Here is a 57,448-nt window from a genome sequence, read left to right on the forward strand (position 1 = left end):
GCTGAGAATGAAGGTCTCGCTGTCACGCCAGAGTAGTGCTTGCTTCACGCCTCATCCTCCTCAGCACCAGCAACCGGCGTAGCCGCGCCTTCCACCTGCTCGCGCAGCCAAGCCACGAGTGCCTGCAGGTTTTCTGGGTTGGCCAAGTGGGTAATGATGGGGCGGATGATGACTCGATCATGAGCATCCAGAGCCGACACCAGACCATGCCCCTTGAGCTGGTCCAGCAGCGTGATGACGCGATTGCGCTCCTTCGCCTCACTGCCCAGCTCGCCCAGGTAAACCTGCAATTGCGGAATCAGCTCATCTACAGCTACCAGTGCCTGAGTGGCGCCCGTACCGCTTTCCTGTTCGTAGGCGATGAAATGCTGGCGCAGAATGGCGATCAGCAGGTACTGCTCCAGGTTCAGCCTTTGCCTGCGCACAAGGGGGTGCGACCAGTCATCCTGCTCGGCCACCTCACCCTGACGAACGGTGACGAACACCAGCCCGCGAACCTCGTCGACCCCCATGGCCAGGTCGAGGGGTTCCAGGATTGTGTCGACCGCCTCGATATTGGCAAGCGCCGAGCGATACAGATTGGGCTTGTGACTTTCTTCCAGCAGCCCGTACTTGAGCATTTCCTGTACGGCCTCACGTACCCGTTGCGGCGTCCGGCGCTCATCGACCTGAACAGCGGCGCTCATAAGAGGCTGTTCATCATCCATGCCGTCATCCAACGCTATGGGCTCCACCGTCAGCTCCGTTTCGTCGGTGCCAGAGGCGCCTGCTATTCGATCGAAGATCCCTGCCATGCTCACAACTCCCAATCGATGTCCTTGAGTGCCTCGTGGTCGAGTCCGACATAAGGCAGATTGAAGCGCCAGCGTTGCTCATCCTCGTCAACTAGCTCCACGAGCTGACGCTCCTCTTTCAGCACCTCAATACCTGCCTCGCGTGCCATCGCCAACCAGAGCGCAAAGGTTTCTAGGTCGTGAGCAGGTGGAAGCAAAGACGCAAGCTCCCCGAGGCTCACTGGGTGCGGATTCCACGCCATTCGGACACTCAGCCCACGCTGATCCGGACACCTGTTCCACGCTCATTCGGACAGGCAGTCGGAGCGCAGCGACGCAGGGGTGGCATTGTTAGTCCGGGTTGGCTGGCGTCGTCAATTTCTGCGTCCGTTTGCGCATTGATTCACCCTTCAGATTGATCCGATAAGCGTTGTGCACCAGGCGGTCGAGGATGGCATCGGCCAGGGTCGGATCGCCGATCAGTTCGTGCCAGTTGTCCACCGGCATCTGGCTGGTGACGATGGTCGAGCGCTGGCCGTAACGGTCGTCCAGTAGCTCCAGCATGTCGCGCCGTTGCTCGCCGGTGAACGGGGCCAGGCCCCAGTCGTCGAGGATCAGCAGGTCGGTCTTGGCGTAGCTGCTCATCAGCTTGGCGAAGCGGCCGTCGCCATGGGCCAGACCCAGTTCTTCCAGCAAACGTGGCAGGCGCAGGTAGCGCACGCTGTAGCCCTCCCGGCAGGCCTGGTGGGCCAGGGCGCAGGCCAGCCAGGTTTTACCGACACCGGTGGGGCCGCCGATGATCAGGTTGAGGCCGTCGCGCAGCCACTGACCACTGCTCAGTTGCAGGATCAGCGCCTTATCCAGTCCGCGCGGGCTGCGGTAGTCGATGTCTTCGAGGCAGGCGTTGTGCTTGAGCCGGGCCTGGCGCAGGCGGCTGCTCAGGCGCTTGTCATCGCGTTCGGTCAGCTCGCGGTCGACCAGCAGGCCGAGGCGTTCTTCGAAGCTCAGGCTGTCGATGTCCGGGGTTTTCAGTTGTTCATTCAGCGCCTTGAGCATGCCGTGCAGGCGCAGGGTTTGCAGCTTGTCCAGGGTCGGATGGGGCAGCATGGTGGGATTCCTTGGGGTCAGTGGTAGTAGGCGGATCCGCGCAGGTTGGCGTGGTCGTCCGGTAGTAGCGGCAGGTTGGTTTGAGCTAGCGGCAGGTTTTCCAGCCCCTGGCGCAGGATCGATTCGAGGCTCTTGTAGCTGCACGTGCCGAGGCTGATGGCGCGACGGCAGGCCAACTCCAGACGCGCCTCACCGTGGGTTTTACCCAGGCGCAGGATGCCCAGGCAGGCCCGGTAGCCCTGCTGCGGATGGATGCGCCGTTCGAGGATGTGCCGGATCACGCCGGCGGTGTTCGGCCCGGTCTGCTCGGCCCAGCGGATCAGCCGTTGCGGCGTCCACTCGGCATGCTCGCGATGGCTCTTGGGCATGTGCTCGGCCTGCGTGCTGTGCCTGCCCTTGTGCATTGAGCGCAGGTGGCTGGCCACTCGCTGGTTGGCGTGGAAAAACTCGACGGTGCGCGCCGTCAGGCGCACCTCCAGCTGCTTCTTCACCAGTTGATACGGCACCGAGTAGTAATGCCCATCGACCTCGACGTGGTAGTCGATGTGCACCCGCGCCTTCTTCCACTCGGCGTAGACGTAGGGTTGCTCCGGCAGGGGGCGCAGCGCCGGACGATCCAGGCTGTCGAAGGCCGACTGCCGGGAGCCCGGCAGCTTCTTGAACGGGCGTTGGTTGAGCCGCTCCAGCAGCCCGGCGATGGCCGTGTTGAGTTCATCCAGGGAGAAGAACTGCCGATTCCTCAGTGCGGCGAGGATCCAACGCTCGACCACCTGCACGCCGACTTCGGCCTTGGCCTTGTCGCGCGGTTTGCGTGCCCGCGCCGGCACCACCGCCACGCCATAGTGCTCGGCCAGATCGCGGTAGCTCGGGTTGATGTCCGGCTCGTAGCGGTGACTCTTGCTCACCGCGCTGCGCAGGTTGTCCGGCACCACGATCTCCGGCACGCCGCCGAGGAAGGCGAAGCAGCGGGCATGGGAGCCTAGCCAGTCCGGCAGCTGCTGCGACCAGGTGGCTTCGGCGAAGGTGTAGCTGGACGCGCCGAGCACCGCGACGAACACCTGCGCCTGGCGGATCTCGCCGCTGTGGCGATCGATAACCGGCACCGTCTGGCCGGCATAGTCGACGAACAGCTTCTCGCCGACGCGGTGCTCCTGACGCATCACCACGTCCAACTTGCCCTGCCAGGCTCGGTAGTGCTCACAGAACCAGCTGTACTGAAAGCCCTGAGGCTGGCTCAGGCGGTACTCCTGCCAGAGCAGCGCCAGGGTCACCCCGGGGCGGCGCAGTTCGGCATGCACCCATGCCCAATCGGGTAAAGGCCGCTTCTCACTGGCAACCGCCGGGGCCGGCGGGAACAGTTGCTGCTCCAACTCGGCATCGGACAACGAACAGGGCCAGGTGAGGCCGCTGGCGGCAAAACGGCAGAGGTAATCACCGGCACTGCTGTGGCCAATGCCCAGGCTGCGGGCGATCTTGCGCACGGACAGGCCGCAGTCGAACTTGAGGCGTAACACCTCTCGGATTTTACGCATGGATAAACGCTCCACAACGACCTCTCTGCTTCGAAAAAGAGATCGATGGTAGTGAATAAATCCTGCGTGGCTGCCTGCCAGAAAAGTGTCCGGATGACCGTGGAGTCGGTGTCCGGATGCTCGTGGAATGAGTGTCCGGATCAGCGTGGAATCACTGTCCGGATGCGCGTGGAATGGGTGTCCGAGTCAGCGTGGAATCCGCACACTGGGCGCCCCTGCTCCGCCAGCACAGCTAGGGTGTCCTGAATCAGCGCTTCACGATCCAGCCCGTCGAAGGCATCCCAGAAGTCATCATCAATCTGCTCCAACCCCGCTGGCTTCAAACTCAGATCCAGCTCGCCCGTATCATCGTCATCCAGGGTCTTGAAGCGGAGACGCTCGATTGCCGGGATACCGGTAATGGCTACGCCAACCGGTGGTAAACATGCAGGCTTACGGCGTTCTGACTGGCGTTGCCAGTCGACGCTGAGCGCTAGATTGAAGAAGTCGTTGAGTAACTGTCCGACGCGATGATGCTCGGCGGCCAGCCCCGTCTTCATGAAGCCACGAACATCGCGCTCGCTTCGGGCGCGCGCTTGGAGCACAGCCTGCGACTCCCGAACCAGGCGTAACGCCAGCCAACGTAGCTCACGTTGCTGGGGAGGATTCAGTGCCTTTGGAACCGCTGGATGACGAAGGATGGTGCGCAAGCGCTCACGCATGGTTTCCAGCTCAGCGGACTGCCTCAGTTGCTGCTGGAAGCTTTCGAAGACACGCCCCTCGGGAGTGTTGAGTAGAGCATCTTGCCCGTCCAACAACCGATCGACGATTTCTCCACGGTGAGACTGCTCGCTGATGATCGAGTGTCGAAGGGCGCGATCCGCCTCGCGCCAAGAGTCTTCAACTCGTCGAAAGTCCGCGCGTAGGCTGGTGGCCAGGTTATATACCTCGCGTATGCCCTCTATCGCCTGCGCTTCATCAAGCACGATGACGTTGCCAGCCTCTACCTGCGCTAGCTCGTGCTCCAAATCCTGGATTCGGCGGCGCAGGCTGGCAATACGGCCAGTTGGGCTGGGGTTCAGACCCGTTTCCAGGTTTTCGATCTCACGCTGAACCACCGAAAGGCGAGATGCCGTCGAAGTCATGATCCGACTATCCAGCGAATCGACGAACTGGATGGCTGACTCCAGCGCGTCGGTTGCATAGATACGGCCCTCTCGCTCTACGACGAGGCGCCGCTTGATCCATTCACGAAGTTCACGACCTGCTTGGAGATGCGTTGCATCTGGGTCGATTTCGTAAAGCTCCTGGCTGGCATAAGCAGCCAGCATTTCGGACAGCGCTTGCAGCGCATCCTCCATGGGGATCCCATCATGCGCCCGCTCGAATAGCGTGCGCAGGCAGCCCAATACGAGCGGAGCACGCCGCGAGGCGAGCAAAAGCCACGCTGGGTGCTGGCTGCGGGCGGATAGATAGCGTTCTGAGCGCTGCTGCGCGCTTTCTTCCATGACGGCCACATTGACTAGGGTTTTCTGAGCACGAGCTTACCAAGCGAACCCGCTGCCTCATGATACGTATTTGTCCTGGAGCGTGGCCCCATTTAATAGCCGGCAGGGGCTGCGTCATTCCGAATAGAGTGAGTGAAAGGCCAGCCCAGTCGAGGTTTCGCGATTTATTCCTTGGGCGCACGCTGGATATCGGCGATTTGGCGGAGGGATCTGTCTTAACCTAGGTGTATTTGGCTAGTTCGGCGAAGAGGTTCCAGTGAGCGGATGTGGTGGTTCAGTGGTTTTTGCGGGACTGCCACTGGTATCCTGCGGCAATCCAGCGCAGCCATGGTGGCTATAGAGCACAGTCTCGATGTCCTGTCTGTGGAATAGCTGGATGTGGCATGGAAATATTTGTTTTCCCTGCGGTATTCCGTCGTTTCCTACTCCAAAAGAGCGGCGTCAGTTTAAAACTCAAGTGAGCTTTCACTGGCTTGGTTGCTGTGCCGTAGGCTGGGGCGTTGTCAATCCGGGGAACAGGTAGGGCCTGTTGTTCTGGCCGGTACACGTCCTGGTGCTACGGCTACGTGAAGAGCTATCACGCAATCTGAGCGCATTCACCTGAAAGACACTGCTGGCTCAGCCAGTGCCAAGCCGCTCAGACCTTGACGAGGCGCGTATCCAGGCCGAAGCGCTCTTGGCTGATCATTCGATACCTGCCCTCGGCCAGCTCGCGACTGACAAGCAAGTTCCAAGAGTGACGAGTGACGGCGGATGGGATCAGTACGAAAGGATGCTCGGCCAGCAGGGCGTCTGCAAACTTCTGCTGGTTAGGTGAAGCGGATGCACTCGTCAGCCAGACAGGATTGGGAACATCTTCAGGCTGTACGACCTTGATAAGGCTTTGATCGAGCACTTCGAAGCATGTGAGCACATGCGCAACCGTATCCAACGCATCGAAGCCGACATGCACCGCCACCTCCAGGATGGCGGTTGAGGGATCTGCCGATGCGTATACAACGTTTCGCCCCGGAGCGTTCCAGCGGCCACCCAGCTTGTGGGCACCAATGCCACTGTCCCAGGTGTCCTTGTAGAGCTCACGGTCGATGCGCCATGCGTACCATGAGCCAGACCAGGGAAGTGGGTTCACTGATAGACCCCGTACTCGATGCGCTCCAGATAGTCCTCGACTGCCTGAAAACCCACTGGGTTGTCGATAACGTCCAGCGGCACGTCACCGTCCAGATACTTGCAAGGGCGCCCTAGCCATTCTTCGGCCAGCTTTTGAGTGCCGAATACATTGATCGCGTGCTCCAGCACCTTCGCGTACTGAAATGCCACGGCGCTTTGTTGGGAGTTGAGGTGTGCTGGTTGCTTGTTGCCCTGGCGCTGAATCGTTCTGATGGACTTGCCTACAATGCGACTCATGATCTTCTTCGTCGAATACAGATCAGAAATCGCAAGCATGTCTTGCACGTCTTTCAGGTCGAAGCCTTTGACCGTAAGCCTGTAGACCATGACCGGACTGAGCTGGTCAGAGTCACTTTGGAAAAGGTATTCCGTTGGCCTACGGGCGGCGGGTGCTGCCTTGCGAGTGCGAGTGTCGGCGGAAACCATAGAGCATTCCTCCAGATGCGACATATGGCACTATTGTAGCGTCATTTGGCACATCATGCAGCGGGTAAGTGCCTGGCATCTGGTATCGCTCTGTTCGTGGTCTGAATCGATTGTGCGCATTCCTGACGCACCCATTCCGGGTGCTCGCGCAGTTGAGCTGCTTGGGCGAGTTTTCGCCCGCCGGCAGCAGTGGCTCGATCGGCGCGTTCGTTACCACTCTCTGAGCCTATCCTCTTTGCTATGCTGCCGGCCTGCGCCGCAGGACTTAGTTGGCAGCGGCCTGCCGCCGCCTCCCCTTGCGGACACCTCATCCAACCGGCTTCTGGAGTCGCGATGAAACATCATGTGGTGATCGAGGACTGGGAAGGCGATGGCGCTATTCGCCTGCCCGACGACGTTCTGCAGGAAATGGGAGTCGATGTTGGAAGCACGCTCTACCTGCTTGAGGAATATGTAGGCACCACCCGTTGCCTGGTGCTCAGTAAGACTCCGCGCATTCCCGATCGCGTTGATGAACTGGTTGGCCATTGGGAGTCGTTTGGCAAAATCTCTGCCGAGATAGACGCCAAGGAAGAGTGAGCTAACTGCCGCACTAATCCCGAGGCATTTTGCACGGCCTTGACACCTTCGAGGGTAAAGTCTTTCCACCAGAAAAGCATCGCTAACTTAAGGCCTGCGCACTCCTGAGTTGTCTATATGGAACAGCAGCAGCCGATGGCAACAGAACAAGCGGCAGGTGCTACTGATCGTGCTAATACCCACTGCGACCTATGACCATGCTGGGCTAAGTCGCTGCACGTAGGCCGCCAGCCGCTTGTCGAAACTCAGGTTCTGTGAGAAGGCGGCAGGACGAGCTAGGTGTCAAAATCGCTGGGACCAATTTCGTTTTTTGTGCCCTAGATAACCACCCCTAGATACCGCTAAGAGCTATAAACTGCAGGCAGCGAGATAAGGCCAAAGCCTTGCGGGACAGTACTTAATGGCATTTTTGAGCGCTTGCCGCCAACCAAAATTCCTGTACCGTATTGGCCTCCGAAGGAGGGGTCGTGGGTTCGAATCCCGCCGAGTGCGCCATATCAAAAAAGCCCTGTGCCTTGGCCCGGGGCTTTTTCGTTTGTGCGACATGTCGCGTTTCTGGTACTCCCGTGCCACGGGTCATTGGTGTTAGCGTGGGCGTCTTCCCGTTTTCTGACGGGTAACCCATGACAATGACTGGCGAAGGAATGCGCGCAACCATGCACCTGAAAAAACTCACCGCCACCTCCCTGCTGCTGGCCAGCATCGGCCTGTTCACCCAGCCGGCCCAGGCCAACCTCTCCCAACAGCAGTCCGCTGCCATCGTCAAAACCTTCGACGGCAGCAACCCAAGCGACTTCAGGCAGTTCCTCGACAAGCTCAAAGGCAGCGAGCAAGCCAAGGCCGCCGACCTTGAGGCAACCCTCGATGCCTACCTGGCCAACAAGCCATTGGCCGCCGAGCAACAAGACGAAATCAACCGCCTGCTCGGCCTGTATACCCGCATCAAGTATGGCAAGGCCGCTACCGAAACCCTGCGCGAGCTGGTAGCCATCCCCACCTTCAACATCGAGGGTACGCCGCAGTACGAGAACCCCGAGTTCCTCAAGATTGCCGACAAGATCAAGGCCCTGGCCGACAGCTTCGGCCTGGCCTTCCGCAACATCGACAACCGGGTGTACGAGATTTCGCTCGGCAGCGGCAAGGAAGTGATCGGTATACATGCCCATGCCGACGTTGTGCCGGTCAACCCGGACAACTGGAAGGTGGCCGACGGCACCCGCCTGGACCCGTTCAAAGTCACCCTGGTAGGCGACCGCATGTACGGTCGCGGCACCGAAGACGACAAGAACGGCATTGTGGTGGCAATGTACGCGTTGAAAGTGGCCAAGGACGAAAACCTGCCACTCGCCCGGCAATTCAAGCTGCTGATCGACACCACCGAAGAAACCAGCGGTGATGCCATCCCCTACTACTTCGAACGCAACCCTACCCCCGATTACAACCTGGCCCTGGACGGCGGCTACCCGGTGGTGATCGCCGAGAAAGGCTACGGCACGGTCATGGCCAGCTTCAGCAAGCGCCAGGCCAGCGGCAAAGGTGCTGAAATCGTCAACCTGACCGGCGGCCTGGCCACCAATCAGATCCCGACCACATCGGTAGCCACCCTGAACGCCGACAACCCTGCACAGCTGGCCAAACACCTGCAGCAGGCTGGTGCCAAATATGTGAAGCAGCATGGGGGCGACTTCAGCATCGACGCCAAGGCCGATGGCAAACAGGTACTGCTCACCGTGACCGGTGTTTCTGCCCACTCCTCGGAACCGGAGTCCGGGGTCAACCCGGTGGCGCGCATGCTCGACTTCATCAATGGCCTCGGCCAGCAGGTGCCGCTCAAGCACAACCACTTCACCGACGCCGCCCGCTACGCTGCTGACAACTGGGGCCTGGACTACCTGGGGAACAAACTGGGCGTGGCGTTCAAGGACGCGTTCATGGGCCCGCTGACTGCATCGCCGACCTTTGTAGGGGTGGATGACAAAGGCCTGAAACTGGCGGTGAACCTGCGCATTCCCAAGGGCAAGCCGATTGCCACGATCAAGGACGAGCTGGCTGGCAAGCTGGGCAACTGGACCCATAAGAGCCATATCTCGGTGGCATTCGACTACAGCCTGGATGAGCCGATGTACCGCAACCCCGAAGGCGAGTGGGTCAAGGCCCTGCTGGCTGTAGCCAGCGAGAACCTGGGCATGAAGCATGAGTTCGGTACCTCGGCCGGTGCAACCTCGGTGCACGACCTGCCCAACGGCGTGCAGTTCGGCCTTGCCATGCCGGATGTGAAATACACCGGGCACAACGACAATGAGTTCAAGACCGTGGAGCAGTTCATGCTGGACCTGCAGGTAGTGAGCGAAATGGTGGCGCGGATCGGGCAGATGCCGAAGCTTTGATAGGCAGGGCCGGCCTTCGCGGCTTTAGCCGCGAAGGCCGGCACAGGCGGACACCCATGACGTTTTTCAATCGACTCCATGCCGTTTCCTGCATTGCCGTGCAGAGCGCCGTGCCGGATGCTTTAGTTACTCCGAGACAGCGCTTTTTTCACCCGCAGAGGCCCGTATGAAGACCGTCGAACAAATCCTCAAGACCAAGTCCCAGCACCAGACCGTATACACCATCGGCCCGGATGACTCGGTGCTTGACGCCCTGAAAATGCTGGCGGAGAAAAACGTCGGTGCGTTACCCGTGGTCGAGGGCAACCAGGTGGTGGGTATCGTCAGTGAACGGGACTATGCGCGCAAACTGGTACTCAAGGGCCGCTCTTCCGCCGCCACCCCGGTGCGCGAAATCATGAGTGCACCCGTGGTCACCGTAGAGCCAAAGCAGAAGCTCGATTTCTGCATGAACCTGATGACCGACCGTCACCTGCGTCACCTGCCGGTGGTCGACAACGGCAAACTGCTCGGCCTGCTGTCCATCGGCGACCTGGTCAAGGAAACCATCACCGAACAGGCCAGCCTGATTCGGCAACTGGAGCAGTACATCCGCGGCGAATGACGCCCCTCAATGGTAGGCGCGCTCAAGCTCATCCAGTTGATGGTCGAAGCTGCGAAGGCGTGCCGACCAGGTGTACACCAGCACTTCCAGGTCACGGTTGACCACTGCAGTATTGCCATGGCCACTGCAGGTGGGCTCGCCCAGGTCCAGCTGGTAGCGTTCACGGGCCATGGCCTGGGCCACGCTGGACAGGTCGCGGGCATTGGCCAGCCAATGGTGATGGTGGTCATGGATTTCACGGTCGAGCACCCGGCACTGGCGCTTCAGGGCATCAAGGCTCTGCTCCAGCGGTGTCCCCTTGAGCTCGCCCATGACTTCTTCGAACGTGCGGCCGGAATGCCAGTAGCTGCCCCAGAAATAGCGGTCGAATACCGTCTCGACGCGGCGTAGCGCCACCTTGGTGTTCCAGATGGTCAGCAACGTTCGCCCCTGAATCACTTCGCGCTTGTTCAGGTGCAACTGTTGCCAGGCGATCCAGGTCAGCGCCACCAGTACCACCGCCACGGTGACAGCCGCAGCCGCATACAGGAAATGCACCGCCTGGTTCATCTGTTGCGTCTGCCTGATGCCATAGAAGTAACTGGCCGTCAGGGTGCCCAGGATCGTCACGGAGCACCAGAAGCCTGGTGCATAGGGATCTTTCATCGCGCTATCCCCTTATTGTTTTCCTGAGCATAGCAACGGCCAATCACTCGTCAGGTGCCGCTCGGCGCTTTATTTTTTGCGGGGATGCAGCGCTTCGTTCAGCTGGTCGATCATGGGTATCCAATCAGCGTCGGCGGTGTAGCTTTCCTTGAGAAAAGCGCGTTGAGAGTCGTTCCAGAATGGCGCGTCCACCAATTTCACATCCTCATCGAGCGGTGAATGGGTGGTGATGAAACGATCGATTTCTACCGGGTCGTCGGGAAGACCCAATTGTTTGAAAATTTCCGAAAATGGATGAATCGGCTTGTCCATGGTTCCTCCTGGGCACCAGTCTGGGCATCGACGACGCCAGACTGGTATAGGTTGAGAGCATCAGCACAGCTCGCGCACTTCGGCGTGCGGCACCAATTTCATGTACTGCTCCATGCTCATGTGGATCAGGTGATCGTGGTCACCCGCCTCCAGATAGACATCGCCCTGGCGTGTAAGACTCGGATCAAGCAACATTTTTATCTGGTAGGCGTCGCCAAGGGCCGGCACGGCGCCGCGCTCGCAGTCGCCGAACAGGCTCGGCAGGCCACTTTCGCGGGTCAGTTGCCAGGCCCCGGACATGCGCACCTTGGTCATGTCCAGATGCCGGTTGGCCGGTAGCACGGCCATGATGTAGTTGCCATGGCGGTCATCGAGCATCACCGACTTGGCCACCCGCTCGGCGGGTACGCCGGCCGTGCGCGCCGACTCAAGGCTGGTGGCCGAGTGTGGATGGGGAATGATGTCGTAGTCGCAGTTGGCCTTGTCCAGGCGGGCCTGCAGGGTCTTTGCCATACGCATGATGCACCTCCGGTTTCACCCCCAATCTGTAATTTTAGGCGGGGTAACGCCAACCAGGGCTAAACTTGTGTAATAGGGGCAAACGAGGTGACGACAGGTGATCGCCCGCTGCTGGCGCTGGCTGTTGCTGCTGTTACTGCTTGGCATCACGCCAGGTGGCCAGGCAGCGCCCGGTGCAGTGTGGGTGCTGGGCATCGATGATGCCATCGGGCCGGCCAGCGCCGACTACCTGATTCGCAGCCTCGGGCAGGCCCAGGCACAGGGCGCGCAACTGGTGGTGATCCGCATGGATACCCCCGGTGGCCTGGACAGCGCCATGCGTCAGATGATCAAAGCGATTCTCGCCAGCCCCGTGCCGGTTGCCACTTACGTCGCCCCGAGCGGTGCCCGCGCAGCCAGCGCCGGCACCTATATTCTCTACGCCAGCCATGTCGCCGCGATGGCCCCCGGGACCAACCTGGGTGCTGCCACGCCGGTGCAGATCGGCGGCCCCCCAGGTGCGCCCAAAGACGACAAGGCCAAGGGCAGCGATGATGAAACCCTGGCACGCAAGCAGGTTAACGACGCCACTGCGTATATTCGCGGCCTGGCGCAGCTGCGCGGGCGCAATGCCGACTGGGCGGAGAAGGCCGTGCGCGAGGCCGTCAGCCTGCCTGCCAGCGAGGCCTTGCGGCTGAATGTGATCGACCAGGTCGCCGATGACCTGCCCGCCCTGCTGCACAAGCTCGATGGTAAAACGCTGGTGGTCGCTGGCCAGCCACGCCAGCTGCACACCGCCAGCGCCAGCCTGGTGGAGCACCTGCCGGATTGGCGCACACGGGTACTGGCGGTCATCACCAACCCCAGCGTGGCGCTTATTCTGATCATGATCGGTGTGTACGGGCTGCTGTTCGAATTCATGAGCCCCGGGTCTACGGTGGGTGGTGTGGTCGGTGGTATCTGCCTGCTCTTGGCACTTTACGCCCTGCAGCTGTTGCCGGTGAGCTTCGCCGGGGTGGCGCTGATCGTGCTGGGTATCGCCTTCATGATCGCCGAAGCCTTTCTGCCCAGTTTCGGCGTGGTCGGTTTTGGCGGCATCGTTGCCTTTGTGGTCGGCGCGCTGATCCTGATCGATACCGATGCACCCGGTTTCGGCATCCCGCTGGCCTTGATAGGCACCCTGGGAGTGCTTTCGGCGCTGCTGATCGGCGGCGTGCTGGGCATGGCCCTCAAGGCACGTCAACGGGCACTGGTCAGCGGTGACGCCGGCCTTGTCGGCAGCCTGGTTCCCGTCACCCAGGTGATGGCAGGCAACCCGCTGCGTGGCGTCGTGCTGGCCCAAGGCGAGCAATGGCAAGTGCAGTGCGCAACGCCGCTGCAAGCTGGCCAGAACGTGCGGGTGACCGCACGCCATGGCGTGATGCTGGACGTGAGCCCCGCCGCGCCTGCGGTGCAAGGAGAATGACCATGTTCATGCAAGTTGGTTTTGGTGCCGTGCTGATCGTGCTGGCGATGCTGTTGCTGTCGGCGTTTCGCATCCTGCGCGAGTACGAGCGCGGTGTGGTGTTTCAGCTGGGGCGCTTTTGGCAGGTAAAGGGGCCGGGGTTGATCCTGTTGATCCCGGTGATCCAGCAAATGGTGCGGGTCGACCTGCGCACGGTGGTGCTGGATGTACCACCCCAGGATGTAATCACCCGCGACAACGTCTCGGTCAAGGTCAACGCGGTGCTCTACTTCCGCGTGCTCGACCCGCAAAAGGCGATAATCCAGGTGGAGGACTTTCTGGTAGCGACCAGCCAGTTGGCCCAGACCACGCTGCGTGCGGTGCTGGGCAAGCACGAACTGGATGAGCTGCTGGCCGAACGTGAGCAACTGAACGGGGACATTCGCCATGTGCTGGACGCGCAAACCGACGCCTGGGGCATCAAGGTGGCCAACGTCGAGATCAAGCATGTCGACCTCAACGAATCGATGGTACGCGCCATCGCCCGGCAGGCTGAAGCCGAACGCGAACGGCGGGCCAAGGTGATCCATGCCGAGGGGGAGTTGCAGGCGTCAGAGAAGCTGATGCAGGCGGCGCAAATGCTGGGCAAGGAACCGGGGGCAATGCAGTTGCGCTATATGCAGACGCTGGGGGCGATTGCGGGCGACAGGACCTCGACGATAGTCTTCCCGATGCCGGTGGACTTGCTGACAGGGTTGGTAGACAAGCAGAAATAGAGCTGGGGCCCGGACCAGGCCCCAGCGGTGTGTCAGAGAGGTGCGCGGCGCAGGGTCGCCAGGAAAGTGGCCGCACCAATGAACAACCCGGCAAAGGTCCGGTTGAGGCGCTTCTGCTGCTTGGGCGTACGCAGCAGGCGCAACACCCGCGAAGCCAACCCGGTGTACCCCGCCATCACCAGCATGTCCACGCTGATCATCGTCACAGTGATCGCCACATACTGCGGCAACAGCGGTGCATGCGGATTGATGAACTGTGGCAGCACCGCCAGCATGAACACCAGCGCCTTGGGGTTGCTGACGTTGACCAGGAACCCGCGGAACACCAGGCTCAGCGGTTTGCCGATAGGGCGCACGCCGGACTCATCGGACATGTCCATCGGCAAGGCGCGCCATTGCTTGTAGGCCAGGTAGACGAGGTAGGCAACGCCGAACCATTTGATGACCTGGAAGGCCGTGGCCGAGGCGGCCAGGATGGCGCCGACGCCGGCGGCAATGATGGCGATTTGCACAATCAGGCCCAGTTGCAGGCCCAGGGCGTTCCAGTAGCCACGCCAGAAGCCGTATTGCAGGCCGCTGGACATCGAGGCAATCGCCCCGGCACCGGGTGACAGGCTGATTACCCAACAGGCGGCAAAGAAGCCCAGCCATACTTCCATCGACATCACACACCTCGCTCGAACATTTGTTGCAAAAGGTTAAGCTAAGGTTTTGGTGAAAAAATAACCAGCGATTTCTGAGGGATTTTTGGGGCCTGTGCCGGCCTCTTCGCGGGCGTGCCCGCTCCCACAAGTACAATGCAGTTTCAGACCCTGCGGGATACCTGTGGGAGCGGGCATGCCCGCGAAGGGGCCAGTACAGGTTCAGTCAGCTTCGGCAGCTGTTTCTTTGTGCAAGGCCTGCACCTCAGCCCCGCGCCAGCGCCGTACCGACTTCTGGAAGAACTGGCTATTGGGCACCTGCACCAGCGCCCCACCCGCATCGGGCATTTCCAGCAAGGTGGTAAACAGCAGGTTGATGGCGATCACCCGGCCTTTCACCCCCGGCTTGTCCAGCGTGTCGACCAGCTCGACCACATCACCGATGCGAAACGGCCCGACCGTGAAGATCAGCACCGCGCACAGCAGGTTGGACAGCACGCTCCACATGGCGAAGAACGCCACCGCCGCCACCGCGACAAAGCCGGACAACGCCGTCCACAGCACGGTCGCCGAAACGCCCAGGCGCTCGAGCACGAACAGCAGCGCGCTGCCCATGATCAGCCAGCGCAGGCCACCACGCACCGGTACCAGCAGTTCTGGCGGCAGCGGGTAACGCTGGCCCAGGCGGCTCAACCCACGCGCAACGATGCGCTGCAGGACGAAAGCCGCGACCAGGATCAACAGAATCTGCAAGCCCAGCCAGAACGTGTCCATCCATTGCCCTGGCAGCAGCGAACGCAGTTCCTCCATCAGGACAGCGCCTCGAGTTCGGCCTGCATGCTTTCGAGGGTTTCCAGCGCTTCCATCCAGGCTTCTTCCAGCTCACCTTCGCGTTGCTTGAGCTTGGTCTGGCGCGCCAGCAGGTCACGCAACTCGTCCTTGCGCGCCGCCTCGTAGAGGCCACCGTCACCCAGCGCGGTCTCGATCTCGGCCAGTTGCACATGCACCTGGTTGAGCTCGGTTTCCAGCTTGTCGGCAGCTTTCTTGTGCGGTGCCAGTTGCTGGCGCAAGGCCGCGGCAGCTTGACGCTGGGCTTTCTTGTCGGTCTTGTCCGGGTTGACCGGGGCGGTACTGACCGGCGCACTGCGCTGGCGGTACTCGACCAGCCAGCGGCTGTAGTCGTCCAGGTCTCCGTCGAAGGTTTCGACCTTGCCGTCGGCCACCAGCAAAAAGTCGTCGGTCGTGCTCTTGAGCAGGTGACGGTCGTGAGACACCACCACCACGGCACCGGCAAACTCCTGCAACGCCATGGTCAGCGCCAGGCGCATTTCCAGGTCAAGGTGGTTGGTTGGTTCATCGAGCAGCAGCAGGTTTGGCCGTTCCCAGGCAATCAGCGCCAGCGCCAGACGGGCCTTTTCGCCACCGGAAAAGTTCACAACCGGCTCGTCGGTGCGAGCGCCATGGAAGTCGAAGCCACCGAGGAAGTCGCGCAGGGTCTGTTCGCGCTCGGTGGGGGCAATACGCTGCAGGTGCAGCAGCGGGCTGGCCTTGTCGTCCAGCGAGTCCAGCTGGTGCTGGGCAAAGTAGCCAACAGCCAGGTTCTCGCCACGTACCAGGCGGCCGGACAACGGCTCCAACTCACCCGCAAGGTTCTTGATCAGGGTCGACTTGCCGGCGCCGTTGGGCCCGAGCAGGCCAATGCGCGCACCTGGGGTGAGCTGCAGCTTGACCTTGTCGAGGATGGCCGTGTCGCCATAACCCAGGCGGCCTTCGGACATGCTCAGCAACGGGCTGGAGATTTTCTGCGACTCACGGAAGACGAAGTCGAACGGCGAGTCGACATGCGCCGCCGACAGCTCCTCCATGCGCTCCAGGGCCTTGATCCGGCTTTGTGCCTGGCGGGCCTTGGTGGCCTGGGCCTTGAAACGGGCGATGTACTTTTCCATGTGCGCGCGCTGCGCCTGCTGCTTCTCGTAGGCCTGCTGCTGCTGCGCCAGGCGTTCGGCACGGGTGCGCTCGAAGGCGGTGTAACCACCCTTGTACAGGTTCAGCTTGCGCTGTTCGACGTGCAGCACGTGGTCGACCACCGCGTCGAGGAAGTCACGGTCGTGGGAGATCAGCAACAGTGTGCCGGGGTAGCCTTTGAGCCAGTCTTCCAGCCACAGGATGGCGTCGAGGTCCAGGTGGTTGGTGGGCTCGTCGAGCAGCAGCAGGTCGGACGGGCACATCAGAGCCTGGGCCAGGTTCAGGCGCATCCGCCAGCCGCCGGAAAAGTCGCCGACGCGGCGGTCCATCTGCTCGTTGGTGAAGCCCAGCCCAGCCAGCAATTTGCGCGCGCGGGCATCGGCGGTATAGCCGTCGGCGCCTTCCAGCTCACTGTGCAGGCGCGCCAGGGCGGTGCCATCGTGCGCCTGCTCGGCCGCGGCCAGTTCGGCCTGGACCTTGCGCAGGCGCGCATCGCCGTCGAGCACATAGTCCACGGCCAGGCGGTCGAGGGTGTCGACCTCCTGACGCATGTGGGCGATGCGCCAGTCGCCAGGCAGCAGGCAATCGCCGCCATCGGGCGACAGCTCACCGCGCAGCAAGGCGAACAGGCTGGATTTTCCGGCGCCGTTGGCGCCGATCAGGCCGGCCTTGTGACCGGCGTGCAGGGTCATGTCGGCGCCGTCTAGCAAGCGCTGCGGACCACGCTGTAAAGTGAGGTTGGATAGTCTGATCATGATGGTCGCGGAGTCTACCAGCTTCCTCGGCCCATAGCGCGAGTGGAACCATGCACACCGACCTGTGGAATTACGCTTTGGCCCTGTATGCCAGGCCTGGCGTGGAAGCGGCCTGCCTTGAGCTGCAGGCGCAGGGTGGCGATGTTTGCCTGCTGCTATGCGCAACCTGGCTGCAATCACGTGCTGTGGCTGTGCTGGAGGAGCGCGTGCAAGCACTGCACGAAATGGCCGAGCCGTGGCAGCGCGAAGTGGTCACTCCACTCCGCAGCCTGCGCCAGCAATGGCGAGCGCCAGCGTTGGGAGATACGCAGCTGGCGTCGTTGCGTGAACAGGTGAAGGGGCTGGAGTTGCAGGCAGAAAGAACTTTGCTGGAGCGCTTGCAGGAATTCGCCCAAAAGTGGCCCGCAGGCTCCAGGGAGCCCACGGACGACTGGCTGGCCCGGCTGGCGCCGGCCCCTGTCCGACACCACGACGCGCTGGATCAGTTGCGCGTCGCGGCGACTGCGCTTCAGGACGCCGAAGAGGGTGCCTGAGCCGGGGTGCTGGCGGGTGCCGACGGCGCTGCCGACGAGGCCGGGTTGGCCGAGTTGGTTGCTGCAGCCGGGGTGCTGGCGGCTGGCGCAGCAGGTTTGGCGTCGGCTGGCTTGCTGGCAACAGGCTTGGCGGCAGCTGGCTTGGCGGCCGTGTGTGCTGGAGCCTTGGCAGCAGCTGGTTTAGCAGCTGGTTTAGCAGCGGATTTCGCGGCAGCAGCTTTGGCTGGCGCTGGCTTGGCGGCAGGTTTGACAGCGGCAGCAGGCTTGGCGGCAGCAGTGGCTTTGGCCGCTGGCTTGGCTGCAGCAGTAGCCTTGGCAGCTGGCTTGGCCGCAGGTTTGGCTGCAGCAGTAGCCTTGGCAGCCGGCTTGGCGGCAGGTTTAGCTGCAGCAGTAGCCTTGGCAGCCGGCTTGGCGGCAGGTTTGGCAGCAGCAGTAGCCTTGGCAGCCGGCTTGGCGGCAGGTTTGGCAGCAGCAGTGGCCTTGGCAGCTGGCTTGGCGGCAGGTTTGGCAGCAGCAGCGGACCTGGCAGCTGGCTTAACGGCAGGTTTGGCAGCAGCCGTGGACCTGGCAGCTGGCTTAGCGGCAGGTTTGGCAGCAGCAGTGGACCTGGCAGCTGGCTTGGCAGCAGCAGGCTTGGTGGTTTTGGCGGCACGCAGGTCAAGGGCCTTGGCGGCTGCTTCGCGAACTTTGCCTACACCTTGGGCCAGCTTGAGGCTGTCCTGAGCGTCGCGCTTGAGTTGCTGGATATAAGTACGGGTCTGGGTTTGGCGTTCCTTGAGGGAATCGAGTAGCTCTTCAAGTTCGCCAACGGCTTTTTGCGCTTTGGTCTGCGCCTTGGCTTTACCCGCCTTGGCGGCATCCTGCAGTTTCAGGCGACCGGTGTGCAGTTTTTCCTGGGCCTTGCCACGCTGCTTTTCCAATTTGGCCAGCAGTTTTTCCGCATCAGCCAGCGCTTGCGAGCAGGCATCTTCCAAGTGTTCGAGCAGGCTGCCCGAAAGTTGCTGGAGCAGGTGTAACGGCGTACTTACTGGCTTCTTTTTGGCCGACATGGTTTACCTCCTGGCTGACGAGATTGCGGCTCATACTATGCTTCTGCTGCTACCGCCGCTAGGGCATGTTGACAGTAATATTTACGCCGCGTTGCATGCCTGGGCAAAGTTGTTATCTTGCAGCTGCGTGAAAGTGTAGTTGCTGAATTAATCATTGCTGATATTTGGGAGTCAGGGCATTGCCTCGATATCTTGTATTAGGTTTATGCCTGCTGGTGCCAGTTGCAATGGCCGACAGCAACGACCATGACCTTGCCTACAGCCTGGGGGCCAGCCTGGGTGAGCGCCTGCGCCAGGATATGCCTGGCCTGCAACTGGACGCACTGGTCGAAGGCCTGAAGCAGTCCTATCAGGGGCAACCCTTGAAGCTCGACAAGGCACGTATGCAAGCGGTGCTGCAGCAGCACGAAGCGAGGGAAGGTGACGCCGCCACGCAGAAGTTGCAGGCAGCAGAAACGCGCTTCATGGCCAACGAGCGTGGCCGTTATGGGGTACGCGAACTACCGGAAGGTGTGCTCTACAGCGAGCTGCAGCCAGGCACTGGCACCCAGCCCAAAGCGGGCGGCAAAGTGCAGGTACGTTATGTGGGCAGGCTGCCGGATGGCTCTGTGTTCGACCAGAACCAGGCGCCCCAGTGGTTCAGCCTGGACTCGGTGATCGAAGGGTGGCAGGTGGCCTTGCCAAGGATGCACGCCGGGGCCAAATGGCGCCTGGTAATTCCGTCGGCGCAGGCCTATGGCGCGCAAGGCGCGGGTGACCTTATCGCACCGTATACACCCCTGGTGTTCGAGATCGAATTGCTGGCGGTTGGCGACTGACGTCAACTCTCACGCCTGGACTGCTCCCTCTTCCTTGTGTGCGTTGTGCAGCACCTCGATCAGGCAGTCTTCAAGTTCGAAGCGCTCGTGCAACAGCCCGCCCAACTTGCCCAGCTTTTCGGCGAAGCGTTCGGTGTCCTTGCACTCACCCTTGGTGCATTGGTCATTGAAGGCCAGTGCGACCTGGGTACTGTCGTTGATCCGTGGGTTGAGTTCTTCAGCCAGCTTCAGCGCTTTCTCGTCTCCGAAAGCCTTGGCCTCGCTGACCAGCTGCTCGCAAACTTCGAAGTGCCACGCCGAAACGTAGTCGACCAGAAGTGCGCAAAAGTCTCCGTTGGTGTCCTTGTCGGCAAAGGCTGGCTTCAAATCGCGCAAGCCGCGGAAAGCCTGCACCAGTTGCCGGCGCTCCTCCAGCCAACGGTCGATCAGCTTGTGAACCCCACCCCAGCGTTCCTGGGCGTTCTGACAACTATCGAGCATGGCGATCTCTTCCCTTCTGGGTAGATGCCGCTGCACCCCGCACCACAACCGTGCGGCACAAAGGTGACATCAGCAGGACGGCATCGAGCAGTTGTATTTTCGGTATGCGTGCTGGGAGATTATTCCCACGCGTGCTGCCCATCAAGGTACGCAGCAGACAAAGTTCATACAAGTGTTTAATCCCCTGTTACATCACCATTGGTCGCGGTAATGACGTGGCCTTGCTTCAGGTCATGCTCGTGCCAGGGTGCGGAAACGATACGCCAGCAGGTAACTCAGGGGCAGCACCGCCAGAAGCAGGAAGGCCAACAGGCTCCACTCCGGTAACGTCAGGTCGAGAAAGCTCCAGGTCAGCGAGCTGCAATCAGGCCCACCCAGCAGCAATTGCCGTGCTGCCTCAGCCCAGGATTGCTCGAACACCCGCCCGATCGGCACCGGGCAAACATGAATGACACCCTCAGCGCCCTGCACCCAGACATGCCGTGCTGCCAGCAAAGCGCCCGCCAGCGAGCAGCCCAGTACCCCCTGCGCATAACGAACGGTACCCTGCGTGCCCGGTGCCTGCAGCACGGCTGCGAGGCACAGCAGCGCGTACACACCAAGCAACAAACGCTGGCTGAAGCACAATGGGCACGGCACCAGCCCCACTGTGGTTTCCAGGCGCAAAGACGCAACCAGCACCGCCAGTGCGACCAGGCAGGCAGGAAGGAAAAAGGTGCGCAAACGGGCCGGCAGCATGGACGTTGAAGATCCGCAAGAAGTGGTGACTTGAAACGGTAGAGGAAAGACACGCTTTGTTTCAAGGCACGACAACAACGACAAGTCCCTGAATCGCGTAGGAAATTTCCAGCGATGCAGTAGGAAGCACCTGAAGAAAGGGACTGCTGATAGAGCTGGCCGCAAGAGATAAATTACCCGCCCCCACAGCCCGCACCTTGGCGCGGGCTGTGGGGTGGGTCAGGCGCGTACGCCTTCTGGCAAAGGCAGCGCCAGCAGGCGTTCGTCCAGCAGGCCAAGGCCCTCCTGGAACAGCTGGTTGCTGCGCTCGGTCTCGCCAAGACCCGCGAGCAGGCGGGCCAGTTCGGCGCAAGCCTCGGGGTTGCGCTCCATGCGCAGGCTGCTTTCCAGGTAGTCTCGCGCCTTGCCCCACAGGCGGTTCTGCAGGCTCAGCCGGCCCAGGGTCAGCAGCAGGCTGGCATCTTGCGGGTGCTCTTTGAGCCAACCTTCAGCAGTTTGCAGCTGGCGCGCCGGATCATCACCGCGCACCAGGCCGTACAGCCGGGCCAGGTGGCTTTCGTATTCACGCTTGAGGGCGGTGCGCAGCACTTGCTCGGCCTCGCCTTGGGCACCCACCTGGCGCAATTGCTCGGCGTAAGCCAGCACCAGTTGCGGCTCCTGGCGCTGGGCCGTGGTCAGCTGCTGCCAAGCGCGTTCCAAGGCCTGACGTGCAGTTTGCGCGTCCTCGCCACGGGTGGTGGCCAGGCTTAGGTTCTGGCCCCAGGCACGTTGCTCCAGGGCGGCCAGCTCGGCGGCCGGCAGCACCTTGCCCTTGCGCAGATCTGGCAGCAGGCGGATCAGTGCCGACCAGTCACCACGCTCCAGGTGCAGGCGCTGCAGCAGGCGCAGCACCTGGGTGTTGTGCGGGTGGCGCTCCTGCATGGCCAACAGGGTTTCCAGGGCGCCATCATTTTCACCACGGTCCATCTGCAACTGCGCATGGGTCAGGGCAATGGCCAGTTCTGCTTGCGGCTGACGCTCCAGGGCGCGCTCCAGCAGGTTGTCGCTGTCTTCGGTGCGGCCTTGCTCGTTGGCAGCGCGTGCGGCGCCGAGGTAGTACAGCAACGGTTGGCGCTCGGCCTCGGCGGCGCGTTGCAAGTGGCGTTGAGCACTGGCCCAGCGGCCCTCGGCAAGGTCAAGCTGGCCCTGTTCGATGGCCAGGCGAATACGCCGGCTGCGGTTACGCCGCGACCACGGGTTGACCACGCCGCTGGAGGTTAGCACCAGGCCGACCAGATAACGCAACAACCACAACAATGCGACCACGGCCAGCAGGCCGGCCAGGGCCGCCCACAGCCCCGATTGATAGCGGAAGCTTCCATAGGAAAGCAGTACGTAGCCGCTGTGTTTGGCGACCGCGATACCCAGCGCCGCGGCAATCACGATGGCCAGCACGGCCAGCAGGTAGACACGCTTCATGGCTTGCCCCCTTCAGCCTCGGCCGGCAGGTGACGGCGCTGAATGTAGGCCTGCACGGCCGCCAGGCTTTCGCTGAGGTCGGGGGTAACCACCGACACCGGCTGATCGGCCAAGGCATTGAGGCTGTCGAGCATGGCCTTGCTTTGCGGGTTGTCGGCGTTGAAGTTGGCCAGCAAGACGCTGCGAGCGTCGTCCAGCGCCTGGGTGTAGACCTTGGCGTCACCATTGAGGGCCGCCCACTGGGCCTGCTCGATGGTCAGGCTCAGGGCCAGGCGCAGCTGATTCAGCTGCTGCCCGGCCAGCAACGGCCGCACGTTTTCGTCAGCGTTGAAGTCGATCTGGAAGTACTTGGAGATTTCTGCCCACCACTGCGACAGCCGGCTGGCACCATCGCCGTCAGCGGTCAGGGCGCCCAGGGCATCGGCATTGCTGTCGAACTCGGGCGATTGCGCGCTCAGCTGCTGTACCTGCTCACGTTGAGCAGCCAGTTTCAGGAACAGGCCGGTACGGTCCGGTTGCTGGGTGCTGCTGAGCGTGGCCAGGCTGCGCGCCAGTTGCTCGCGGGCCGCGAAAGCACCCGGGTCGCTCTGCTCGCGCAGGATCTCGTCGGCGCCTTCGACCAGTGCCTTGGCGCTGGTGATGTCCTGCAAGGCCGACAGGCGCAGGGTCGCCAGGCGTAGCAGGTGCTCGGCTTCCGCCAGGCGCCACTCCTTGCGGCTCTCTCCCAGCACGGTTTCCAGGCGCTGGCTGAGGCGCTGCTGGTCGCCCTGCAGCTGCGCCACCAGGCGCCGACGGTCTTCCAGCTCGCTGGCAGCCGGCAGGCTGGCCAGTTGCGCGCTGATCTGCTGTTCGCGCTGCTGCAGGGCTTCGGCGCGCTGGTTCAGCGCCTCGATGTGCTGGCCCTGATTGAACTCGCTGCCTTGCAGTTGACGCACCTGCCAGACACCCCAGCCACCTACGGCCACCCCGGCCGCACCCAGCAGCAAGGCCAGCGCTGCCAGGCCACTGCCGGAGCGCTTGGCAGGTGGGGCGGTGACGGGTTCCGCCGGCGCCTGTGCCGACGGCTGATCGTTATTGGACAAGACAGTCTCGCTCACGTATCCATCCTTTGCATGGGGGCGCATCGCGTTCAGCTTAGCGCCTTAAGAAGCAGGTGCAGCGCTGCGCTGCACGGCTGCCAGCAAGGCCGTGGCACTGGCGCCACGGCAATCCACAACCTGTTGGGCCCCGGCGGCCCTGGCCTGTTCGGCTACCCGCGGGCTGGGCACGAACAACGGCAGGCGTGCCAGCTGCGGCCAATCGGCGCCGGCCAGCTGCTGCAAATGTTCAAAACCCTGCCCACTGCTGACCACCAGGCCATTGAGGCGTTCCGCTTCGATGCGGCGCTTCAGGGTGCCTGCGGGGTAAACCGGCAGGCAGCGACGATACAGTTCCAGATATTCGACACTAGCACCTTGCTCGGCAAGACGCTCTGCCAGCAGTTCGCGACCTCCGACGCCGCGAACGACCAAGACACGCGCTGCGGGCACGGCAACTGCCTGAAGCAGGGCCGGTAGTGCCAGCAAGGCTTCGCTATCATCGCCACGCGACGGAGTGCTCACCGCCAGCCCGGCCCCTTGCAGCACCGCAGCGGTTGCCTCACCCACGGTGAACCAGCCTTGCCGAGGCGGCTGCGTGCCGGCTTTGGCCAGATGCTCAAGCAGCAACCGGGCAGCCGGCTTGCTGACCACGATGATCGCCTGAAAGCCATGCAGGCCCTCCAGAAGCAGTCGTTGCCGGGGCTCTGCGGTGACGGGCTCTATCGCCAGCAGCGGCAGGCAGCTGCTGCCCACCCCCGCTGCCGCCAGGCTTTGCGCCAGTGCCGCACAATCCTCGGCAGGCCGGGTCAGCAACAGGCGCCATTGGCTCACGGGTGGCCGGCCTCGCCGTAGACTTCCTTGAGGATGGCCTCGGCACCTTGGTCCAGCAGGTCTTCGGCCACCTGTACACCCAGGGTCTCGGCAGCAGCACGGGGGGCACGGGCATCGGCCACCAGCAGGGTACCGCCGCTAGGCTGGCCGACCAGGCCTCGCAGCCACAGCTGGTTACCTTCGAGTACCGCGTAGCAGGCGATCGGCACTTGGCAGCCGCCATTCAGGCGTTTGTTCAGGGCCCGTTCGGCCACCACCCGGTCGGCGGTGTCGGCATGGTGCAGCGGCGCCAGCAGTGCATGGATCTCGACGTCCGCGCTGCGGCACTCGATGCCTACTGCGCCCTGGCCCCCAGCTGGCAGGCTGTCGTCAACGCTGATGGTGGCGGTGATGCGGTCTTCGAAGCCCAGGCGGATCAGGCCGGCGGCGGCGAGGATGATGGCGTCGTACTCGCCGGCGTCCAGCTTGGCCAGGCGAGTGTTGACGTTGCCACGCAGAAAGCGGATTTGCAGGTCCGGGCGGCGCGCCAGCAACTGGGCCTGGCGGCGCAGGCTGGAGGTACCGACGATGCTGCCGGCAGGCAGCGCTTCAAGGCTGTCAAAGGTATTGGAAACGAACGCATCACGCGGGTCTTCGCGCTCGCAGATGCAGTACAGGCCCAGGCCTTCGGGAAAGTCCATGGGCACGTCTTTCATCGAATGCACGGCGATGTCGGCTTCGTTGTCCAGCAGGGCGGTTTCCAGTTCCTTGACGAACAGGCCCTTGCCGCCAATTTTTGCCAGCGGCGCGTCGAGCAGCTTGTCACCACGACTGACCATGGGCACCAGGGTCACCAGCAGACCGGGGTGGGCCTGCTCGAGGCGGGCTTTGACGTATTCGGCCTGCCATAGGGCCAAGGCACTTTTACGGGTGGCAATGCGGATTTCGCGAGTGGACATGGAACGCCCCGATCCAGAGAAATGCCGCCGATGATAACAGCATCTCCTTTATCGCTTGCAGATGTGGATCAGTTGAGGGCCTCTTCGCGGCTAAAGCCGCTCCCACAGGGTGAAGTGCCGCTCTCCAGGCCTATTCAACCTGTGGGAGCGGCTTTACCCGCGAACAAGGGCGCAGCCCTTGCCATGCGGGCACCGTATCAGAGGGTCTGCATCATCTTGCGCACGCCGGCTACATGCCGGCGGCTGACGGTCAGGGCATCGCCGTCCAGGCCTTTCAGGTACAGTTGAAAGTGCCCCAGCGGGGTGCGCTGCAGGCGTTCGATACGCTCGCGGGCGACCAGCGCATTACGGTGGATGCGCACGAAGCGCTCGCCAAATTCGCCTTCCAGGGCTTTGAGCGGCTCGTCGAGCAGCACTTCCCCGGTTTCATGACGCAAGGTCACGTACTTGTGATCGGCAATGAAGTAGATCACTTGCGGCAAAGGGATCAACTCGATGCCTTTGCGGGTGCGGGCACTGATGTGGCTACGTGGGCCGCCACCTTCGTTGGCCGGCCGGGTAAGCGCCGCCAGCTGGGCGCGGTTGGGTTTTTCGGCCTTGCGCAAGGCATCGCGCAACGCCTGGGCCTGGAACGGCTTGTTCACATGGCTGAGGGTACTGTCCTTGAATGCCTCGGCACCGTATTCATCATCCCCGGTGCAAAACACCACCGCCGGCGGCGCCTCGCGTTCGCACAGGCGAGCAGCTACCTGCAGGCCATCCAGGCCTGGCAGACCGATGTCCAGCAGGACCACATCGGGCTTGAGGCTTTCGATCAGCGCTAGGGCCTCCTCGCCGTTGGTGGCGCTAGGCTCCAGCACGGTGTAACCCTCCAGTTCGCCGAGCAGCCGGCTGAGGCGTTCACGGCCTTGGGGTTCGTCATCAACGATCAGGACATTCATAATTGCGCTGGATTCCTGAATGAGTCTCGCACAGGTATAGCGTAGACAGGTGTGGTTCGAGCGACACTGCGGTCACGCTCTAGACCGGTGCGATGGCCAAAGATTCACTCGGACGGCAGATTCACCGCCAGTCCTTTGTCCAACTGTAGACGGTCCGTGGAACACTGCCGTTCATTCCTTAAAATCCTTCTCTGCCATTTTCCGGGCATTTCTGTCGACCGGCGCCCTGCGGCAGCCAGCCCAACCCTGCTATTATCGGCGCCACTTTTTCGTTCACGCCTGCAATGAGTGAATCCATGAGCACCGACAAGACCAATCAGTCCTGGGGCGGCCGCTTCAGTGAGCCCGTCGACGCCTTCGTCGCCCGTTTCACCGCCTCGGTCGATTTCGACAAGCGCCTGTACCGCCACGACATCATGGGTTCGATCGCCCATGCCACCATGCTGGCGCAGGTCGGCGTGCTCAGCGATGCCGAGCGCGACACCATCATTGATGGCCTGAAGACCATCCAGGGCGAAATCGAAGCCGGCAAGTTCGACTGGCGCGTCGACCTCGAAGACGTGCACATGAACATCGAAGCACGCCTGACCGACCGCATCGGCATCACCGGCAAGAAGCTGCACACCGGCCGCAGCCGCAACGACCAGGTGGCCACCGATATCCGCCTGTGGCTGCGCGACGAAATCGACCTGATCCTGGCCGAAATCACCCGCCTGCAGCAGGGCCTGCTGGAGCAGGCCGAGCGTGAAGCCGAAACCATCATGCCCGGTTTCACCCACCTGCAGACGGCCCAGCCGGTCACCTTCGGCCACCACCTGCTGGCCTGGTTCGAAATGCTCAGCCGCGACTACGAGCGCCTGGTCGACTGCCGCAAGCGCACCAACCGCATGCCCCTGGGCAGCGCCGCGCTGGCGGGCACCACCTACCCGATCGACCGCGAGCTCACCTGCAAGCTGCTGGGCTTCGAAGCCGTGGCCGGCAACTCGCTGGACGGCGTGTCGGACCGTGATTTCGCCATCGAATTCTGCGCCGCTGCCAGCGTGGCGATGATGCACCTGTCGCGCTTCTCGGAAGAGCTGGTGCTGTGGACCAGCGCGCAGTTCCAGTTCATCGACCTGCCGGACCGCTTCTGCACCGGCAGCTCGATCATGCCGCAGAAAAAGAACCCGGATGTACCAGAGCTGGTACGTGGCAAGAGCGGCCGCGTGTTCGGCGCGCTGACCGGCCTGCTGACCCTGATGAAAGGCCAGCCGCTGGCCTACAACAAGGACAACCAGGAAGACAAGGAGCCGCTGTTCGACGCTGCCGACACCCTGCGCGACTCGCTGCGTGCGTTTGCCGACATGATCCCGGCGATCAAGCCCAAGCATGCCATCATGCGTGAAGCGGCCCTGCGCGGGTTCTCCACCGCCACCGACCTGGCCGACTACCTGGTACGCCGTGGCCTGCCGTTCCGTGACTGCCACGAAATCGTTGGCCATGCGGTGAAGTACGGTGTGGACACCGGCAAGGACCTGGCCGAGATGAGCCTGGATGAACTGCGCCAGTTCAGCGACCAGATCGAGCAGGACGTGTTTGCCGTGCTGACCCTGGAAGGCTCGGTGAATGCCCGTGACCACATTGGTGGTACGGCACCGGCGCAGGTACGTGCTGCCGTTGTTCGTGGCAAGGCGCTGCTGGCTTCCCGTTAAGCCAGCCTCGCTGCCCTGCTTTTTGCAGGAGCAGCCTTGTGCTGCGAAGAGGCCGGTGCTAACACCCTGGATAGAGGGTGTCTGCACCGGCCTCTTCGCAGCACAAGGCTGCTCCTGCAGGTTCAGCGCTAGCTCCGGTTAGCGTTTACCGCTGCGAATCATCTCCATGAAGGCCGGCATCGACGCTTCCTTGTCCGCCACGATCCGCGCCATGTGCGGGTTCTCGCCCATCAGCTGCAGCAACGCCCTGGCCTGCGGGAAGTCCGCCAAAAAGTCGATGTTCAGCACTTTCTTGCCCACTGCATAAGCCAGGTCGACCGAGAAGCAGAACATCAGGTCTGCCAGCGTCAGCTGCTCACCCGCCACATAGGGTGCAAAGCGCCCGTTGCGTTTGAGGGTGGCAAAGCCGGCCAGCAAATCGGCACGCGCCTTCTCTTTGACCAATGGCTCAACCGACATGCCAAAGAACGACTCGGCATAGCAAGTACGCGCCGGCAGCTCGATGTACAGCTCGATTTCCTTGAGCAGTTCGCGCACCTTGGCCTGCCCGAACGGATCGGCCGGCAGCAGTGCCTTGCCGCCCTGAGTCTGTTCGATGTAGTCGAGGATTACACTGGTTTCGCTGAGGAAGCCGTGCTCGGTCTGCAGCACCGGCACCTTGCCCCGTGGGCTCACTTCCAGCGCCTGTGGCGCCTGGCCGCCATAGAAGGTGACTTCTTCGAAGGGCAGGCCTTTTTCCAGCAGGGCCAGCTTGACCATGTTGTAGTAGTTGCTGACCGAGAATCCATGAAGCTTGAGCATGAGGTAACAGCCTCCAGGCCGTAAGGGGTTGGCTGGGCTTTTATAGACCGTACGCCTGTTCCTGACCAGCGTCATGCACCTCGTCAATGCCCGGGCATTGCCGGTACAGGCGTGGCACACTGTGCATCCCACCACAGGAGTACCGCCAATGAGCGAGCCCACCGACATCGACAATGACGACGACGAAGCCTTCGCCGAGGCAACGCTGACCCAGGCCATCGAGAACCAGATCGAAAGCGGCGAGCCGCCGGCAGCCAAGGCCACTTTCAACAAGCTGACCCTGGTTGGCTGGGAACGTGAAGACATTCTCAACCTGATGGCCCATGTGCTGGCCTTCGAAATTGACAACATGCTGGTGGAAGACCGCGCGTTCAACGGCGAGTGGTACGAGAACGCCCTGCGGGCGCTGCCGGAGCTACCCCCTGAGATGGATCAAGGCGAGGACGAATAACCCGACTACACTCGAAGGTCAGGCACCGCAAGCGGTGCCGCCATCCTTGTCTGGAAGTCAGGAGTCGCCATGTCCTTTACCCCCGATCTGATCGCTGAACTGGAAGTACTCGCGCTGTTCAAACACGACAGCAGCCAGGAAGGCATCAAGATAAACAGCAACGCCGCCCCTGCCCTGGTCGCCGCTGCGCAACGCCTGCATGAAAAGGGGCTGACCGATCAACCCGATGGCGGCTACCTGACCAGCCTGGGTCACGACGCCGTTGACAGTGTCCAGCTGCTGCAGAACATCCTCAAGGCGCCACAACCGGCCTGAACCGAGATCACAAGGGGCTGCCATGCAGCCCATCGCCGACAAGCCAGCTCCCACAGGTATTGCACATGGCTTGAAACGGATGCAGTCGGGGTGGGGGCCGCAGCGCGGCCCCCGGTCAGTTGGCAGTAGCCCTGCGCTTTTCCACCAGCCACGAGCGCCCATACAGGAACACGATGGCCAGCAAGGCCACCGCCTGTGCCGACAGCGAGTAGGCATCAGCGTGAATGCCCAGCCAATCGAACTCGAAGAACGCCACCGGCCGTGTGCCCAGCACCCCGGCTTCTTGCAGCGCCTTCACGCCATGCCCGGCAAACACCACCGACAGCGCGCACAGCAGCGCGGCGTTGATGCTGAAGAACAGCGTCAGCGGCAGCTTGGCAGAACCGCGCAAGATCACCCAGGCCAGGCCCACCAGCAGCACCAGCGCCGTGGCGCCACCCGCCAGCACCGCCTGGTGCCCGGCAGGGCCGGCCTGTAACCACAGGGTTTCGTAGAACAGGATCACTTCGAACAGTTCGCGGTACACCGAGAAAAACGCCAGCATGGCAAAGCCAAAGCGCCCGCCGCCGCTGACCAGGCTGCTTTTGATGTAGTCTTTCCAGGCGGCAGCGTGGCGGCGGTCATGCATCCATACACCGAGCCATAGCACCATCACCGCAGCGAACAGCGCCGTGCAGCCCTCCAGCAGCTCGCGCTGGGCGCCGCCCACATCGATCACATAGGCCGCCAGCGCCCAGGTTGCGAAACCGGCAACCAGCGCCAGCCCCCACCCGATGTTGACGCTGCGGACCGCCGACTGCTGCCCGGTGTTACGCAGGAAGGCGAGGATCGCCGCCAGCACCAGAATCGCCTCCAGGCCTTCGCGCAGCAGGATCAGCAAACCGGAGATATAACTCAGCGACCAGCTCAGGCCATCGCTGCCCAACAGCTTCGCGGCCTGGCCGAGCTTGCTCTTGGCTTCGGCCAGACGCTGCTCGGCCTGGGCAACGGGTAGCCCGTCCTGCAGCGATTGGCGGTAAGCCATCAGGGATTTTTCGGTGTCCTTACGCGCTTGGGTGTCGATGTTGTCCAGCGAGCTTTCCACCAGCTCGAAACCTTCCAGGTAGGCCGCTACCGACAGGTCATAGGCTTGGTCGTGGTCACCTGCGCGGTAGGCCGCCAGGCTTTTGTCCAGCGTGCTGGCGGTGTATTCGAGCAGTTGCGCCGGGCCACGCTTGACTTGCGGCGGCTGGGCACGCTGGGCACGGAACGCCTCCACGACCGCGCTGCCTTCGTTAGCGGCGACTTCGGCCGGAGTCTGCCGGGCCAGGTCGGCAAGGTTCCAGGTCTTGTCGCCCTTGCCCGCTTCCGGCTTGGCGGTGAAGCTGGCGATGTACGCGGCCACGTCCCAGCGCTGGCGGTCGTCCAGCTGGTCGGCAAACGACGGCATTTCGGTGCCGTCGATGCCCAGGGCCAGCGTATTGTAGAGGTCGAACAGGCTCAACTGGTCCAGACGCGCGACATCGCGCAGGTTGGCGGGAGCTGGCTCCAGGCCCACGCCAGCGGGGCCGTCGCCTGCGCCTGCGTCGCCGTGGCAGATCGAGCAGTTTTGCGCATACAGCGCAGCGCCGCGGGCCGGATCCGGGGTAATCACCGGGGCTTGGCTGACCTCGTAGGCCACTGCCAGCCGCGCGCCCAGCTGGCGGGCCTGCCTGGCGACAGCGGTGCCCTCCTGACGCTGATCAATGGCCTGGCGTAACGTCTGGACGCCCTGCTCCAGGGCGGCTTGCTCGGTATTTGCGGGCAGGGCTTTGACCAGGTCGGCCAATACCGCGCTGAATTCCTGTTGCTCGCGGTATTCGCCCTCGTCGATCACCTTGCCGCCTTGTACGGTCGGCGGGTAGTCGGCGCCGATGTAGTCCAGCAGGTGCAGGGCTTTGCCGGCCTCGGCGGGGGACTCGGCCAGCGCCAGGGTGCTGCACAGCGCCAGCACCGGGCCGAGCAATAAAGCCGGTAACCAGGCAAGCAGACGTGAAGGGGTTTTCATGGCCAGTCTCGAAGGGAATGCGAAAGAGAACATTGTTCACTCCGACTTGCCTTCGCTCAAGGGTCCTGGGCGGATTTCATGAAAAATCTTGCTACAAATCAGATCACAAGTATTCCGCCGCCCTCAGAACCTGCGCTGATCAGTGGGGGCAGGCTTGCCGGCGATGGAGGCCACGCCGATGTCACAGGAAACACTGGGTACCAATTGAGTAATCGTCAATTGAGCCATCGTCACTAGTCTGATGGGCAAACCAACAGGGGGCAGGGAACATGGATCGTCCCCATTCAAACCAGTTACGGCTTGGCCGGTTTTCGGAAACCAGTTACTTGTATCTGCTTACCAGCACAACCCATGGCAGGGCACCGATTTTCAGTGATTTTCACTCGGCCCGCTTGCTGGTGGCTGAGCTGCGTCAGGCTGAAGAGGAAGGTGCAATCAGATCTTTGGCTTGGGTAGTGATGCCTGACCACTTTCACTGGCTAGTCGAGCTTGGTCCGGGCAGCCTGAAGCGCTTGATGCGCCGGGTTAAGTCCCGTAGCACCATGATGATCAACAGGCATAGCGGACGAAGCGGGCGGCTTTGGCAAAAGGGGTTTCATGACCGGGCTTTGCGCCGGGAAGAGGATGTGCAGACGGTGGCACGGTATATTGTTCTGAACCCGAAGCGAGCGGGTTTGGTCGCGAGGGTTGGGGATTATCCTCATTGGGATGCGATTTGGGTTTGATGGGACGTTGCCTGATAGTGCCCTATCGCCGGCAAGCCAGCCCCTACAGGTGACTCACGAGGCTTGAACGAAGTGACGTACCTGTGGGAGCTGGCTTGCCGGCGATGGGCCGCGCTGCGGCCCTGGTTTTTGCAGGCTATTGGAGAACCTTGTTCAGTCCCCGCTCCATATCATCGATCAGTGCCTTGGCCATCTCGCTGAGTATCCGCGCAGCGCTCCCGGCAATGCGGTCGTTTTCCATTTCCGCCTCGGTAGTGAGGTGGCGGATGCAGCCAAGTAACACTGACAGTTGGGAGAATGCGTGATTGAACGGCACATTGGGCTGCAGGCGAAACAGGTCAAAGGTTTCCATGCCAACGGTGGAAGTGTCTCTTGGGTCGTTGCTCATCGCTTGTCCCCTTGCCGTACATGATCGGACAACGCATTGATCACGGCGCACAGCACACGAATGTTCATGCCCATGGCGTTGCGCGTGGCACCCGGGTCGTTGGCGAGCAGGACAGTGGTGGTTTGCTCGATGCTCAGGGTTAGGGCGCTGGTAAGCAGCTTGCAGTCATCGATGCTGAGCGGGTCGACGAGTGACAAGTTTGGTGGGTCGAGTAGGAGCAGATCGGTGAGAGGTGGGTCGGGGACGAGCTTTTTCATAGTTGATTCCCTTGTGGATTTCTATGAACTGCACTCCTTCTCGTCTCACGGATTAGGGTGGCAGTCGTGCGAGGGGTGAGACCCGGGCCACAGGGAAAACCCGACCAGGCTAAAGCCTGCCCGCGCACGACCGCCATGAAGCGGTGCAGCTCTGTATGGCCGGGGGTCTCAATCCCGATCGCCTTGCAAGGCGACCTGAGGACGTTATTCCCGGAGCACATTCCAGCCAAGTCAGCGCCATCCGACAGCGGTCGTAGGATAATTCCACAGGGATTCAAAACTGAAGCATTTGGTTTCAAGTTCGGAAATGTCTTACAGCTCTAGAACCTAGGCGAGGGCTCTGCCCTCGATCGCCGGCAAGCCAGCTCCTACAGTGCTCCACAGTTCTCGAGGCCTGTGGCTCAGCTGGGGGAGCTGGGTTGCCGGCGATTGGGCCTCAAGGCTTGGCGGTGTCCTTCCAGCCACCACCCAGCGCCAGGAACACCCCAATCTGCCCCATGGCTACCTGACTATTGGCCGCTGCCAACTGCGCACGCATGTCGGTATAGGTGCGCGTGGCCTGCAAATCCGCCAGGAACGACTCACGCCCTGCCTGGTAGTACCGGTGGGTCTGGTCTGCGGCTTCCTTGGCCGATTTTTCTGCCTCGGCCAAGGCATCACGCCGGTCCAGCAGGGCGCTGTACTGGGCCAGCCGGGTCTGGGTTTCGCGAATGGCATTCAGCACCACGCCATCGAAGTTCGCCAACGCCGCCTGGGTAGAGGCTTCGGCCATGCGAATACGCGCACGGGTGCCGTTGGTGGGGATGGTCCAACTGATCTGCGGGCCGAAGCCCCAGCGGTTGGTAGACGGCTCGCCGAGGTTCTCCAGAATGCCGATAGTGCCAACCTGGGCACCAATGCTGATGTCCGGGTACAGCGCCCCGGTGGCCACGCCGATGTAGGCAGTGGCAGCAGCCAACTGCCGTTCGGCCTGACGCACGTCCGGGCGGCGCTTGAGCAGGGCCGCGCCATCGCCCACCGGCACCAGCTGATTCAGGTGCGGCAGCTCGGCACAGTCGACGGTGCCGGCAGGCAGCTGATCCACTGGCTTGGCCAACAACGCAGCCAGGGTGTACATACCCGTCTCGCGCTCGGCCTTGAAGCGTGGCAGTTCGGCGCGCAAGGATTTGAACTGGGTCTGCGAGCGGGTGACCTGGGTTTCATCACCGCGGCCGGCATCGCGCAGGCGCTGGTTGAGCGTCACGCTCTGTTCCTGCAGGTCCAGCGACTCGCGCGCGATGTGGAGTTCCTCGTTGGCCGAGCACACCTGGGTGTAGGCCTTGACCACATCCGCCACCAAGGTGATACGGGCAGTATCGGCAGCGGCCTGGACCGCGTCGGCATTGGCCTTTGCGGCCTCGGTGCCGCGCTTGAAGGTGCCCCACAGGTCGAACTGGTACGAGGCACTGATGATGGCCTCGCCAATGTTGGCCACCGGTACCTTCTCGGGCTGCAGGAAGGCTTCGCCCGACTCCTGCAACCGCTGGGCGCCAAGCTTGACGCCACCGTTGAAGCCCCCTTGCGACTGGGCCACCTCAACCTGGGCGCGGGCCTTGGCGATGTTGGCAGCCGCCACGCGCAGTTCGGTGTTGGCACTCAGGGCCAGACGTACCAGCTCGTTCAGCCGCTGGTCCTGATAAAGCTGCCACCAGTCCTCGGGCACCGGTGCCGATACAACGCTGTCGGCATCCTGGCGTAGCGGGCCGCTCAGGTCGCTGCGTTGCACCGCCGCGTCCTTGGGCAACTCATAGTCGGGCCCTACCATCATGCAGGCCCCCAGCGACAGGCACAGGCCGGCCAGGATCAGCTGTTTCATGGGCGCTCGCCCTCGATGATCGACACCGTGGCGGTGCGCCCGGCAATCATGCGGAAGTCTTGCGGCACTTCATCGAAGGCGATGCGCACCGGAATACGCTGGGCCAGACGCACCCAGCTGAACGCCGGGTTGACATTGGGCAGCAGGTTGGCGCCGCTGCTGCGGTCACGGTCTTCGATGCCGGCGGCAAAGCTCTGCACATGGCCGCGCAGGCGGGTGTTGTCGCCCATCACGCGAATGTCCACCGCATCGCCAATGTGAATGCCACCAAGCTTGGTTTCCTCGAAATAACCATCGACATGGTACGAGGCGCTGTCGACCACCGACAGCACCGGGCGGCCGGCGGTAACGAATTCGTGGTTACGCGGCGCGCGGTCGTTGAGGTAGCCGTCCACAGGGCTGCGCACCACCGAACGGTCGAGGTTGAGCTGGGCAGTATCGACCGCCACCTGCGCCTCACTGACGGCTGAACGCGCGCGAGCCTCGCGCGACTGGCTTTCTTCCAGTTGCTCGGCGGCCACCAGGTTACCCAGCTTGCGGTTGCGCTGCGCTTCACGCGAAGCCTGGGCCAGGGTTTCCTGGCGCTCGCCCAGCGTCGCCTTAGCCTGGCGCAAGGCCAGGGTGAAGCGGTCCTGGTCGATGGTGAATAGCACGTCGCCGCGTTTGACGGTCTGGTTGTCGCGCACCTCGACTTTCTGGATCAACCCCGACACATCAGGGGCGATCTGGATCACGTCGGCGCGGATGTGGCCATCGCGAGTCCAGGGGGCAAACATGTAGTACACCACCATCTGCCACACGAGCACGGCGGCGAAGGTCACTACCAGCAAGGTCAGGACCACACGGCCCAAGGTCAGCAAAGGTTTTTTCATGGCAGCATCAGGTTTCGGCAAAAGTGGTCCACCGCGCCAAGCAGCACGGCATACAGAGCAACGTTGAACAACGCCCGGTGCCAGACCAGGCGGTAGAAATGCAGGCGCACCAGCACCGCATGCACCCCCAGGAACAACAGGTAGGTGCCAAACATCATCACCAGCAGCGTGGGCAGAAATACCCCGCTGATATCCAGTTCACCAATCACAGGGGCGCTCCGTCGAGCCCAGGGGGCAGTTGCGGTTGTTCGGCGGGTTCGAGCATCACCTCCACACCCGGCAACAGCGCCAGCCGCAGGCCGCTCAGGGCATGCAGCAGGTGGGTGCGGGCATCGCCGCGCTCGTACAGCTCGTCCAGGTTCAGCGCCAGGCGTGCACGCTCCATGTTGCGCAGCAGCGCGGCCGGAGCATGCAGGCGTTCACCGGCACGCAGGCAAGCGGCGTAGTGCGCGCCAACTTCCTCGACCACCGTGTTCAGGCGCTCGCGCGCCTGCTGGCCGGCGCGCGGCATATAGGCCAGCAGGTCGAGCAGGTTCAGCCCCACACGCAGGTCACGCAGTGCCACGCCGCTGTCCTGGCCGGTTTGCGACAGCCGCGGCAGGTGCTGCATCAGGCGGTCGAGCATCTGCACGCCAACCTGACGGTGTTCGGCCAGGGTCGCCGGCTCGGTCATTTCAACGATGTCGCGCCAGGCGAAGCGGGTCATGCGTTTGGCCGCCAGCTCCACGCCGAAGGGGCGCATCACCAAGGTCCAGATAAAGGCGAACAGAAGGCCTGCTGGGCCGGCAAGGTTGGAGTTGAGGAAGGTGAAGAAGTCAGCGTCGTAGGCGCCCTGGATGCTGATGAAGGTCGAGGTGTTGACGATGGTCAGCAAGGTGCCCAGGTAGAAGCGCGGCTGTACGGTCAGGGTGCCTATGCAGATGAACGGCACGGCAAAGGCCAGCACCAGCATCGGGAAATCGTGCAGGTTGGGCAGCACCAGGAACAGGTACAGGCTGGAGAAGATGACCGACATCAGCGTCCAGAAGAAGAACCGGTAAATCTGTGGCGCCGGGTCGTCCATGGCGGCGAAGAAGCTGCACGATACTGCAGCGAGGATCACAGCGCTGGCGCCGTCGTTCCAGCCCAGGCCGATCCACAGCCCGCAGGCGACCACGATCGCCAGTACGGTGGAGGCCACCGAGTACAGCATCAGGCCGCGGTCGAAGAACGCCGTCAGCCGGCCCAGCCGCCAGTGGCGGTACACCGCGCGCCAAGGCTTGGCATCGTCTGTACGCAAGGCGTGCTGCAGGGTGCAGCAGTCCTGCCATAAGTCGGCCCATTCGGTCAGGCGGTACAGGGCGTTGGACAACAGCAGCTCGGCGCGCTGATCGAGGGCGGCGGCACCGGGCTGCAGGCGGTCGATCTGCTCGTGCAGCGCGGTCCAGCGCGTTACCGAAGCGCTGTCAGCAGTGCCTTTTAGCCATTCGCGCGCGGCTTCAAGCACGGGTTGAAGTTGGGCGAACTGGGCCGGGGCACGGCCCTCCAAGGCCACAAGTGCGTCGTCGAGCGCATCAATGACCGGCAGCAGGTGAATCATCCGCCCACGCAGTTCGCGGGCATTCTTCAAGGTATGGGGGCCGGCGCCTTCGTGGCCTAGCTGGCCGATCATCAGCTCCAGCGAATTGAAGGTGGCGACCATCGACCCGCGCATGCCACCCACCTTGTCGGCACTCGCTTCGCGGGCCAGGTAGGTGTCGCTGTAGCGGATTGCCTCGTTGAACCAGTTCCCGGTGGCACCCACCACCACAGGGGCCAGCCGGCGCGGCCAGAAAATGGCGCCAACCACGGCCGCACAGACGATCCCCAGGCAAATTTCCTGAGCGCGGGAAGAGGCTACGTCGAATACAGCGAGCGGGTTGTCGACTACTGCCAGGGCGATCATCGGCAACGTGTAGCCGGCCAGCATCAGCACGTAGTTGTTGGCCGTGCGCAGGTTCAGCGACAGGAACAGCAAGGTGCCGGTCCACAGGGCGATGGCGATGCTCAACAGCAACGGCGATTGCACCAGCGGCGGCACCAGGAAAATCGCCCCGCCGGCACCCAGTAACGTGCCCACTGCGCGGTACAGCGCTTTAGAGCTGGTCGGGCCGACGAACGGGCTGGAGACAATGTACACCGTGGCCATGGCCCAGTAGGGGCGCGGCAGTTGCATGAGCAAGGCGATGTACAAGGCAATCATGGAAGCGGCGAAGGTACGCGCGCCGTAGAACCAGTCGCGGGCCGGGGGTACCGAACTGAAGAAGCCGTTCATGCCACCCCGCCCGTACTGCCCAGGCCGGCAGCTTCGAAGGCGCGCAGCACGCGCAAGGTGGCGTCCAGGTCGGCCTGGTCGATACCGTTGAGCACATCGCGGCGCAGGCGCACCAGTTCAGCTTCGATGGCTTCGGCCAGGGCACGGCCTTCGGCGGTCAGGCTCAGGGCCTTGGCGCGGCGGTCCAGTGGGTCCTCGCTGCGGCACACCAGGCCGGCCTTGCACAGTTGGTCGAGCAGGCGCACCAGCGATGGGCTTTCCAGGCCGGCGGCCTGGGCCACCGCCACCTGGTGCACACCGTCGCCCAGGCGCACGATCATCAGCAGCGGCGCAGCGCAGGCCTCGGAAATACCGTAACCGGTCAGGGCGGTATGGCAGATGCGCCGCCAATGACGGGCGGCTACCACCAAGCCACTGCTGACTTGCAGGCGCAGGAGATCAAGGGACATGAAGGGAACCAAGGATATTCATAGTTTGCTAACTATCAATATACGCCTTGCCCTCCCCCTGTCGTCAACAGCGGGCGATGAGGGGTAAGGATGAATTGTTGTTCATGATGGGCTTTGTGTCTGCCTGTGCTGGCCCTATCGCCGGCACAAGCAGCAGAAATTTCAGGGCTGGATCTGGTCTTCCAGCTTCATGGTCAGTGCCAATGTGCTGCCCATCTGCACCGCCCGGTCCCGCCATTCCTGGTACCGCGCCGCATCACGGCTGCTGAAGTGCACGGCCAGCTCCTCTGCTGCCTGCACCACCCCCGCCGCAGCCGCCAGCTCCAGCCAATAGAGAGCGGCCTTGAGGTCGGCCTCTACATACAGCCCGTGCATCAACCTGTAACCCACCTCGAAGCGGCAACGCGCCTCGCCCCGCTCGGCCCCGCGCATGAACCACTGGTAGGCCTGTACCAGGTCGACCTGCCAATCAAGGTCGCCATCGCACACCTCCTCCTCATACAGGTCACCCAGTGCTGCGGCGGCATGCAGCATGCCCCGTTCGAAGGCCTGTCGGTAACACTCCGCCGCCTGCACGTAGGAAGGGTCGATACCTTTGCCAAAGTAATGCTGCTGCCCAAGGTTGAACCAGGCCGCAGCATTGCCCTGCAAGGCTGCCATGCGCAGAAGGTGGCCGGCCAGCACGGTATCAGCACGCCAGTACTTGCCGTTGAGCCAGATCCAGCCGAGGTCGTTCAGCGCCGCCACGCTGCCTAGCAACGCCTGGCGACGCAAGTCGGCATATACGGCCTGCAGGTCGCTGGCCTCATCCAGGCGGTTGACCAGCATCGAGCGCTGGCTGGGCAACCCCACACCGGCAAACAGCCGCTGTCGCCTCCCGACCGGGGCCGGTGGCGCAATGACCCGCTCGGGCAGAAGGCGGGCAAGCAGCGAATGGATATTGCTGGCAGCAGACATGTTCATCCTCATTGAACGACGCACAACCCAACCTTCGGCTGTGATGAGGCGTGATTCTGCGTGACGTCACGTCAAAACCTGTCGCGAACGATTCGGTACATGGCAACCAAATGCGAGTTCCTTGATCTGAGCAGGCTGTGGCCAATTGCCATACAACACGCGTGCCGCCATCCTATTGCGGCAAGCCTAGACAAGGACGTTACATTTTGCCGTTCGCCACCACTCGCGCCACTCTCAGCCGTCAGTGGGCACTGCTGCGCCAGCTGCCCAGCCGCTCCCCAGGTATTACCAGCGCCGAGCTTGTCTGGGGGCTGCGCGATGTGGGCTTCACGGTCAGCAAACGCACTGTAGAGCGCGACCTCAATGAGCTGTCGCTGATCTTTCCGCTGGAACGCAATGACAAGAGCATCCCGTTTGGCTGGCACTGGTCAGCGAGTGCGGTGGGTGAGTTGCGCGGTAACTTCGACTTGCTGACGCACCTGCGGGGGGATGCGTTGCAACCGGCGAAGGGTGAGGGCGTGGAGCTGGTGGCGCGAATCAGCGATGCACTGGCGCGGCAGTTGCGCGATGCGCCGTTGAGCAGCGACATGCAGCTGACGGCGCTGGAGCATGGGCATCGGTTGCGGGCCACGGTGAGTGACGGTTGGCCATTGCGCTGGTGGCTGCTGAGCCATGGGGATGGGTTGGTGGTGGAGCAGCCTTCGGTATTGAGGGAAGAAATTGGCAAGATCCTGAGCAATGCGGCAGCTCAGTACCTGACTTGATAGCTGTACTGGCCCTATCGCCGGCAAGCCAGGTACTCCACAAGCCTCACGACCTGTGGAGTACCTGGCTTGCCGGCGACAGGGCCAGTGCAGGTCAGCGCTGCATGCCCCAACGCCGCACGGTCAGCCGCTCCAGGGTGTTGAACACCAACCCTTCCACCAGCAAACCGATCAGGATCACCACGGCCAACCCGGCAAATACCTTGTCGGTATACAGCTCGTTACGGTTCTGGAAGATGTACCAGCCCAGCCCGCCTTTACCGCTGCTGGCCCCAAACACCAGCTCGGCGGCAATCAGGGTGCGCCAGGCAAAAGCCCAGCCGATCTTCAGCCCCGACAGGATTGATGGCAATGCCGCCGGCACGAGGATGTGCAGCACCAGTCGCAGCCCTTTCAGGCCATAGTTGCGACCAGCCATGCGCAGTGTTTCCGAGACACCAAGAAAGCCCGCGTAGGTATTCAGCGCCAAGGCCCACAGCACCGAATGCACCAGCACGAAGATCAGGCTGTTGTCGCCCAGCCCGAACCACAGCAAAGCCAGCGGCAGCAGGGCAATGGCTGGTAGCGGGTTGAACATCGAGGTCAACGTGCCCAGCAGGTCCCGGCCCAGCTGGGTCGAAACTGCCAGACTGGTCAGGCCGAAGGCCAGGACGATGCCCAGCACGTAGCCCTTGAGCAGGATCACCAGCGACACGCCAACCTTGGCCGGCAGTTCACCACTGATCATGCCGTCCCACAGCGCTGCGGCAGTTTGTACAAAGCCAGGCAATAGCAGGTCGTTGTCCTGATAGCGGGCGACGGCCTCCCACAGCACAGCGATCACCAGCAGGATAACTGCCTTGCGCAGCCAGCCTTGCTGCCACAGGCGCTGGGCCAACGGCAGTTGTCGTTCCAGAGGCACACTGAGCAGGGGCTGCAGCTGCACCTCGTATTCCTGGCGTACAGGTGTAGTGGTCATGGCTGAAGCTCCTGTCAGTAGGCAATGCGAATAGCGTTGAAGCCAATGTCGTTGGGCTTTTCCGGGGTATCTGCCTCATCAAACAGCAAGCGGTGGATACGCCGGGCACTGGCCTGGAAGTCGCTGCCACCTAGGCTCGCCAGGTCGTACTGATGACTGTGCACTTCAGCCCGCACCCGCCCCGGGTGTGGCGAAAGCAGCAGGATACGGTTGCCGACCACCAGCGCCTCCTCGATGGAGTGGGTCACGAACAGCAGGGTAAACCGCACTTCCTCCCACAGCAGCAACAGCTCTTCCTGCATCTTGCGCCGGGTCAGCGCATCAAGGGCGGCGAACGGCTCATCCATCAACAGGATCTTTGGCTGCGTGGCCAAGGCCCGGGCAATCGCCACGCGTGCCTTCATGCCGCCCGACAAGGTATGCGGATAGGCATCGGCGAAGGCGGCCAGGCCAACCTTCTCCAGGTAATGCAGCGCCCGCTCCTCGGCATCGGCGCGCTTGAGCTGGCCCGACACCAGCAGTGGGAACATCACGTTCTGCTTCACCGTTTTCCACGGCGGCAGTTGGTCAAACTCCTGGAACACCACGATGCGGTCGGGCCCGGGGCCACGGACCGCTTCGCCCTGCAGCAGAATCTGCCCTTCCTGCGGCTGGATGAAACCGGCTACGGCTTTGAGCAAGGTGGACTTGCCGCAACCGGAGGGGCCCAGCAGCACAAAGCGGTCGGCACGGTCGACTTCGAAGCTGACCTGGTGGGTGGCCCGCACCACGCGTTGTGCGGTGCGGTATTCGAGGCTGAGGTTATCCACCTTGAGCAAAGGCGGCGTTGCGACACGGCTCAGGTTGCTGGCCGTGTGGCCTGGCAATGGGGCGGTCATGGTCGATCAGCTCCCCTGCAGCGGGCGTTCATCCTGGAAGAAGTAATCCTTCCACGATTCCGGCTTGTGCTTGATGGCGCCGACCCGATAGAGAAAATCGGCCAGCTTGTAGGTGTTCTTTGGCGTGACGGTGAATTCGTACTGCGGGTTGTCGATCAGTTTGATCAGCGCGTCGCGGTCGATCTTGGCCTTGGTCACACGGATGTAGGTGTCGGCGGCAGCGGCCTTGTCTTTCTGGGCGAAGTCTGCGGCTTCGGCCAGGGCGTCGACGAAGGCCTTGTAGGTTTTGGGGTTGTCCTTGCGGAATTTCTCGGTGGCAAACAGCAAGGTCGGCGAGTTGGGGCCGAGCAGGTCATAGCTGTTGAGCACCACGTGCACGTCTTTGTTGGCCAGCACTTGGTCCTGGAACGGTGGGTTGGAGAAATGCCCGTTCAGCTCGGTACCGCCGGCCAGCAACGCGGCGGTAGCATCCGGGTGCGGTACGGCGAGGGTGTATTTGTCGAGGCGGTTGTATTCCTTGTCGCCCCACTGCTGGGCCGCGGCGTACTGCAGGAAGCGCGACTGCACCGAAACACCCACCGCTGGCACAGCGATGCGGTCTTTGTCGGAAATGTCAGCGATAGTCTTCACGTTGGGATTGCTGCTGACCAGGTAGTACGGGAAGTTGCCCAGCGAGGCCACCGCCTTCACGTTCTGCCGACCCTTGGTGCGGTCCCACACAGTAAGCAGGGGGCCGACACCCGCACCGGCGATGTCCACCGAGCCGGACAACAGTGCGTCGTTGATGGCCGAGCCCCCCGACAGCTGAGCCCAGTCGACCTCGATGTCGATGCCCTGCTCCTTGCCGTGCTTTTCGATCAGGTGCTGGTCACGCACCACGTTCAGCAGCAGGTAGACGATGCCGAACTGTTCGGCAATACGGATCTTGCCTTCGGCCTGGGCCGCTGCGGGGGCGGCCAGGGTGCCGACGACCAGGCTCGCGCCCAGGCCGATGCTTGCCGCCAGGCGGCTGATGGATTTGCGCATTAAGATGTCCTCAGTCGTCAGAACGGGGCGTCGCCCTGGATGGTGGTGCGGTACAGCTTGCGTCGCAGGTGTGCGGGGCAGCCGGTGGCCAGGTGGATCAGCGAGCGGTTGTCCCAGAACACCAGGTCGTGGGGCTGCCATTGGTGGCGGTAGGTGTTCTGCTCCAGCACGCTCAGGGCGTATAGCTGTTGCAGCACGTCGCGGCTTTCGTCGTCTGGCAGGCCGATGATGCGGGTGGTGAACCCTTCACTGACGAACAGTGCCTTGCGGCCGTTTTCCGGGTGGGTGCGCACCACGGGGTGAATGACTTCCTGCACCTGCGCCAACTGTTCGGCGGTCAGGGTCGGGCGCCAGTTGCCTTCGAATTTGGTCTCGCCGTACCGGGCGGTGTAGGAGTGAGCAGCACTGCGGCCCTCGACTATCTTGCGCAGGGCGCCGGGTACGGCGTCCCAGGCTTTGTGCATGTCGGCGAACAACGTGTCGCCGCCTTCGCTGGGCAGTTCCTGGGCATGCAGCATGGAACCGAGGCTGGGCAACGCCTTGTATGACAGGTCGGAGTGCCAGAACTTGCCGGCATCACCCAGGCCGATGTTCTGGCCGTTTTCGATGATGTTGGAAACGATCAGGATCTCGGGATGACCTGTGAGCAGGAACTGCTTGAGCACATGAATTTGCAGCTCGCCAAAGCGGCGGCTGAAGGCTATCTGCTGTTCCGGGCTGATGCGCTGGTCGCGAAACACCAGCACATGGTGGTCGAGGTGGGCGCGATGGATACGGCCGAAATCCTCGGCGTTGACCGGTTTGGCCAGGTCCAGGCCGATGATCTCGGCGCCTACGGCACCGGAGAACGGGCGGATTTCGAAAACTTGCGGCTGGGCGCTGTCGATGGTCGACAAGGCGTTCGAGGCGGCTGACATTTATCACTCCCACGCAGTGCGCGACTTCAAGAGCGCGCAACGATCAGAAACGCACGGGGATTTCCCGTGTGGGTTCAAGTCGTGCGGCGCATCGATTGGTCGACGGGTACGCAGTGGATGTGACTATAAAGTCATAAGTGCGATATTTTAAATACCTTTAAAGAATAACCATATCACGGTCGCCGGGGCTGCCCAGCTGTCAGATCAGCCCGCCCTGCTCTTCTTCGTCGATCAGGTTGTTAAGGCTGCTGAGCGCCTTGCGCGCGGTGGAGCGGTTGAGCAGCTTGGCCTGGGCGCCGGCGGGCAAGTCGGTGATCTTGAACACGCCCTTGGCGGTCAGCACGTCGATGAGGTCCTCGAGCACGCGGATCATGTCCAGGTCGCTTTGCTTGAGCTGGTTGAGGCTGTTTTCCACGACGTCATCGGCAAACCATTCCTGGATATCGGCATGGTCGGCGGGGAGCATTTCGGTGAACTGGTCAAAAGCGGCTGCTTCTACCCGCAGCAACTGGCCGGTGGCGTCGCGTTGCACGTAGAACATGGCGGTGTCCCTCGTCACGTTGGTTCCTTGTTGGTAGACAGCAGCATAGGCAAAGATCGCCAGGCGCGCAGGCCCGGCGCCAGAGTATGCGCTGTCAGCAGATTGCGGGAAAGACCCGTGTGGAAGCGGCCTTGTGTCGCGAAAGGGCCGCAAAGCGGCCCTCCAGCGCATCAGCTGTCTTTGTTGTGGATGATGATGGTCGGGTCAGCACCGCTGATCAACGAGTTGATCGTGGTGTTGGACCAGTTCACCCCTTCCAGCTTGATGGTCACGTCGGCGTTGGCGATACCACCTGCGGCGTTGAGCTTGCCTTCGCTGCTGACTTGCAACGTGGTAGTGCCTTCCACCGTGGTGAGTTTCAGGTAGTTGTCGATCGTGCTGCCCTTCTCACCTTGCAGCAGATCGCTCAGGTCGATCTTGTCTTTCTCGCCTACCTTGAAGTCCTTGATCACGTCGTTGCCGTAATCACCCGCCTTCCACACGAAGGTGTCGGCACCGCTGCCACCGATCAGGATATCGTCGCCGTGGCCACCGATCAGGGTGTCATTGCCAGTACCGCCCAGCAGGATGTCATTACCCCGGCCACCATCGAGCGTGTCGTTACCACCTTGGCCGAAGAGGATGTCGTTGCCGTTGCCGCCGGACAAGAAGTCCTTGCCATCGTTGGCACCGGAGATATCGAACTCGGTGTAGTGCTCGGTGATGTACTGGTGCACGTTGCTGGTGGTAACAGCACTGGCTTCGACACCGCTCTTTTGCGCAACGTACGCTTGCAGGGCTTGGTAGCCCTCGCTGACGACACCGTTGAGGGTGATCAGGTCACCGAAAATGATGTCGTTGCCGTTGCCGCCATCGATGCTGTCTGCACCTGGCAGCGTTGCCTCGGTATGCCCAAGGATTGCGCTGGCCAGATTGGAAGGATCGATATTAGTCTGCGGCTTGCCGGCACTGTCATAGGGCTTCAGGTCGGAGAGGCTGACATCATCGTTCAGTCCAATCGCCTGCACCTTGCTCAAGCCTTGCAAGGTGGTGCTGCCGCCCAGCAGCGTGAAGCTATCAGTCGTATTGGATGCTGAATCGGACCAGTTCGAGCTAGTCCCCCTACCTGTGCCACCCAGGCTGGAGAACTCATATGTGCCGTCCCCTTGGGCATGAATGGTCCCCACAGTCTCTGTGGAAGTTACACCCCAGCTGCCCCACCAGTTGTAGCCATACGTCGATACCTTGACAACGCCAGCACTGCTGATGTCGACCTTGTGAGTCGAATCGGCCCATTCACTGAACGTGCCCCCAGCTTTGTAGTTATTGACATTGACTACTTCGTCAAGCGTTTTGCCACCAGTCCACAGGCGTTTATCGGTTACTTCATTTCGCTGGTAATAGGTCGGCTTACCGTCGGTGATGAAGTACGTCAGGTTCTCTGCACCGGTATTGCTGATCGCAACTGTGCTCTTGAAGAAGTTGGCCGTGGTCTTGAAGGCATCTTCGTAGTTGGTGCCACCACCATCATCCCCGCCTTGCATCGACTTCAGGACCGCTTGCAGGTCATTCAAGGCGTTAAGATCGGCCAGGTTCACAGCAACGTTCTTGTTGACCTGCGTGTCGAAGTCGACAAGGAAGATGTTGACCGTACCCGAGGTGTCCGAGCCCAGGCTGGCTTTCAAGGTGGCAAACACAGACGCCAGCTGGGCCTTGGCTGCGGCAATAGACGCATCGGTCATGCTGCCGGAGCTGTCGACGATGAACGCAATATTGTAGTTCTTGCCCGCCACCACGTTCAGGCCCGACACGTCGGCGACGATGATGTCGTTGCCTTCGCTGCCGGTCAGTGTGTCATTGCCCGAAGTACCCACGCTGGCCTTGTAGGTTGCGCCGTACACCGTCACCGGGATGTTGCCGGTGGTGATGGCCGAACCGCCCAGGCTTTCGGTGGCAGTCGAGGTGACCGTGATGTCGAACGAGCCTTTGTAGTAGGTCGGTGGGGTGAGGGTAAGGCCGCTGAGTTTCCAGCCGGTCACATCCACCGGTGCGCTGCCTACTGTGACCGTGTGGCCTGCACCATCGCTGAGTACAGTGCCTTTCGGAATGCCGCTGAGGCTAACGTTCAGGGTTTCGGAGCCATCGGTGTCGGTCAGGGCAGTATTAATACCAACCAGTTTCACCGAGCCACCTTCCGGCCCTTCGTTCAGTTTGTAGCCGTCGTAGTAGCTCTGACCATTCACGGTGTGCAGATCGGACACGCCCAAGCCGGCGTTGGCCATCTCGGTCACGTTCTGATACATCTTGATGTTCGAGCTGCTCAGGTCAGTGACCGCACCCGAGCCTACCTGGATGTTCAGGTCATAGCTGCCTGGACCAGACTGGTTGGCATGGTAGACCTCGATCGGGTAGTAGCCACTGGTGTTCGGGGTGAAGGTACCCGAAACCTGGCCACCGGCACCCCAGGTGGCCGTGACCACCGTCTTGCCACCAATGGTGACCACGAAGCTGTCGTCGGCGGTACCGCTGAAGGTGTAGGTCTTGCCGGCTTCCAGGTAGATCAGGCCCGACGTTTTCGAACCGGTGCCAGCAGTGACGCTGCCATCGGACTGCACGTTGGTAGTGGTGCTGCTGGAGTTGGCATTGCCAGAGTTGGCAAATACCGTCTTCAGGTCCTCGCCGGTAATGCCATTGCCGCCAGTACCGAGGCCTTTGAGGCTGGTCCAGACTTCTTTGGTCAGGCCTTTGGAGTCGATATCGGCGCTGCCGAAGCTGAGCGTCGGTTTGTCGGCTACCGGGCTGATGTCGACCTTCATGGTCACTTCTGTGCCCAGGTTGGTGCCATCGTTCGGCTTGTACTTGAACTGTGCGTAGTCAGCCTTCTGGTTACCCACGCCATTGCCACCGTAGTTATCCGAGCCCGACTGGTTGAGAAGCGGAACGAATTTCAGGTTCTTGGCAATGATGTCAGCCTGGCTCACCACCTGGCCAACGGTCACATTCACCCAGGCAGTACCGTTGAAGAACTGCAGGTTGCCGGCACCAGGGATCGAAGTAATGGTCACGGACAGACCGGTGTTGCCATCGGCATCGGTGACTTTGAAATCACTCCAGGCGAACACGTAGTCGGTGTCTTCCACGCCAAACACCGCGCCACCAGGTGAAACCGGCAGGTTGTCGTTGTCGAGGATGGTGGTAGTCACGCTCGATTTACTGCTATCAACCTGCAGGTTCTCGAAGTTGCCACCGGTGGCAGTTTCGATCTTCACCACGAAGTTCTCGGTACCTTCGACCAGCTTGTCGTCGATGGTAGCGATGTTGAACGTGGTGCCTGTGCTGTTGGCCGGGATCTTCACGGTGGTGACACCGGTGAAGTCCTCACCGTTTTTGGCGGTGCCGCTGTAGCTGAGGGTGATCGTGACTTCGGCCTTGGAGGCGTGGGTCAGGGTCAGCGTGTAAGCGCCAGTTTCGCCTTCGGTGAGCGAAGTGGTGCCGGTAATACTGACCTTGGCAATATCACCTTGGCCACTTGGCTCGTCACTTACCGTGGTGCTGACGGAGTTGGTACCTGCCACAAGGTTTTCGAAGACCTTGTCGCCAGCGACAGCAATGCCGGTGATCGACTTGGTAATGGTGTCCTGACCGCCCGTATAAACATCATCCGGGGCATTGATGCTGACAGTGCCAGTCGCCGAGCCCGGGTTGATGGTGACCTGAGTGCCACCGGTCAGGGTGACGGTCACACCACCGTGGCCAGTCACCGGCAGCTTGGTGTCTTCGCTGATCAGGGTCACGGTGTAGGTGATCTTGCCACCTTCGACTACAGCGGTGTTGTCCACCGACAGGACAGCGGTGACTTTGCTGATGGTGTCGGTGACCTGAACGGTCGCCGGGGTTCCGATCTGCAGGTTCTCCAGCGGCGCACCGGTGACGGTGGCCTTGTCGATGCTGACGGTGATCTGGCCCTTGTCGATGAACACGTCATCGCCCTGGGCAGGCGCCGAAATGGTTTTGGTGGTTTCACCAGCGGCGAACACCACGGTTTCACCAGTGCTCAGCAGCACGGTCAGCGGTTTATCGATGGCCTGGTTCAGGGTGAGCTTGAAGGTCGGCGCAGTCGCTTCGTTCACCGTGTCGGTGACCGGCGTGATGCTGACTTTCACCAGGTTCCCGGCGCCGTTTGGCTCGTCGCTGACGGTAGTGGTCACTGGCGTCTTATCGGTCACCAGGTTTTCGAACTTGGTGTCACCCGAGACCGAAATGTCAGTGATCGACTTGGTGATCGCAGGCTGGCCACCGGCATACAGGTCGTTCGGTGCAGTGACGAAGGCGGTACCCGAGGCCGAGCCGGCCGGGATAGTCACGACCGTGCCGCCAGTCAGGGTCACGGTCACACCGCCGTGGCCGGTCACTGGCAGCTTGGTGTCTTCGCTGATCAGGGTCACGGTGTAGGTGATCTTGCCACCTTCGACTACAGCGGTGTTGTCCACCGACAGGACAGCGGTGACTTTGCTGATGGTGTCGGTGACCTGAACGGTCGCCGGGGTACCGATCTGCAGGTTCTCCAGCGGCGCACCGGTAACGGTGGCCTTGTCGATGCTGACGGTGATCTGGCCCTTGTCGATGAACACGTCATCACCCTGGGCTGGCGCCGAAATGGTCTTGGTGGTCTCGCCAGCGGCGAACACCACGGTTTCACCGGTGCTCAGCAGCACGGTCAGCGGCTTATCGATGGCCTGGTTCAAGGTCACCTTGAAGGTCGGCGCAGTCGCTTCGTTCACCGACTCGGTGACTGGAGTGATGCTGACTTTCACCAGATTCCCGGCGCCGTTCGGCTCATCGCTGACAGTGGTGGTCACTGGCGTCTTATCGGTCACCAGGTTTTCGAACTTGGTGTCACCCGAGACCGAAATGTCAGTGATCGACTTGGTGATCGCAGGCTGGCCACCGGCATACAGGTCGTTCGGTGCAGTGACGAAGGCGGTACCCGAGGCAGAACCCGCCGGAATAGTCACGACTGTGCCGCCAGTCAGGGTCACGGTCACACCGCCGTGGCCAGTCACTGGCAGCTTGGTGTCTTCACTGATCAGGGTGACGGTGTAGGTGATCTTGCCGCCTTCGACTACAGCGGTGTTGTCCACCGACAGGACAGCGGTGACTTTGCTGATGGTGTCGGTGACCTGAACGGTCGCCGGGGTACCGATCTGCAGGTTTTCCAGCGGCGCACCGGTAACGGTGGCCTTGTCGATGCTGACGGTGATCTGGCCCTTGTCGATGAACACGTCATCACCCTGGGCTGGCGCCGAAACGGTCTTGGTGGTCTCGCCAGCGGCGAACACCACGGTTTCACCGGTGCTCAGCAGCACGGTCAGCGGTTTATCGATGGCCTGGTTCAGGGTGAGCTTGAAGGTCGGCGCAGTCGCTTCGTTCACCGACTCGGTGACCGGAGTGATGCTGACTTTCACCAGGTTCCCGGCGCCGTTCGGCTCGTCGCTGACAGTAGTGGTCACTGGCGTCTTATCGGTCACCAGGTTTTCGAACTTGGTGTCGCCGGTGACTTCGATACCGGTGATCGACTTGGTAATTGCGTCCTGGCCGCCCGCGTACAGGTCGTTCGGCGCGGTGATTTCCACGGTGCCGGTGGCCGAGCCTGGGTTGATGGTGACCTGAGTGCCACCGGTCAAGGTAACGGTCACACCACCGTGGCCAGTCACTGGCAGCTTGGTGTCTTCACTGATCAGGGTCACGGTGTAGGTGATCTTGCCACCTTCCACCACAGCGGTGTTGTCCACCGACAGGACAGCGGTGACTTTGCTGATGGTGTCGGTGACCTGAACGGTCGCCGGGGTACCGATCTGCAGGTTCTCCAGCGGCGCACCGGTAACGGTGGCCTTGTCGATGCTGACGGTGATCTGGCCCTTGTCGATGAACACATCATCGCCCTGGGCAGGCGCCGAAATGGTTTTGGTGGTTTCACCAGCGGCGAACACCACGGTTTCACCGGTGCTCAGCAGCACGGTCAGCGGTTTATCGATGGCCTGGTTCAGGGTGAGCTTGAAGGTCGGCGCAGTCGCTTCGTTCACCGACTCGGTGACCGGAGTGATGCTGACTTTCACCAGGTTCCCGGCGCCGTTCGGCTCGTCGCTGACAGTAGTGGTCACTGGCGTCTTATCGGTCACCAGGTTTTCGAACTTGGTGTCGCCGGTGACTTCGATACCGGTGATCGACTTGGTAATTGCGTCCTGGCCGCCCGCGTACAGGTCGTTCGGCGCGGTGATTTCCACGGTGCCGGTGGCCGAGCCTGGGTTGATGGTGACCTGAGTGCCACCGGTCAAGGTAACGGTCACACCACCGTGGCCAGTCACTGGCAGCTTGGTGTCTTCACTGATCAGGGTCACGGTGTAGGTGATCTTGCCACCTTCCACCACAGCGGTGTTGTCCACCGACAGGACAGCGGTGACTTTGCTGATGGTGTCGGTGACCTGAACGGTCGCCGGGGTACCGATCTGCAGGTTCTCCAGCGGCGCACCGGTAACGGTGGCCTTGTCGATGCTGACGGTGATCTGGCCCTTGTCGATGAACACATCATCGCCCTGGGCAGGCGCCGAAATGGTTTTGGTGGTTTCACCAGCGGCGAACACCACGGTTTCACCGGTGCTCAGCAGCACGGTCAGCGGTTTATCGATGGCCTGGTTCAGGGTGAGCTTGAAGGTCGGCGCAGTCGCTTCGTTCACCGTGTCGGTGACCGGCGTGATGCTGACTTTCACCAGGTTCCCGGCGCCGTTTGGCTCGTCGCTGACGGTAGTGGTCACTGGGGTCTTGTCGGTCACCAGGTTCTCGAACTTGGTGTCGCCGGTGACTTCGATACCGGTGATCGACTTGGTAATTGCGTCCTGGCCGCCCGCGTACAGGTCGTTCGGCGCGGTGATTTCCACGGTGCCGGTGGCCGAGCCTGGGTTGATGGTGACCTGAGTGCCACCGGTCAAGGTAACGGTCACACCACCGTGGCCAGTCACTGGCAGCTTGGTGTCTTCACTGATCAGGGTCACGGTGTAGGTGATCTTGCCACCTTCCACCACAGCGGTGTTGTCCACCGACAGGACAGCGGTGACTTTGCTGATGGTGTCGGTGACCTGAACGGTCGCCGGGGTACCGATCTGCAGGTTCTCCAGCGGCGCACCGGTAACGGTGGCCTTGTCGATGCTGACGGTGATCTGGCCCTTGTCGATGAACACGTCATCACCCTGGGCTGGCGCCGAAATGGTCTTGGTGGTCTCGCCAGCGGCGAACACCACGGTTTCACCGGTGCTCAGCAGCACGGTCAGCGGCTTATCGATGGCCTGGTTCAGGGTCACCTTGAAGGTCGGCGCAGTCGCTTCGTTCACCGACTCGGTGACTGGAGTGATGCTGACTTTCACCAGATTCCCGGCGCCGTTCGGCTCATCGCTGACAGTGGTGGTCACTGGCGTCTTATCGGTCACCAGGTTTTCGAACTTGGTGTCACCCGAGACCGAAATGTCAGTGATCGACTTGGTGATCGCAGGCTGGCCACCGGCATACAGGTCGTTCGGTGCAGTGACGAAGGCGGTACCCGAGGCAGAACCCGCCGGAATAGTCACGACTGTGCCGCCAGTCAGGGTCACAGTCACACCGCCGTGGCCGGTCACTGGCAGCTTGGTGTCTTCGCTGATCAGGGTCACGGTGTAGGTGATCTTGCCACCTTCGACTACAGCGGTGTTGTCCACCGACAGGACAGCGGTGACTTTGCTGATGGTGTCGGTGACCTGAACGGTCGCCGGGGTACCGATCTGCAGGTTTTCCAGCGGCGCACCGGTAACGGTGGCCTTGTCGATGCTGACGGTGATGGTGCCTTTATCAACAAAGACGTCATCGCCCTGGGCAGGCGCCGAAATGGTCTTGGTGGTCTCGCCAGCTGCGAACACCACGGTTTCGCCAGTACTCAGGACAACGGTGAGCGCCTTGTCCAGCGCTTGGTTCAGGGTGACGTTAAAGGTTGGTGCAGTGGCTTCGTTCACCGACTCGGTGACCGGCGTGATGCTGACCTTGACCAGGTTGTCGTTGCCGTTTGGCTCATCGCTGACGGTAGTGGTGACCGGGGTCTTGTCGGTCACCAGGTTCTCGAACTTGGTGTCGCCGGTGACCGAAATGTCGGTGATCGACTTGGTGATCGCAGGCTGGCCACCGGTGAACAGGTCGTTCGGTGCAGTGACGAAGGCGGTACCCGAGGCCGAGCCGGCCGGAATAGTCACGACTGTGCCGCCAGTCAGCGTCACGGTCACACCGCCGTGGCCGGTCACTGGCAGCTTGGTGTCTTCGCTGATCAGGGTCACGGTGTAGGTGATCTTGCCACCTTCGACCACAGCAGTGTTGTCCACCGACAGGACGGCGGTGACTTTGCTGATGGTATCGGTCACGTTGACAGTGGCCGGGTCGCCGATCTGCAGGTTTTCCAGCGGCGCACCGGTGACGGTGGCCTTGTCGATGCTGACGGTGATGGTGCCTTTATCAACAAAGACGTCATCGCCTTGGGCCGGCGCCGAGATGGTCTTGGTGGTCTCGCCAGCGGCGAACACTACGGTTTCACCGGTGCTCAGCAGCACGGTCAGCGGCTTATCGATGGCCTGGTTCAGGGTGAGCTTGAAGGTCGGCGCAGTCGCTTCGTTCACCGACTCGGTGACTGGAGTGATGCTGACTTTCACCAGATTCCCGGCGCCGTTCGGCTCATCGCTGACAGTGGTGGTCACTGGCGTCTTATCGGTCACCAGGTTTTCGAACTTGGTGTCGCCGGTGACCGAAATGTCGGTGATCGACTTGGTGATCGCAGGCTGGCCACCGGTGAACAGGTCGTTCGGTGCAGTGACGAAGGCGGTACCCGAAGCAGAACCCGCCGGAATAGTCACGACCGTGCCGCCAGTCAGGGTCACGGTCACACCGCCGTGGCCAGTCACTGGCAGCTTGGTGTCTTCACTGATCAGGGTCACGGTGTAGGTGATCTTGCCGCCTTCGACGACAGCGGTGTTGTCCACCGACAGGACAGCGGTGACTTTGCTGATGGTATCGGTCACGTTGACAGTGGCCGGGTCGCCGATCTGCAGGTTCTCCAGCGGCGCACCGGTGACGGTGGCCTTGTCGATGCTGACGGTGATGGTGCCTTTATCAACAAAGACGTCATCGCCTTGGGCAGGCGCCGAAATGGTTTTGGTGGTTTCACCAGCGGCGAACACCACGGTTTCACCGGTGCTCAGCAGCACGGTCAGCGGTTTATCGATGGCCTGGTTCAGGGTGAGCTTGAAGGTCGGCGCAGTCGCCTCGTTCACCGTGTCGGTGACTGGAGTGATGCTGACTTTCACCAGGTTATCGCTGCCGTTCGGCTCGTCGCTGATGGTAGTGGTGACCGGGGTCTTGTCGGTCACCAGGTTCTCGAACTTGGTGTCGCCGGTGACCGAAATGTCGGTGATCGACTTGGTGATCGCAGGCTGGCCACCGGTGAACAGGTCGTTCGGTGCAGTGACGAAGGCGGTACCCGAAGCAGAACCCGCCGGAATAGTCACGACCGTGCCGCCAGTCAGGGTCACGGTCACACCGCCGTGGCCAGTCACTGGCAGCTTGGTGTCTTCACTGATCAGGGTCACGGTGTAGGTGATCTTGCCGCCTTCGACGACAGCGGTGTTGTCCACCGACAGGACAGCGGTGACTTTGCTGATGGTATCGGTCACGTTGACAGTGGCCGGGTCGCCGATCTGCAGGTTCTCCAGCGGCGCACCGGTGACGGTGGCCTTGTCGATGCTGACGGTGATGGTGCCTTTATCAACAAAGACGTCATCGCCTTGGGCAGGCGCCGAAATGGTTTTGGTGGTTTCACCAGCGGCGAACACCACGGTTTCACCGGTGCTCAGCAGCACGGTCAGCGGTTTATCGATGGCCTGGTTCAGGGTGAGCTTGAAGGTCGGCGCAGTCGCCTCGTTCACCGTGTCGGTGACTGGAGTGATGCTGACTTTCACCAGGTTATCGCTGCCGTTCGGCTCGTCGCTGATGGTAGTGGTGACCGGGGTCTTGTCGGTCACCAGGTTTTCGAACTTGGTGTCACCCGAGACCGAAATGTCGGTGATCGACTTGGTGATCGCAGGCTGGCCACCGGCATACAGGTCGTTCGGTGCAGTGACGAAGGCGGTACCCGAGGCCGAGCCGGCCGGGATAGTCACGACCGTGCCGCCAGTCAGGGTCACGGTCACACCACCGTGGCCAGTCACTGGCAGCTTGGTGTCTTCACTGATCAGGGTGACGGTGTAGGTGATCTTGCCACCTTCCACCACAGCGGTGTTGTCCACCGACAGGACAGCGGTGACTTTGCTGATGGTGTCGGTCACGTTGACAGTGGCCGGGTCGCCGATCTGCAGGTTCTCCAGCGGCGCACCGGTAACGGTGGCCTTGTCGATGCTAACGGTGATGGTGCCTTTATCAACAAAGACGTCATCGCCCTGGGCAGGCGCCGAAATGGTCTTGGTGGTCTCGCCAGCTGCGAACACCACGGTTTCGCCAGTACTCAGGACAACGGTGAGCGCCTTGTCCAGCGCTTGGTTCAGGGTGACGTTAAAGGTTGGTGCAGTGGCTTCGTTCACCGACTCGGTGACCGGCGTGATGCTGACCTTGACCAGGTTGTCGTTGCCGTTTGGCTCATCGCTGACGGTAGTGGTGACCGGGGTCTTGTCGGTCACCAGGTTCTCGAACTTGGTGTCGCCGGTGACCGAAATGTCGGTGATCGACTTGGTGATCGCAGGCTGGCCACCGGTGAACAGGTCGTTCGGTGCAGTGACGAAGGCGGTACCCGAGGCCGAGCCGGCCGGAATAGTCACGACTGTGCCGCCAGTCAGGGTCACGGTCACACCGCCGTGGCCGGTCACTGGCAGCTTGGTGTCTTCACTGATCAGGGTGACGGTGTAGGTGATCTTGCCACCTTCGACCACAGCGGTGTTGTCCACCGACAGGACGGCGGTGACTTTGCTGATGGTGTCGGTGACCTGAACGGTCGCCGGGGTACCGATCTGCAGGTTTTCCAGCGGCGCACCGGTAACGGTGGCCTTGTCGATGCTGACGGTGATCTGGCCCTTGTCGATGAACACGTCATCGCCCTGGGCTGGCGCCGAAACGGTCTTGGTGGTCTCGCCAGCGGCGAACACCACGGTTTCACCGGTGCTCAGCAGCACGGTCAGCGGCTTATCGATGGCCTGGTTCAGGGTCACCTTGAAGGTCGGGGCAGTCGCTTCGTTCACCGTGTCGGTGACTGGCGTGATGCTGACTTTCACCAGGTTCCCGGCGCCGTTTGGCTCGTCGCTGACGGTAGTGGTCACTGGGGTCTTGTCGGTCACCAGGTTCTCGAACTTGGTGTCGCCGGTGACTTCGATACCGGTGATCGACTTGGTAATTGCGTCCTGGCCGCCCGCGTACAGGTCGTTCGGCGCGGTGATTTCCACAGTGCCGGTGGCCGAGCCTGGGTTGATGGTGACCTGAGTGCCACCGGTCAAGGTAACGGTCACACCACCGTGGCCAGTCACTGGCAGCTTGGTGTCTTCACTGATCAGGGTGACGGTGTAGGTGATCTTGCCGCCTTCGACCACAGCGGTGTTGTCCACCGACAGGACAGCGGTGACTTTGCTGATGGTGTCGGTCACGTTGACAGTGGCCGGGTCGCCGATCTGCAGGTTCTCCAGCGGAGCACCGGTAACGGTGGCCTTGTCGATGCTAACGGTGATGGTGCCTTTATCAACAAAGACGTCATCGCCTTGGGCCGGCGCCGAGATGGTCTTGGTGGTCTCGCCAGCGGCGAACACCACGGTTTCGCCAGTACTCAGGACAACGGTGAGCGCCTTGTCCAGCGCTTGGTTCAGGGTGACATTAAAGGTTGGTGCAGTGGCTTCGTTCACCGTGTCGGTGACTGGCGTGATGCTGACTTTCACCAGGTTCCCGGCGCCGTTTGGCTCGTCGCTGACGGTAGTGGTCACTGGGGTCTTGTCGGTCACCAGGTTCTCGAACTTGGTGTCGCCGGTGACTTCGATACCGGTGATCGACTTGGTAATTGCGTCCTGGCCGCCCGCGTACAGGTCGTTCGGCGCGGTGATTTCCACAGTGCCGGTGGCCGAGCCTGGGTTGATGGTGACCTGAGTGCCACCGGTCAAGGTAACGGTCACACCACCGTGGCCAGTCACTGGCAGCTTGGTGTCTTCACTGATCAGGGTGACGGTGTAGGTGATCTTGCCGCCTTCGACCACAGCGGTGTTGTCCACCGACAGGACAGCGGTGACTTTGCTGATGGTGTCGGTCACGTTGACAGTGGCCGGGTCGCCGATCTGCAGGTTTTCCAGCGGCGCACCGGTGACGGTGGCCTTGTCGATGCTGACGGTGATGGTGCCTTTATCAACAAAGACGTCATCGCCTTGGGCCGGCGCCGAGATGGTCTTGGTGGTCTCGCCAGCGGCGAACACCACGGTTTCGCCAGTACTCAGGACAACGGTGAGCGCCTTGTCCAGCGCTTGGTTCAGGGTGACATTAAAGGTTGGTGCAGTGGCTTCGTTCACCGACTCGGTGACCGGCGTGATGCTGACCTTGACCAGGTTGTCGTTGCCGTTCGGCTCATCGCTGACGGTAGTGGTGACCGGGGTCTTGTCGGTCACCAGGTTCTCGAACTTGGTGTCGCCGGTGACTTCGATACCGGTGATCGACTTGGTAATTGCGTCCTGGCCGCCCGCGTACAGGTCGTTCGGCGCGGTGATTTCCACGGTGCCGGTGGCCGAGCCTGGGTTGATGGTGACCTGAGTGCCACCGGTCAAGGTAACGGTCACACCACCGTGGCCAGTCACTGGCAGCTTGGTGTCTTCACTGATCAGGGTGACGGTGTAGGTGATCTTGCCGCCTTCGACCACAGCGGTGTTGTCCACCGACAGGACAGCGGTGACTTTGCTGATGGTGTCGGTCACGTTGACAGTGGCCGGGTCGCCGATCTGCAGGTTCTCCAGCGGAGCACCGGTAACGGTGGCCTTGTCGATGCTAACGGTGATGGTGCCTTTATCAACAAAGACGTCATCGCCTTGGGCAGGCGCCGAAATGGTTTTGGTGGTCTCGCCAGCAGCGAACACCACGGTTTCACCGGTGCTCAGCAGCACGGTCAGCGGTTTATCGATGGCCTGGTTCAGGGTGAGCTTGAAGGTCGGCGCAGTCGCTTCGTTCACCGTGTCGGTGACCGGCGTGATGCTGACTTTCACCAGGTTCCCGGCGCCGTTTGGCTCGTCGCTGACGGTAGTGGTCACTGGGGTCTTGTCGGTCA

The 57,448-nt window shown here is 61.9% G+C and carries 48 protein-coding genes and 2 pseudogenes (2 of these 50 cut by a window edge); 12 read left to right on the forward strand and 38 right to left on the reverse strand.

Features of this window, described 5'->3' with window-relative positions:
- From J3A71_RS28355 to J3A71_RS28390, 8 genes and pseudogenes are all read right to left on the reverse strand, one after another.
- Positions 1–48, reverse strand: the 5' end (the start) of a protein-coding gene (locus tag J3A71_RS28355) for an ATP-binding protein (RefSeq protein ID WP_209953578.1). 3,258 nt of this gene lie to the left of the window's left edge; 48 of the gene's 3,306 nt are visible here — the first part of the coding sequence; its start codon is at positions 46–48; its stop codon lies beyond the left edge, outside the window.
- Positions 45–794, reverse strand: a complete 750-nt coding sequence (locus J3A71_RS28360) for a DUF4194 domain-containing protein (RefSeq protein WP_209953580.1) — start codon at positions 792–794, stop codon at positions 45–47. The genes J3A71_RS28355 and J3A71_RS28360 overlap by 4 nt, the downstream gene beginning before the upstream one ends.
- 2 nt (positions 795–796) lie before the next feature.
- A pseudogene (locus J3A71_RS28365) lies at positions 797–1,018 on the reverse strand (DUF3375 family protein); the annotation flags it as partial.
- Positions 1,019–1,124: 106 nt separating this feature from the next.
- Entirely contained in the window at positions 1,125–1,880 is a 756-nt protein-coding gene (gene istB / locus J3A71_RS28370) for an IS21-like element ISPpu7 family helper ATPase IstB (RefSeq protein WP_019437637.1), read from the reverse strand.
- A gap of 17 nt (positions 1,881–1,897) precedes the next feature.
- Positions 1,898–3,412: an IS21-like element ISPpu7 family transposase gene (gene istA, locus J3A71_RS28375; RefSeq protein ID WP_019437638.1), complete on the reverse strand. Its 1,515-nt coding sequence runs from the start codon at positions 3,410–3,412 to the stop codon at positions 1,898–1,900.
- A 203-nt stretch (positions 3,413–3,615) separates the two neighbouring features.
- Positions 3,616–4,899 (reverse strand): annotated as a pseudogene (locus J3A71_RS28380) (DUF3375 domain-containing protein); the annotation flags it as partial.
- A 637-nt stretch (positions 4,900–5,536) separates the two neighbouring features.
- Complete coding sequence (locus J3A71_RS28385; protein ID WP_028239058.1) at positions 5,537–6,028, reverse strand: RES family NAD+ phosphorylase; 492 nt, start codon at positions 6,026–6,028, stop codon at positions 5,537–5,539.
- Positions 6,025–6,495: an antitoxin Xre/MbcA/ParS toxin-binding domain-containing protein gene (locus J3A71_RS28390; RefSeq protein ID WP_028239057.1), complete on the reverse strand. Its 471-nt coding sequence runs from the start codon at positions 6,493–6,495 to the stop codon at positions 6,025–6,027. Before J3A71_RS28390 ends, J3A71_RS28385 begins: the two co-directional genes overlap by 4 nt.
- 333 nt (positions 6,496–6,828) lie before the next feature.
- Here J3A71_RS28390 and J3A71_RS28395 point away from each other — a divergent pair, with 333 nt between their 5' ends.
- The 3 genes from J3A71_RS28395 (at position 6,829) to J3A71_RS28405 (ending at position 10,065) form a co-directional block, all read left to right on the forward strand.
- On the forward strand, positions 6,829–7,074 hold the full coding sequence (locus tag J3A71_RS28395; protein ID WP_084166395.1) for a hypothetical protein: 246 nt from the start codon (positions 6,829–6,831) through the stop codon (positions 7,072–7,074).
- Positions 7,075–7,730: 656 nt separating this feature from the next.
- Positions 7,731–9,461, forward strand: a complete 1,731-nt coding sequence (locus J3A71_RS28400; protein WP_209953583.1) for a dipeptidase — start codon at positions 7,731–7,733, stop codon at positions 9,459–9,461.
- Positions 9,462–9,627: 166 nt separating this feature from the next.
- Entirely contained in the window at positions 9,628–10,065 is a 438-nt protein-coding gene (locus J3A71_RS28405) for a CBS domain-containing protein (RefSeq protein ID WP_016484359.1), read from the forward strand.
- A gap of 6 nt (positions 10,066–10,071) precedes the next feature.
- Here the strand turns inward: J3A71_RS28405 and J3A71_RS28410 are convergent, their stop codons facing one another.
- The 3 genes from J3A71_RS28410 to J3A71_RS28420 form a co-directional block, all read right to left on the reverse strand.
- Entirely contained in the window at positions 10,072–10,710 is a 639-nt protein-coding gene (locus tag J3A71_RS28410; RefSeq protein WP_023048232.1) for a hypothetical protein, read from the reverse strand.
- Between the two features lie 69 nt (positions 10,711–10,779).
- Positions 10,780–11,022 (reverse strand): DUF2789 domain-containing protein, encoded by a 243-nt coding sequence (locus J3A71_RS28415; protein ID WP_016484357.1) that lies wholly within the window; start codon positions 11,020–11,022, stop codon positions 10,780–10,782.
- A 60-nt stretch (positions 11,023–11,082) separates the two neighbouring features.
- Positions 11,083–11,541 (reverse strand): YbaK/EbsC family protein, encoded by a 459-nt coding sequence (locus J3A71_RS28420; RefSeq protein WP_016484356.1) that lies wholly within the window; start codon positions 11,539–11,541, stop codon positions 11,083–11,085.
- Between the two features lie 97 nt (positions 11,542–11,638).
- On the opposite strand from J3A71_RS28420, the gene J3A71_RS28425 reads away from it, so the two are divergent.
- Positions 11,639–12,985, forward strand: coding sequence for a nodulation protein NfeD (locus J3A71_RS28425; RefSeq protein ID WP_016484355.1), 1,347 nt, complete (start codon positions 11,639–11,641; stop codon positions 12,983–12,985).
- A gap of 2 nt (positions 12,986–12,987) precedes the next feature.
- Positions 12,988–13,740 (forward strand): slipin family protein, encoded by a 753-nt coding sequence (locus J3A71_RS28430; RefSeq protein ID WP_016484354.1) that lies wholly within the window; start codon positions 12,988–12,990, stop codon positions 13,738–13,740.
- 32 nt (positions 13,741–13,772) lie between these two features.
- Here J3A71_RS28430 and J3A71_RS28435 read toward each other — a convergent pair whose 3' ends face one another.
- From J3A71_RS28435 to abc-f, 3 genes are all read right to left on the reverse strand, one after another.
- The gene (locus J3A71_RS28435) at positions 13,773–14,405 is read right to left on the reverse strand and encodes a LysE family transporter (protein ID WP_016484353.1); all 633 of its coding nucleotides are present in this window, start codon (positions 14,403–14,405) and stop codon (positions 13,773–13,775) included.
- A 198-nt stretch (positions 14,406–14,603) separates the two neighbouring features.
- Positions 14,604–15,191, reverse strand: coding sequence for a mechanosensitive ion channel family protein (locus J3A71_RS28440; RefSeq protein ID WP_016484352.1), 588 nt, complete (start codon positions 15,189–15,191; stop codon positions 14,604–14,606).
- Positions 15,191–17,101 (reverse strand): ribosomal protection-like ABC-F family protein, encoded by a 1,911-nt coding sequence (gene abc-f / locus J3A71_RS28445; RefSeq protein WP_024717580.1) that lies wholly within the window; start codon positions 17,099–17,101, stop codon positions 15,191–15,193. Before abc-f ends, J3A71_RS28440 begins: the two co-directional genes overlap by 1 nt.
- Positions 17,102–17,151: 50 nt before the next feature.
- Between abc-f and J3A71_RS28450 the strand changes: the two genes are divergently transcribed.
- Entirely contained in the window at positions 17,152–17,634 is a 483-nt protein-coding gene (locus tag J3A71_RS28450) for a TIGR02444 family protein (protein ID WP_096425447.1), read from the forward strand.
- Here J3A71_RS28450 and J3A71_RS28455 read toward each other — a convergent pair.
- Positions 17,610–18,683 carry an AlgP family protein gene (locus tag J3A71_RS28455; protein ID WP_096425446.1) on the reverse strand — a complete coding sequence of 358 codons (1,074 nt, stop codon included), beginning with the start codon at positions 18,681–18,683 and terminating at the stop codon, positions 17,610–17,612. The genes J3A71_RS28450 and J3A71_RS28455 overlap by 25 nt on opposite strands.
- 179 nt (positions 18,684–18,862) lie before the next feature.
- Here J3A71_RS28455 and J3A71_RS28460 point away from each other — a divergent pair, with 179 nt between their 5' ends.
- Positions 18,863–19,501, forward strand: coding sequence for an FKBP-type peptidyl-prolyl cis-trans isomerase (locus J3A71_RS28460; protein WP_016484348.1), 639 nt, complete (start codon positions 18,863–18,865; stop codon positions 19,499–19,501).
- A 9-nt stretch (positions 19,502–19,510) separates the two neighbouring features.
- Here J3A71_RS28460 and J3A71_RS28465 read toward each other — a convergent pair whose 3' ends face one another.
- The 7 genes from J3A71_RS28465 to J3A71_RS28490 all read right to left on the reverse strand — a co-directional run bounded on the left by J3A71_RS28465 (position 19,511) and on the right by J3A71_RS28490 (position 25,966).
- The gene (locus J3A71_RS28465) at positions 19,511–19,981 is read right to left on the reverse strand and encodes an Rsd/AlgQ family anti-sigma factor (RefSeq protein ID WP_016484347.1); all 471 of its coding nucleotides are present in this window, start codon (positions 19,979–19,981) and stop codon (positions 19,511–19,513) included.
- 231 nt (positions 19,982–20,212) lie between these two features.
- Positions 20,213–20,719, reverse strand: coding sequence for a disulfide bond formation protein B (locus J3A71_RS28470; RefSeq protein WP_016484346.1), 507 nt, complete (start codon positions 20,717–20,719; stop codon positions 20,213–20,215).
- A gap of 219 nt (positions 20,720–20,938) precedes the next feature.
- Positions 20,939–22,177 (reverse strand): heme biosynthesis protein HemY, encoded by a 1,239-nt coding sequence (locus J3A71_RS28475; RefSeq protein WP_016484345.1) that lies wholly within the window; start codon positions 22,175–22,177, stop codon positions 20,939–20,941.
- A complete protein-coding gene (locus tag J3A71_RS31575) occupies positions 22,174–23,274 on the reverse strand; it encodes a uroporphyrinogen-III C-methyltransferase (RefSeq protein ID WP_016484344.1) in 1,101 nt (366 codons plus the stop codon). Before J3A71_RS31575 ends, J3A71_RS28475 begins: the two co-directional genes overlap by 4 nt.
- Before the next feature lie 45 nt (positions 23,275–23,319).
- Positions 23,320–24,087 carry a uroporphyrinogen-III synthase gene (locus tag J3A71_RS31580; protein ID WP_016484343.1) on the reverse strand — a complete coding sequence of 256 codons (768 nt, stop codon included), beginning with the start codon at positions 24,085–24,087 and terminating at the stop codon, positions 23,320–23,322.
- Positions 24,084–25,025, reverse strand: a complete 942-nt coding sequence (gene hemC, locus J3A71_RS28485) for a hydroxymethylbilane synthase (RefSeq protein WP_016484342.1) — start codon at positions 25,023–25,025, stop codon at positions 24,084–24,086. The genes J3A71_RS31580 and hemC overlap by 4 nt, the downstream gene beginning before the upstream one ends.
- A gap of 197 nt (positions 25,026–25,222) precedes the next feature.
- On the reverse strand, positions 25,223–25,966 hold the full coding sequence (locus J3A71_RS28490) for a LytTR family DNA-binding domain-containing protein (RefSeq protein ID WP_209953585.1): 744 nt from the start codon (positions 25,964–25,966) through the stop codon (positions 25,223–25,225).
- Between the two features lie 296 nt (positions 25,967–26,262).
- Here J3A71_RS28490 and argH point away from each other — a divergent pair, with 296 nt between their 5' ends.
- Positions 26,263–27,657 (forward strand): argininosuccinate lyase, encoded by a 1,395-nt coding sequence (argH, locus tag J3A71_RS28495; protein ID WP_016484340.1) that lies wholly within the window; start codon positions 26,263–26,265, stop codon positions 27,655–27,657.
- Between the two features lie 138 nt (positions 27,658–27,795).
- Here argH and J3A71_RS28500 read toward each other — a convergent pair whose 3' ends face one another.
- The gene (locus J3A71_RS28500; RefSeq protein WP_060518117.1) at positions 27,796–28,458 is read right to left on the reverse strand and encodes a glutathione S-transferase; all 663 of its coding nucleotides are present in this window, start codon (positions 28,456–28,458) and stop codon (positions 27,796–27,798) included.
- Between the two features lie 148 nt (positions 28,459–28,606).
- On the opposite strand from J3A71_RS28500, the gene J3A71_RS28505 reads away from it, so the two are divergent.
- Both J3A71_RS28505 and J3A71_RS28510 read left to right on the forward strand, forming a co-directional pair.
- Entirely contained in the window at positions 28,607–28,909 is a 303-nt protein-coding gene (locus J3A71_RS28505) for a hypothetical protein (protein ID WP_016484338.1), read from the forward strand.
- 69 nt (positions 28,910–28,978) lie between these two features.
- Positions 28,979–29,224 (forward strand): TIGR02647 family protein, encoded by a 246-nt coding sequence (locus J3A71_RS28510; protein ID WP_016484337.1) that lies wholly within the window; start codon positions 28,979–28,981, stop codon positions 29,222–29,224.
- 115 nt (positions 29,225–29,339) lie between these two features.
- Here J3A71_RS28510 and J3A71_RS28515 read toward each other — a convergent pair whose 3' ends face one another.
- The gene (locus J3A71_RS28515; RefSeq protein ID WP_016484336.1) at positions 29,340–31,283 is read right to left on the reverse strand and encodes an FTR1 family protein; all 1,944 of its coding nucleotides are present in this window, start codon (positions 31,281–31,283) and stop codon (positions 29,340–29,342) included.
- A 236-nt stretch (positions 31,284–31,519) separates the two neighbouring features.
- Here J3A71_RS28515 and J3A71_RS28520 point away from each other — a divergent pair, with 236 nt between their 5' ends.
- The gene (locus J3A71_RS28520) at positions 31,520–31,975 is read left to right on the forward strand and encodes a transposase (RefSeq protein WP_016484335.1); all 456 of its coding nucleotides are present in this window, start codon (positions 31,520–31,522) and stop codon (positions 31,973–31,975) included.
- A 136-nt stretch (positions 31,976–32,111) separates the two neighbouring features.
- Here J3A71_RS28520 and J3A71_RS28525 read toward each other — a convergent pair whose 3' ends face one another.
- The 8 genes from J3A71_RS28525 to J3A71_RS28560 all read right to left on the reverse strand — a co-directional run bounded on the left by J3A71_RS28525 (position 32,112) and on the right by J3A71_RS28560 (position 39,046).
- Positions 32,112–32,363, reverse strand: a complete 252-nt coding sequence (locus J3A71_RS28525) for a DUF3077 domain-containing protein (protein WP_016484334.1) — start codon at positions 32,361–32,363, stop codon at positions 32,112–32,114.
- A complete protein-coding gene (locus J3A71_RS28530) occupies positions 32,360–32,620 on the reverse strand; it encodes a hypothetical protein (protein WP_016484333.1) in 261 nt (86 codons plus the stop codon). Before J3A71_RS28530 ends, J3A71_RS28525 begins: the two co-directional genes overlap by 4 nt.
- Positions 32,621–33,056: 436 nt before the next feature.
- Positions 33,057–34,475 carry a TolC family protein gene (locus J3A71_RS28535; RefSeq protein ID WP_096425445.1) on the reverse strand — a complete coding sequence of 473 codons (1,419 nt, stop codon included), beginning with the start codon at positions 34,473–34,475 and terminating at the stop codon, positions 33,057–33,059.
- Positions 34,472–35,347 (reverse strand): HlyD family secretion protein, encoded by an 876-nt coding sequence (locus J3A71_RS28540; protein ID WP_016484331.1) that lies wholly within the window; start codon positions 35,345–35,347, stop codon positions 34,472–34,474. The genes J3A71_RS28535 and J3A71_RS28540 overlap by 4 nt, the downstream gene beginning before the upstream one ends.
- Positions 35,344–35,556, reverse strand: a complete 213-nt coding sequence (locus J3A71_RS28545) for a DUF1656 domain-containing protein (protein WP_003255905.1) — start codon at positions 35,554–35,556, stop codon at positions 35,344–35,346. Before J3A71_RS28545 ends, J3A71_RS28540 begins: the two co-directional genes overlap by 4 nt.
- Positions 35,553–37,640: an FUSC family protein gene (locus J3A71_RS28550; RefSeq protein ID WP_060518121.1), complete on the reverse strand. Its 2,088-nt coding sequence runs from the start codon at positions 37,638–37,640 to the stop codon at positions 35,553–35,555. The genes J3A71_RS28545 and J3A71_RS28550 overlap by 4 nt, the downstream gene beginning before the upstream one ends.
- A complete protein-coding gene (locus J3A71_RS28555) occupies positions 37,637–38,089 on the reverse strand; it encodes a MarR family transcriptional regulator (RefSeq protein WP_060518123.1) in 453 nt (150 codons plus the stop codon). Before J3A71_RS28555 ends, J3A71_RS28550 begins: the two co-directional genes overlap by 4 nt.
- Before the next feature lie 162 nt (positions 38,090–38,251).
- On the reverse strand, positions 38,252–39,046 hold the full coding sequence (locus J3A71_RS28560; protein ID WP_023047948.1) for a tetratricopeptide repeat protein: 795 nt from the start codon (positions 39,044–39,046) through the stop codon (positions 38,252–38,254).
- Between the two features lie 206 nt (positions 39,047–39,252).
- Here J3A71_RS28560 and J3A71_RS28565 point away from each other — a divergent pair, with 206 nt between their 5' ends.
- A complete protein-coding gene (locus J3A71_RS28565; RefSeq protein ID WP_016484326.1) occupies positions 39,253–39,810 on the forward strand; it encodes a WYL domain-containing protein in 558 nt (185 codons plus the stop codon).
- 94 nt (positions 39,811–39,904) lie between these two features.
- Here J3A71_RS28565 and J3A71_RS28570 read toward each other — a convergent pair whose 3' ends face one another.
- From J3A71_RS28570 to J3A71_RS28595, 6 genes are all read right to left on the reverse strand, one after another.
- Positions 39,905–40,768 carry an ABC transporter permease gene (locus J3A71_RS28570; protein WP_016484325.1) on the reverse strand — a complete coding sequence of 288 codons (864 nt, stop codon included), beginning with the start codon at positions 40,766–40,768 and terminating at the stop codon, positions 39,905–39,907.
- A gap of 14 nt (positions 40,769–40,782) precedes the next feature.
- Positions 40,783–41,646, reverse strand: a complete 864-nt coding sequence (locus J3A71_RS28575) for an ABC transporter ATP-binding protein (protein WP_016484324.1) — start codon at positions 41,644–41,646, stop codon at positions 40,783–40,785.
- A gap of 6 nt (positions 41,647–41,652) precedes the next feature.
- Complete coding sequence (locus J3A71_RS28580; protein WP_016484323.1) at positions 41,653–42,672, reverse strand: ABC transporter substrate-binding protein; 1,020 nt, start codon at positions 42,670–42,672, stop codon at positions 41,653–41,655.
- 17 nt (positions 42,673–42,689) lie between these two features.
- Positions 42,690–43,589, reverse strand: coding sequence for a TauD/TfdA family dioxygenase (locus tag J3A71_RS28585; protein WP_016484322.1), 900 nt, complete (start codon positions 43,587–43,589; stop codon positions 42,690–42,692).
- 199 nt (positions 43,590–43,788) lie between these two features.
- Complete coding sequence (locus J3A71_RS28590; protein WP_016484321.1) at positions 43,789–44,130, reverse strand: hypothetical protein; 342 nt, start codon at positions 44,128–44,130, stop codon at positions 43,789–43,791.
- A gap of 170 nt (positions 44,131–44,300) precedes the next feature.
- Positions 44,301–57,448: the 3' portion of an immunoglobulin-like domain-containing protein gene (locus tag J3A71_RS28595; protein WP_096425443.1), read on the reverse strand. The gene runs 10,657 nt beyond the window's last position; only the last 13,148 of its 23,805 coding nucleotides appear in the window; its start codon lies off the right edge, out of view; it ends in the stop codon at positions 44,301–44,303.

The sequence above is a fragment of the Pseudomonas sp. PvP089 genome (assembly GCF_017875165.1).
GTDB lineage: Bacteria > Pseudomonadota > Gammaproteobacteria > Pseudomonadales > Pseudomonadaceae > Aquipseudomonas > Aquipseudomonas fortuita.

Excerpts from the sequence above, each read along its gene's own strand:
- J3A71_RS28360 (WP_209953580.1), bottom strand. The coding sequence starts at position 794 with ATGGCAGGGATCTTCGATCGAATAGCAGGCGCCTCTGGCACCGACGAA.
- istB (WP_019437637.1), bottom strand. The coding sequence starts at position 1,880 with ATGCTGCCCCATCCGACCCTGGACAAGCTGCAAACCCTGCGCCTGCAC.
- istA (WP_019437638.1), bottom strand. The coding sequence starts at position 3,412 with ATGCGTAAAATCCGAGAGGTGTTACGCCTCAAGTTCGACTGCGGCCTG.
- J3A71_RS28390 (WP_028239057.1), bottom strand. The coding sequence starts at position 6,495 with ATGGTTTCCGCCGACACTCGCACTCGCAAGGCAGCACCCGCCGCCCGT.
- J3A71_RS28395 (WP_084166395.1), top strand. The coding sequence starts at position 6,829 with ATGAAACATCATGTGGTGATCGAGGACTGGGAAGGCGATGGCGCTATT.
- J3A71_RS28400 (WP_209953583.1), top strand. The coding sequence starts at position 7,731 with ATGCACCTGAAAAAACTCACCGCCACCTCCCTGCTGCTGGCCAGCATC.
- J3A71_RS28405 (WP_016484359.1), top strand. The coding sequence starts at position 9,628 with ATGAAGACCGTCGAACAAATCCTCAAGACCAAGTCCCAGCACCAGACC.
- J3A71_RS28410 (WP_023048232.1), bottom strand. The coding sequence starts at position 10,710 with ATGAAAGATCCCTATGCACCAGGCTTCTGGTGCTCCGTGACGATCCTG.
- J3A71_RS28415 (WP_016484357.1), bottom strand. The coding sequence starts at position 11,022 with ATGGACAAGCCGATTCATCCATTTTCGGAAATTTTCAAACAATTGGGT.
- J3A71_RS28420 (WP_016484356.1), bottom strand. The coding sequence starts at position 11,541 with ATGCGTATGGCAAAGACCCTGCAGGCCCGCCTGGACAAGGCCAACTGC.
- J3A71_RS28430 (WP_016484354.1), top strand. The coding sequence starts at position 12,988 with ATGTTCATGCAAGTTGGTTTTGGTGCCGTGCTGATCGTGCTGGCGATG.
- J3A71_RS28435 (WP_016484353.1), bottom strand. The coding sequence starts at position 14,405 with ATGTCGATGGAAGTATGGCTGGGCTTCTTTGCCGCCTGTTGGGTAATC.
- J3A71_RS28440 (WP_016484352.1), bottom strand. The coding sequence starts at position 15,191 with ATGGAGGAACTGCGTTCGCTGCTGCCAGGGCAATGGATGGACACGTTC.
- abc-f (WP_024717580.1), bottom strand. The coding sequence starts at position 17,101 with ATGATCAGACTATCCAACCTCACTTTACAGCGTGGTCCGCAGCGCTTG.
- J3A71_RS28450 (WP_096425447.1), top strand. The coding sequence starts at position 17,152 with ATGCACACCGACCTGTGGAATTACGCTTTGGCCCTGTATGCCAGGCCT.
- J3A71_RS28455 (WP_096425446.1), bottom strand. The coding sequence starts at position 18,683 with ATGTCGGCCAAAAAGAAGCCAGTAAGTACGCCGTTACACCTGCTCCAG.
- J3A71_RS28465 (WP_016484347.1), bottom strand. The coding sequence starts at position 19,981 with ATGCTCGATAGTTGTCAGAACGCCCAGGAACGCTGGGGTGGGGTTCAC.
- J3A71_RS28470 (WP_016484346.1), bottom strand. The coding sequence starts at position 20,719 with ATGCTGCCGGCCCGTTTGCGCACCTTTTTCCTTCCTGCCTGCCTGGTC.
- J3A71_RS28475 (WP_016484345.1), bottom strand. The coding sequence starts at position 22,177 with ATGAAGCGTGTCTACCTGCTGGCCGTGCTGGCCATCGTGATTGCCGCG.
- hemC (WP_016484342.1), bottom strand. The coding sequence starts at position 25,025 with ATGTCCACTCGCGAAATCCGCATTGCCACCCGTAAAAGTGCCTTGGCC.
- J3A71_RS28490 (WP_209953585.1), bottom strand. The coding sequence starts at position 25,966 with ATGAATGTCCTGATCGTTGATGACGAACCCCAAGGCCGTGAACGCCTC.
- argH (WP_016484340.1), top strand. The coding sequence starts at position 26,263 with ATGAGCACCGACAAGACCAATCAGTCCTGGGGCGGCCGCTTCAGTGAG.
- J3A71_RS28500 (WP_060518117.1), bottom strand. The coding sequence starts at position 28,458 with ATGCTCAAGCTTCATGGATTCTCGGTCAGCAACTACTACAACATGGTC.
- J3A71_RS28505 (WP_016484338.1), top strand. The coding sequence starts at position 28,607 with ATGAGCGAGCCCACCGACATCGACAATGACGACGACGAAGCCTTCGCC.
- J3A71_RS28510 (WP_016484337.1), top strand. The coding sequence starts at position 28,979 with ATGTCCTTTACCCCCGATCTGATCGCTGAACTGGAAGTACTCGCGCTG.
- J3A71_RS28515 (WP_016484336.1), bottom strand. The coding sequence starts at position 31,283 with ATGTTCTCTTTCGCATTCCCTTCGAGACTGGCCATGAAAACCCCTTCA.
- J3A71_RS28520 (WP_016484335.1), top strand. The coding sequence starts at position 31,520 with ATGGATCGTCCCCATTCAAACCAGTTACGGCTTGGCCGGTTTTCGGAA.
- J3A71_RS28525 (WP_016484334.1), bottom strand. The coding sequence starts at position 32,363 with ATGAGCAACGACCCAAGAGACACTTCCACCGTTGGCATGGAAACCTTT.
- J3A71_RS28530 (WP_016484333.1), bottom strand. The coding sequence starts at position 32,620 with ATGAAAAAGCTCGTCCCCGACCCACCTCTCACCGATCTGCTCCTACTC.
- J3A71_RS28535 (WP_096425445.1), bottom strand. The coding sequence starts at position 34,475 with ATGAAACAGCTGATCCTGGCCGGCCTGTGCCTGTCGCTGGGGGCCTGC.
- J3A71_RS28540 (WP_016484331.1), bottom strand. The coding sequence starts at position 35,347 with ATGAAAAAACCTTTGCTGACCTTGGGCCGTGTGGTCCTGACCTTGCTG.
- J3A71_RS28550 (WP_060518121.1), bottom strand. The coding sequence starts at position 37,640 with ATGAACGGCTTCTTCAGTTCGGTACCCCCGGCCCGCGACTGGTTCTAC.
- J3A71_RS28555 (WP_060518123.1), bottom strand. The coding sequence starts at position 38,089 with ATGTCCCTTGATCTCCTGCGCCTGCAAGTCAGCAGTGGCTTGGTGGTA.
- J3A71_RS28560 (WP_023047948.1), bottom strand. The coding sequence starts at position 39,046 with ATGTCTGCTGCCAGCAATATCCATTCGCTGCTTGCCCGCCTTCTGCCC.
- J3A71_RS28570 (WP_016484325.1), bottom strand. The coding sequence starts at position 40,768 with ATGACCACTACACCTGTACGCCAGGAATACGAGGTGCAGCTGCAGCCC.
- J3A71_RS28575 (WP_016484324.1), bottom strand. The coding sequence starts at position 41,646 with ATGACCGCCCCATTGCCAGGCCACACGGCCAGCAACCTGAGCCGTGTC.
- J3A71_RS28580 (WP_016484323.1), bottom strand. The coding sequence starts at position 42,672 with ATGCGCAAATCCATCAGCCGCCTGGCGGCAAGCATCGGCCTGGGCGCG.
- J3A71_RS28585 (WP_016484322.1), bottom strand. The coding sequence starts at position 43,589 with ATGTCAGCCGCCTCGAACGCCTTGTCGACCATCGACAGCGCCCAGCCG.
- J3A71_RS28590 (WP_016484321.1), bottom strand. The coding sequence starts at position 44,130 with ATGTTCTACGTGCAACGCGACGCCACCGGCCAGTTGCTGCGGGTAGAA.